The sequence below is a fragment of the Sporosarcina obsidiansis genome, assembly GCF_009651005.1.
GTDB classification, from domain to species: Bacteria; Bacillota; Bacilli; order Bacillales_A; family Planococcaceae; genus Sporosarcina; species Sporosarcina obsidiansis.
On record NZ_WHVW01000006.1, the window covers coordinates 1 to 57,671 of the forward strand.

Annotated in this window: 53 protein-coding genes, 1 rRNA gene, 1 pseudogene and 1 riboswitch (1 of these 56 running past the window's edge); of the genes and pseudogenes, 49 read left to right on the top strand and 6 right to left on the bottom strand. The window is 40.6% G+C overall.

Annotation, left to right across the window (positions count from 1 at the left end; genetic code table 11):
- The 25 genes from rrf to GD002_RS06880 all read left to right on the top strand — a co-directional run.
- A 5S ribosomal RNA gene (rrf, locus tag GD002_RS18265) occupies positions 1-76 on the top strand; the annotation flags it as partial.
- Between the two features lie 533 nt (positions 77-609).
- Positions 610-1,137, top strand: coding sequence for a DUF2179 domain-containing protein (locus GD002_RS06765; RefSeq protein ID WP_153731593.1), 528 nt, complete (start codon positions 610-612; stop codon positions 1,135-1,137).
- Positions 1,134-1,319 (top strand): NETI motif-containing protein, encoded by a 186-nt coding sequence (locus GD002_RS06770; protein ID WP_153731594.1) that lies wholly within the window; start codon positions 1,134-1,136, stop codon positions 1,317-1,319. Before GD002_RS06765 ends, GD002_RS06770 begins: the two co-directional genes overlap by 4 nt.
- Positions 1,320-1,446: 127 nt before the next feature.
- Positions 1,447-1,547: riboswitch (purine riboswitch) on the top strand.
- 171 nt (positions 1,548-1,718) lie between these two features.
- Positions 1,719-2,207: a 5-(carboxyamino)imidazole ribonucleotide mutase gene (purE, locus tag GD002_RS06775; RefSeq protein ID WP_153731595.1), complete on the top strand. Its 489-nt coding sequence runs from the start codon at positions 1,719-1,721 to the stop codon at positions 2,205-2,207.
- A 2-nt stretch (positions 2,208-2,209) separates the two neighbouring features.
- Positions 2,210-3,325 (top strand): 5-(carboxyamino)imidazole ribonucleotide synthase, encoded by a 1,116-nt coding sequence (gene purK / locus GD002_RS06780; protein ID WP_153731747.1) that lies wholly within the window; start codon positions 2,210-2,212, stop codon positions 3,323-3,325.
- Between the two features lie 67 nt (positions 3,326-3,392).
- A complete protein-coding gene (purS, locus tag GD002_RS06785; protein WP_153731596.1) occupies positions 3,393-3,647 on the top strand; it encodes a phosphoribosylformylglycinamidine synthase subunit PurS in 255 nt (84 codons plus the stop codon).
- Positions 3,644-4,327 carry a phosphoribosylformylglycinamidine synthase subunit PurQ gene (purQ, locus tag GD002_RS06790; protein WP_153731597.1) on the top strand — a complete coding sequence of 228 codons (684 nt, stop codon included), beginning with the start codon at positions 3,644-3,646 and terminating at the stop codon, positions 4,325-4,327. The genes purS and purQ overlap by 4 nt, the downstream gene beginning before the upstream one ends.
- Positions 4,317-6,548: a phosphoribosylformylglycinamidine synthase subunit PurL gene (purL, locus tag GD002_RS06795; protein ID WP_153731598.1), complete on the top strand. Its 2,232-nt coding sequence runs from the start codon at positions 4,317-4,319 to the stop codon at positions 6,546-6,548. Before purQ ends, purL begins: the two co-directional genes overlap by 11 nt.
- Positions 6,524-7,948, top strand: coding sequence for an amidophosphoribosyltransferase (gene purF / locus GD002_RS06800; protein ID WP_153731599.1), 1,425 nt, complete (start codon positions 6,524-6,526; stop codon positions 7,946-7,948). The genes purL and purF overlap by 25 nt, the downstream gene beginning before the upstream one ends.
- 11 nt (positions 7,949-7,959) lie before the next feature.
- Positions 7,960-9,015, top strand: a complete 1,056-nt coding sequence (purM, locus tag GD002_RS06805; protein WP_153731600.1) for a phosphoribosylformylglycinamidine cyclo-ligase — start codon at positions 7,960-7,962, stop codon at positions 9,013-9,015.
- Entirely contained in the window at positions 9,015-9,587 is a 573-nt protein-coding gene (gene purN, locus GD002_RS06810; protein WP_153731601.1) for a phosphoribosylglycinamide formyltransferase, read from the top strand. The genes purM and purN overlap by 1 nt, the downstream gene beginning before the upstream one ends.
- Positions 9,588-9,634: 47 nt before the next feature.
- A complete protein-coding gene (gene purH, locus GD002_RS06815) occupies positions 9,635-11,170 on the top strand; it encodes a bifunctional phosphoribosylaminoimidazolecarboxamide formyltransferase/IMP cyclohydrolase (RefSeq protein WP_153731602.1) in 1,536 nt (511 codons plus the stop codon).
- A gap of 21 nt (positions 11,171-11,191) precedes the next feature.
- Entirely contained in the window at positions 11,192-12,451 is a 1,260-nt protein-coding gene (purD, locus tag GD002_RS06820) for a phosphoribosylamine--glycine ligase (RefSeq protein WP_153731603.1), read from the top strand.
- 502 nt (positions 12,452-12,953) lie between these two features.
- Positions 12,954-14,681 carry an adenine deaminase C-terminal domain-containing protein gene (locus tag GD002_RS06825; protein WP_153731604.1) on the top strand — a complete coding sequence of 576 codons (1,728 nt, stop codon included), beginning with the start codon at positions 12,954-12,956 and terminating at the stop codon, positions 14,679-14,681.
- Positions 14,682-14,690: 9 nt separating this feature from the next.
- A complete protein-coding gene (locus GD002_RS06830; protein ID WP_153731605.1) occupies positions 14,691-15,734 on the top strand; it encodes a DUF3048 domain-containing protein in 1,044 nt (347 codons plus the stop codon).
- Positions 15,735-15,758: 24 nt separating this feature from the next.
- Positions 15,759-16,076, top strand: a complete 318-nt coding sequence (locus GD002_RS06835; protein ID WP_153731606.1) for a YerC/YecD family TrpR-related protein — start codon at positions 15,759-15,761, stop codon at positions 16,074-16,076.
- 590 nt (positions 16,077-16,666) lie between these two features.
- Positions 16,667-17,365: a heptaprenylglyceryl phosphate synthase gene (pcrB, locus tag GD002_RS06840; protein WP_153731607.1), complete on the top strand. Its 699-nt coding sequence runs from the start codon at positions 16,667-16,669 to the stop codon at positions 17,363-17,365.
- 44 nt (positions 17,366-17,409) lie between these two features.
- Positions 17,410-19,647 (top strand): DNA helicase PcrA, encoded by a 2,238-nt coding sequence (gene pcrA, locus GD002_RS06845; protein ID WP_153731608.1) that lies wholly within the window; start codon positions 17,410-17,412, stop codon positions 19,645-19,647.
- 28 nt (positions 19,648-19,675) lie between these two features.
- Positions 19,676-21,703, top strand: a complete 2,028-nt coding sequence (ligA, locus tag GD002_RS06850; RefSeq protein ID WP_153731609.1) for an NAD-dependent DNA ligase LigA — start codon at positions 19,676-19,678, stop codon at positions 21,701-21,703.
- The gene (locus tag GD002_RS06855; protein WP_153731610.1) at positions 21,687-22,820 is read left to right on the top strand and encodes a CamS family sex pheromone protein; all 1,134 of its coding nucleotides are present in this window, start codon (positions 21,687-21,689) and stop codon (positions 22,818-22,820) included. The genes ligA and GD002_RS06855 overlap by 17 nt, the downstream gene beginning before the upstream one ends.
- Positions 22,821-22,999: 179 nt before the next feature.
- Positions 23,000-23,287, top strand: a complete 288-nt coding sequence (gene gatC / locus GD002_RS06860) for an Asp-tRNA(Asn)/Glu-tRNA(Gln) amidotransferase subunit GatC (protein ID WP_153731611.1) — start codon at positions 23,000-23,002, stop codon at positions 23,285-23,287.
- A 57-nt stretch (positions 23,288-23,344) separates the two neighbouring features.
- Positions 23,345-24,808 carry an Asp-tRNA(Asn)/Glu-tRNA(Gln) amidotransferase subunit GatA gene (gene gatA, locus GD002_RS06865; protein WP_153731612.1) on the top strand — a complete coding sequence of 488 codons (1,464 nt, stop codon included), beginning with the start codon at positions 23,345-23,347 and terminating at the stop codon, positions 24,806-24,808.
- A gap of 2 nt (positions 24,809-24,810) precedes the next feature.
- Positions 24,811-26,241: an Asp-tRNA(Asn)/Glu-tRNA(Gln) amidotransferase subunit GatB gene (gene gatB, locus GD002_RS06870; RefSeq protein WP_153731613.1), complete on the top strand. Its 1,431-nt coding sequence runs from the start codon at positions 24,811-24,813 to the stop codon at positions 26,239-26,241.
- 110 nt (positions 26,242-26,351) lie between these two features.
- Positions 26,352-26,921, top strand: a complete 570-nt coding sequence (locus GD002_RS06875; protein ID WP_153731614.1) for a thioredoxin family protein — start codon at positions 26,352-26,354, stop codon at positions 26,919-26,921.
- A 78-nt stretch (positions 26,922-26,999) separates the two neighbouring features.
- Positions 27,000-27,923, top strand: a complete 924-nt coding sequence (locus GD002_RS06880; RefSeq protein WP_153731615.1) for a diacylglycerol kinase — start codon at positions 27,000-27,002, stop codon at positions 27,921-27,923.
- Positions 27,924-28,030: 107 nt separating this feature from the next.
- Here the strand turns inward: GD002_RS06880 and GD002_RS06885 are convergent, their stop codons facing one another.
- Positions 28,031-28,462: an NUDIX hydrolase gene (locus tag GD002_RS06885; protein WP_153731616.1), complete on the bottom strand. Its 432-nt coding sequence runs from the start codon at positions 28,460-28,462 to the stop codon at positions 28,031-28,033.
- Between the two features lie 307 nt (positions 28,463-28,769).
- On the opposite strand from GD002_RS06885, the gene GD002_RS06890 reads away from it, so the two are divergent.
- The 8 genes from GD002_RS06890 to GD002_RS06920 all read left to right on the top strand — a co-directional run bounded on the left by GD002_RS06890 (position 28,770) and on the right by GD002_RS06920 (position 37,211).
- Positions 28,770-30,107: a cytochrome ubiquinol oxidase subunit I gene (locus tag GD002_RS06890; RefSeq protein ID WP_408020080.1), complete on the top strand. Its 1,338-nt coding sequence runs from the start codon at positions 28,770-28,772 to the stop codon at positions 30,105-30,107.
- Positions 30,104-31,129, top strand: a complete 1,026-nt coding sequence (locus GD002_RS06895; RefSeq protein ID WP_153731618.1) for a cytochrome d ubiquinol oxidase subunit II — start codon at positions 30,104-30,106, stop codon at positions 31,127-31,129. The genes GD002_RS06890 and GD002_RS06895 overlap by 4 nt, the downstream gene beginning before the upstream one ends.
- A 12-nt stretch (positions 31,130-31,141) precedes the next feature.
- Complete coding sequence (cydS, locus tag GD002_RS18030; protein WP_255425135.1) at positions 31,142-31,276, top strand: cytochrome bd oxidase small subunit CydS; 135 nt, start codon at positions 31,142-31,144, stop codon at positions 31,274-31,276.
- Between the two features lie 249 nt (positions 31,277-31,525).
- Positions 31,526-32,902 (top strand): 23S rRNA (uracil(1939)-C(5))-methyltransferase RlmD, encoded by a 1,377-nt coding sequence (rlmD, locus tag GD002_RS06900; protein WP_153731619.1) that lies wholly within the window; start codon positions 31,526-31,528, stop codon positions 32,900-32,902.
- Positions 32,903-33,083: 181 nt separating this feature from the next.
- Positions 33,084-33,290: a hypothetical protein gene (locus tag GD002_RS06905; protein WP_153731620.1), complete on the top strand. Its 207-nt coding sequence runs from the start codon at positions 33,084-33,086 to the stop codon at positions 33,288-33,290.
- A gap of 170 nt (positions 33,291-33,460) precedes the next feature.
- Complete coding sequence (locus GD002_RS06910) at positions 33,461-34,465, top strand: AAA family ATPase (protein ID WP_153731621.1); 1,005 nt, start codon at positions 33,461-33,463, stop codon at positions 34,463-34,465.
- A gap of 19 nt (positions 34,466-34,484) precedes the next feature.
- Entirely contained in the window at positions 34,485-36,899 is a 2,415-nt protein-coding gene (locus tag GD002_RS06915; protein WP_153731622.1) for a S8 family peptidase, read from the top strand.
- 60 nt (positions 36,900-36,959) lie between these two features.
- Entirely contained in the window at positions 36,960-37,211 is a 252-nt protein-coding gene (locus GD002_RS06920) for a hypothetical protein (RefSeq protein WP_153731623.1), read from the top strand.
- A gap of 152 nt (positions 37,212-37,363) precedes the next feature.
- Here GD002_RS06920 and GD002_RS06925 read toward each other — a convergent pair whose 3' ends face one another.
- Together GD002_RS06925 and GD002_RS06930 are read right to left on the bottom strand one after the other, a co-directional pair.
- Positions 37,364-37,873 (bottom strand): hypothetical protein, encoded by a 510-nt coding sequence (locus GD002_RS06925; protein WP_153731624.1) that lies wholly within the window; start codon positions 37,871-37,873, stop codon positions 37,364-37,366.
- A 620-nt stretch (positions 37,874-38,493) separates the two neighbouring features.
- Positions 38,494-39,096 carry a nitroreductase family protein gene (locus GD002_RS06930; protein ID WP_153731748.1) on the bottom strand — a complete coding sequence of 201 codons (603 nt, stop codon included), beginning with the start codon at positions 39,094-39,096 and terminating at the stop codon, positions 38,494-38,496.
- Positions 39,097-39,228: 132 nt separating this feature from the next.
- On the opposite strand from GD002_RS06930, the gene GD002_RS06935 reads away from it, so the two are divergent.
- Positions 39,229-39,591 carry a winged helix-turn-helix transcriptional regulator gene (locus GD002_RS06935; RefSeq protein ID WP_153731625.1) on the top strand — a complete coding sequence of 121 codons (363 nt, stop codon included), beginning with the start codon at positions 39,229-39,231 and terminating at the stop codon, positions 39,589-39,591.
- Between the two features lie 50 nt (positions 39,592-39,641).
- Here GD002_RS06935 and GD002_RS06940 read toward each other — a convergent pair whose 3' ends face one another.
- On the bottom strand, positions 39,642-40,235 hold the full coding sequence (locus GD002_RS06940) for a cupin domain-containing protein (RefSeq protein ID WP_228548320.1): 594 nt from the start codon (positions 40,233-40,235) through the stop codon (positions 39,642-39,644).
- Positions 40,236-40,521: 286 nt separating this feature from the next.
- On the opposite strand from GD002_RS06940, the gene GD002_RS18035 reads away from it, so the two are divergent.
- Positions 40,522-40,644 carry a hypothetical protein gene (locus tag GD002_RS18035; RefSeq protein ID WP_255425136.1) on the top strand — a complete coding sequence of 41 codons (123 nt, stop codon included), beginning with the start codon at positions 40,522-40,524 and terminating at the stop codon, positions 40,642-40,644.
- A gap of 152 nt (positions 40,645-40,796) precedes the next feature.
- Here GD002_RS18035 and GD002_RS18270 read toward each other — a convergent pair.
- Positions 40,797-41,879, bottom strand: a pseudogene (locus tag GD002_RS18270) (transposase).
- Positions 41,880-42,091: 212 nt separating this feature from the next.
- On the bottom strand, positions 42,092-42,961 hold the full coding sequence (locus tag GD002_RS06950) for a D-psicose 3-epimerase (protein ID WP_153731626.1): 870 nt from the start codon (positions 42,959-42,961) through the stop codon (positions 42,092-42,094).
- A gap of 140 nt (positions 42,962-43,101) precedes the next feature.
- Between GD002_RS06950 and GD002_RS06955 the strand changes: the two genes are divergently transcribed.
- From GD002_RS06955 to GD002_RS07020, 14 genes are all read left to right on the top strand, one after another.
- The gene (locus GD002_RS06955; RefSeq protein ID WP_153731627.1) at positions 43,102-43,839 is read left to right on the top strand and encodes a GntR family transcriptional regulator; all 738 of its coding nucleotides are present in this window, start codon (positions 43,102-43,104) and stop codon (positions 43,837-43,839) included.
- A gap of 28 nt (positions 43,840-43,867) precedes the next feature.
- Entirely contained in the window at positions 43,868-45,397 is a 1,530-nt protein-coding gene (gene xylB, locus GD002_RS06960; RefSeq protein ID WP_153731628.1) for a xylulokinase, read from the top strand.
- Between the two features lie 2 nt (positions 45,398-45,399).
- Positions 45,400-46,263, top strand: a complete 864-nt coding sequence (locus GD002_RS06965; protein WP_153731629.1) for a class II fructose-bisphosphate aldolase — start codon at positions 45,400-45,402, stop codon at positions 46,261-46,263.
- A gap of 10 nt (positions 46,264-46,273) precedes the next feature.
- On the top strand, positions 46,274-47,758 hold the full coding sequence (locus tag GD002_RS06970) for a xylulokinase (protein ID WP_153731630.1): 1,485 nt from the start codon (positions 46,274-46,276) through the stop codon (positions 47,756-47,758).
- 151 nt (positions 47,759-47,909) lie between these two features.
- The gene (locus GD002_RS06975) at positions 47,910-48,947 is read left to right on the top strand and encodes a galactitol-1-phosphate 5-dehydrogenase (protein WP_153731631.1); all 1,038 of its coding nucleotides are present in this window, start codon (positions 47,910-47,912) and stop codon (positions 48,945-48,947) included.
- A 12-nt stretch (positions 48,948-48,959) separates the two neighbouring features.
- A complete protein-coding gene (gene pfkB, locus GD002_RS06980; RefSeq protein ID WP_153731632.1) occupies positions 48,960-49,889 on the top strand; it encodes a 1-phosphofructokinase in 930 nt (309 codons plus the stop codon).
- 27 nt (positions 49,890-49,916) lie between these two features.
- Complete coding sequence (locus GD002_RS06985) at positions 49,917-50,693, top strand: glucose 1-dehydrogenase (protein WP_153731633.1); 777 nt, start codon at positions 49,917-49,919, stop codon at positions 50,691-50,693.
- A 150-nt stretch (positions 50,694-50,843) separates the two neighbouring features.
- Complete coding sequence (locus GD002_RS06990; protein ID WP_153731634.1) at positions 50,844-51,923, top strand: substrate-binding domain-containing protein; 1,080 nt, start codon at positions 50,844-50,846, stop codon at positions 51,921-51,923.
- Positions 51,924-52,031: 108 nt separating this feature from the next.
- Positions 52,032-53,513: a sugar ABC transporter ATP-binding protein gene (locus GD002_RS06995; protein ID WP_194841498.1), complete on the top strand. Its 1,482-nt coding sequence runs from the start codon at positions 52,032-52,034 to the stop codon at positions 53,511-53,513.
- A 3-nt stretch (positions 53,514-53,516) separates the two neighbouring features.
- Positions 53,517-54,476, top strand: a complete 960-nt coding sequence (locus GD002_RS07000) for an ABC transporter permease (RefSeq protein ID WP_153731635.1) — start codon at positions 53,517-53,519, stop codon at positions 54,474-54,476.
- A gap of 25 nt (positions 54,477-54,501) precedes the next feature.
- Positions 54,502-55,533: a zinc-dependent alcohol dehydrogenase gene (locus GD002_RS07005; RefSeq protein WP_153731636.1), complete on the top strand. Its 1,032-nt coding sequence runs from the start codon at positions 54,502-54,504 to the stop codon at positions 55,531-55,533.
- A 19-nt stretch (positions 55,534-55,552) separates the two neighbouring features.
- The gene (locus tag GD002_RS07010; RefSeq protein WP_228548321.1) at positions 55,553-56,590 is read left to right on the top strand and encodes a zinc-dependent alcohol dehydrogenase; all 1,038 of its coding nucleotides are present in this window, start codon (positions 55,553-55,555) and stop codon (positions 56,588-56,590) included.
- Between the two features lies 1 nt (position 56,591).
- The gene (gene nagB, locus GD002_RS07015; RefSeq protein ID WP_153731637.1) at positions 56,592-57,326 is read left to right on the top strand and encodes a glucosamine-6-phosphate deaminase; all 735 of its coding nucleotides are present in this window, start codon (positions 56,592-56,594) and stop codon (positions 57,324-57,326) included.
- Positions 57,327-57,378: 52 nt separating this feature from the next.
- Positions 57,379-57,671, top strand: the 5' portion of a protein-coding gene (locus GD002_RS07020; RefSeq protein ID WP_153731638.1) for a phosphoglycerate dehydrogenase. Its footprint extends 652 nt past the window's final position; only the first 293 of its 945 coding nucleotides appear in the window; its start codon is at positions 57,379-57,381; the stop codon falls past the right edge of the window.

The following is a 57,671-nucleotide window of genomic DNA, read 5'->3' on the forward strand; positions in this document are numbered from 1 at the left end:
CGAACACGGAAGTTAAGCTCTTCAGCGCTGATGGTAGTAGGGGGCTTCCCCCTGTGAGAGTAAGACGTTGCCAGGCATGCAAAGCCATTCCCCATAGGGAATGGCTTTTTTGTCGTTTTAGGAAAATAAATCAATACTAATGTGAGAAGTGGGAGGAGTAGTGGAGTGCAAGGAAGCAAGCCGCTGTGACTCGAAGCGTATGATATACGCGAGACTCGCAAGCGGTGAAGCTGACGCGGCAATCCGCTGCTCATCACGCTTCGGAGCCCGAACACGGAAGTTAAGCTCGCGCGCTGATGGTAGTTAGGGGGCTTCCCCCTGTGAGAGTAAGACGTTGCCAGGCATGCAAAGCCATTCCCTATGGGGAGTGGCTTTTTTTGTGTTTTCAGAGCTAGGAAGATTGGTGCGTTGTTATAAAATCACTATCATTGCTTGGCGCAAGCGATGATAAATCTAGTCAACTGTATATGAAACTTTGCGAATCGCACATAACTCTTTCTAGTTGCTCATAATTGTTTGGAACAAGTTTAGTAAGTATCAAAAGACTTTCCTTGAGTTTTTTCTTCTGGCACGATACGATAAACCCTACTGCGGAAAGGAGAGGCTACCATGGGAATGATTTTAATTATTTTCGCGATCAATATTGTTTATGTATCTTTCTCGACCGTCCGAATGATTTTGACCTTGAAAGGATATCGTTATATTGCTGCTGCAGTAAGTATGTTCGAAGTAGTAATCTACGTGATTGGATTGGGACTGGTGCTTGATAACTTAGATGAAATTCAAAACTTAATTGCATACGCATTAGGATTTGGATCAGGCGTAGTAGTGGGTTCGAAGATTGAGGAGAGACTAGCATTAGGATATATTACAGTGAATGTCATTACCGCAGATATTAATAAAGAAATGCCGGCTGAACTAAGACGTCTAGGATATGGAGTAACTGACTGGTCAGCAAATGGATTAAGCGGTGGACGTTCCACTATGGAGATTTTGACACCGCGTAAATATGAATTACAGCTATATAAGACAATAACTGATCTCGATCCGAAAGCTTTTATTATTTCTTATGAACCGAAGACGATACATGGTGGCTTCTGGGTGAAGAGCGTGAAAAGGGGAAAATTATTTAAATGAGCAATAAGAAAATATGGTTTGATCGACAGGATGATGAAACGCTGGAGCAATGCTTAGAGCGAATTCAAAGCTTAGGGTATACCGTTGTTGCCAGAAGGGAACAGCCTCTATTTAAACAAGTAGGAGAAGAGTATATTCCTATTAAGCAGCAAACTCAATTTCAAGGAATAAAAAACAGCTAATATCATCAAAATGGGTAAGAAACTATCGTGTTTTCATTCAGGAAGAACTTAAAAGCGAATGATATGAAAAGAATTATTATCTATTGTTCGGATTTAGGTTGACGTATTATCAATAAGTTGTTACTATAATAAGAGTAAATGAGTTCCCCGTATATGCTACAGGATTGGCTGTAGCGTTTCTACCAAGACACCGTAAATGTCTACACTATGTGGGAAAGCAATTTTTCTAGGATATCTACGTCCGATAGCTGATATATACATAGCTATTTGCTCGTTTTGTTAAGGTCCTTGAAAGTTCTGCTTTTTGTGCATGTGAAAAGTGGAGTTTTCAAGGACCTTTTTGTAATGAATCAGGTGATGAAAAAGATAAAACATGTTCGATGAAGGAGTAGATTTCATTTGGAACCGAAGATCGGTGTCATTATGGGCAGTAAAAGTGACTGGGAAACAATGAAACATGCTTGCGAGATATTAGATGAGTTAGAAGTTCCTTACGAAAAGAAAGTGGTTTCAGCTCACCGTACACCGGATTTGATGTTTAAATATGCAGAACAGGCACAGGCTAAAGGACTCCACGCTATTATTGCCGGAGCGGGTGGAGCGGCTCACTTACCAGGAATGGTTGCTGCCAAAACGCTAATTCCTGTCATTGGTGTTCCCGTACAATCCAAAGCATTGAATGGAATGGACTCCTTATTGTCTATTGTTCAGATGCCGGGCGGAGTTCCCGTGGCGACTATGTCGATTGGTAAAGCGGGCGCTACCAATGCAGGCTTGCTTGCTGCACAGATGCTTAGTGTAACTGACGAAGGATTGCGTGACAGACTACATCAAAGACGTGATGTTATGCGTCAAATCTCGTTGGAAAGCAGCGGTGATCTAGAGTGAAAATGATTTTACCTGGACAAACTATTGGAATTATTGGAGGCGGCCAATTAGGACGCATGATGGGTCTCGCGGCAAAAGAAGCGGGATTTCGCATTGCGGTGCTAGATCCCACAAATGATTCGCCGTGCGGGCAAATAGCGGATATTGAAATCATAGCTCCCTATGATGATGAACAAGCACTTGCTGAATTACGTGAAGTAAGTGATGTGATCACATTTGAATTTGAAAACATTGATTATGAAGGTCTGAAGCAGTTGTCAGAGCAGGCTTACGTTCCACAAGGAGCCGAGCTAGTTCGTATTACACAGAATCGGATGTATGAAAAAGCCGCAATACGGGCTGCAGGTGCTCCGGTTGCTCCTTATATAACAGCTGACACATATAAAGAGTTAGTCGACAAGATTGATGGATTAGGTTTCCCATGCATTGTCAAAACTGCTTTTGGTGGTTATGACGGAAAAGGTCAAGTAAAACTGGAATCAAAAGAACAATTAGAAGAGGCTCAGTCACTTTTTGAACATTCTTCATGTATTGCAGAAGCTTTCGTACCGTTTGAAAAAGAAATTTCCGTTATAATCCAGCGGAATCCAGCTGGCCAATCTTTTTGCTTACCAATAGCGGAAAATATTCATCGACATCATATTCTGCACGAATCTATTGTGCCAGCTCGAGTCGAGGATAGCGTTTTACAGCGAGCGGAAAGAGAAGCAGTAAAAATCGCCAGTTATTTGGGTTTGGTCGGAACTTTGGCAGTCGAAATGTTTGTACTTGAGAACGGTAGCATCGTGATTAATGAATTAGCACCGCGACCGCATAACTCCGGACATTACTCAATTGAAGCATGCAATATCTCGCAATTTCATCAACATATCCGTGCTGTGTGTGGATGGCCTCTACGTGAACCGAAGTTGTGGGAATCTACAATTATGGTGAATGTATTGGGCGAACATGTTGAACCGCTCAATCAGCACATTGCGAATTACCCAGATTGGTCCGTTCATTTATATGGTAAAGCAGAAGCGAAAGAAAAACGTAAAATGGGTCACGTCACTATTATGACGAATGACTTGGAAGAAACCTTGCAAGAAATTGAGCAGTCTGGTATTTGGGAAGACTAACTACATAGTCTTCATGCAGCTATATAGAATAAATCAACTACTATTTCCACTTTGGGAGGAACCAACAATGACGAAAGTAACTATCTATGTAACATTACGTGAAAGTGTTGTAGATCCACAAGGCATCGCGACGACAGAAGCACTTCAAAAAATGGGCTTTGAAGAAGTACAGAGTGTACGAGTGGGAAAACTAATCGAGCTAGAGATGGATGGTTCTGAACAAACAGTAGAAACACGAGTGAAAGAAATGTGCGAAGATTTATTGATCAATAAAGTCATTGAAGATTATCGATTTGAAATTGGGGAGGTTGCGGGCAAATGAAGTTCGCCGTTCTAGTATTCCCAGGTCTTACTTGTGATCTTGATATGTATTATGCGATTGAGGAAACAGTGAAGCAAGAAGTCGAATACGTCTGGCATACAGAAGCCGATCAACTCGACCAATTTGATGCAGTTCTTTTACCGACAGGGACTTCATACGGCAACTATTTACGTCCAGGTGCTCTCGCAAAAAGTTCACCTGCATGTCAGCATCTGATTGCTTTTGCAGAGTCCGGAAAACCGGTTCTCGGAGTGGGTAACGGATTTCATATTTTAGTAGAAGCTGGTCTTCTGCCAGGCGGATTCTTGCGTAATGTAGGTCTGAAATTCCGTTCTGCACAAGAAACAGTAGTAGTTGAAAATAATACAACGACTTTTACAAAAGACTATGCACAAGGTCAAATAATCACACTTCCAGTTGCGCATGAATTCGGTAATTACTATGCGGACGAAGAGACGGTAGAAGAGCTGAAAAATAGTAATCGAATTGTTTTTACCTATACTAATGAACATACGGATGGCAGTACTTTGGCAATCGCAGGCATCACCAATGAAAAAGGAAATGTTCTGGGGATGATGCCACTTCCAGAACGTGCAGTGGAAGAAGTAATTGGCGGAACAGATGGATCACCTTTATTTCATTCAATCTTGAACAATTGGAGTGAACAGCATGTCAATTAATCACGAACCTACAGCGGAGCAAATCAAAGAACAACGATTATATCTTCAAATGGGAATGACAGTTGAAGAGTATGAACGCGCAGTGGAATTGCTTGGGCGCACTCCAAATTACACGGAAACCGGATTATTTTCCGCAATGTGGTCAGAACATTGTTCATATAAAAGTTCAAAGCCTGTATTACGTAAGTTCCCGACGGAAGGAGCACGTGTCTTACAGGGACCTGGTGAAGGTGCAGGGATTGTAGATATTGGCGACAATCAGGCCGCTGTCTTCAAGATGGAATCTCACAACTCACCTTCAGCAATTGAACCATTTATTGGCGCGGCAACAGGTGCAGGTGGGATTATCCGTGATGTATTCTCTATGGGAGCACGTCCGGTTGCATTGGTTAACTCTCTACGTTTCGGTGATTTGACAGAGCCTCGCGATAAGTTTTTATTTGAAGAAGCAGTAGCTGGGATTGCGAGCTACGGCAATGCAATGGGCATTCCGACAGTAGCGGGAGAAGTGCAATTTGATCAATGCTATTCAAAACGTCCACTTGTCAATGCGATGGCTGTCGGTTTATTGAATCATGAAGATATTCAAAAAGGACTAGCAGCTGGTGTGGGCAATACAGTTCTTTATGCAGGAGCTACAACAGGACGTGATGGAATTCACGGCGCCACAATGTCTTCTGCAGAAGTATCTATTGAAGAAGATAATGAATTGCCAGTTATGCAAGCAGGAGATCCATTCATTGAAAAGTTATTGATGGAAGCTTGCTTAGAACTTGTGAAATCTGACGCCTTGATTGGTATCCAAGATATGGGTGCGGCTGGTCTGACATCTTCATCTGCAGAAATGGCATCGAAAGCAGGATATGGCGTAGAGTTGAACTTGGATCTAGTACCTCAGCGTGAAGAAAACATGACAGCGTACGAAATGATGTTGTCTGAGTCTCAAGAACGAATGCTCATTGTCGTGAAAAAAGGTCGCGAAGAAGAAATTATTGAATTGTTTACCAAATATGGAATTAATGCAGTAGCAATTGGTCATGTAACAGATGACAAGATGCTGCGCTTGCTTCATAAAGGAGAAGTGGTAGCGGAAGTGTCAGCAGACTTACTTGCTGAAGATGCACCGACATACCACAAAGAATCTAAAGAGCCTGCATCCTTTGCAGAAAACCAAGCAATTGAAAATAAAGAACCACAAGTAGATAACTTGAAGGAAACATTACTTTCCTTATTGCAACGACCAACGATTGCTTCAAAAGAATGGGTCTACAATCAATTCGACACGGGTGCAAGAACGAGTACAGTAGTGGCACCAGGAGCATCAGCTGGAATCATCCGGGTTAGAGGAACGAACAAAGGAATTGCGATGACAGCGGATTGTAATTCACGTTTTATTTATTTGGATCCGGAAACAGGCGGAAAGATTGCAGTAGCAGAAGCTGCACGTAACCTCGTATGTTCGGGAGCAGAGCCTATTGCGTTGACGGACTGCTTGAACTTCGGAAGCCCGGATAAGCCGGAAGTGTTCTGGCAGCTTGAAAAATCGGCAGACGGCATTTCAGAAGCTTGTCGCAAACTCAATGCACCTGTTATAGGTGGTAACGTGTCACTTTCGAATGAAGTCAATGGAGTACCGATTTATCCAACTCCGACAATCGGCTTGGTGGGAATCGTACATGATTTGACAGAAGTGACAACGACGAGCTTCAAACAAGCAGGAGATGCAATTTATGTAATTGGTCAAACAGACACAGAATTTGGCGGTAGTGAACTACAGCAAATGGTCGAAGGGAAAATCTTCGGTAAAGCACCAGCCATTGATTTAGATGTAGAAGCAAAACGCCAGCAACAACTATTGTCAGCGATTCAGCAAGGGCTGATTCAATCTGCAACTGATCTGTCAGAAGGCGGATTTGCTGTTGCTCTTTGTGAAAAAGCATTTGCAGCAGACGGGTTAGGAGCAGAAGTAACGGTTTCAGGCTCTGCAGTCACTGAATTATTTAGTGAGACGCAATCTCGATTTTTGGTTACTGTCAAAGCAGATCAAGTGGCTGCTTTTGAAGAGAAAGTTGAAGATGCAGTGAAAATCGGAACAGTGACAGATGGCGGACAGCTCGTCATCAAAGATGCAGAAGGAACTGTCCTAGTAGAAGGGACGGTAGAACAATTCCACGCTGCTTGGAAAGGGGCAATTCCATGCTTGCTGAACTCAGAGGGTTAAACGAAGAGTGCGGCGTATTTGGTATTTGGGGGCATGAGGATGCAGCGCAAATTAGCTATTACGCATTACATGCACTTCAGCACCGAGGACAGGAGGGGGCAGGCATCGTTGTAAAAGGCGATGCAGGTCTTCAGGCTGTTAAGGGAGAGGGCTTGGTCAATGAAGTTTTCTCAGGGGACAATTTGAGTAAACTCAAGGGCCACGGAGCAATTGGACAAGTCCGTTATACAACAGAACAGGGACGCGGCATTGAAAACGTGCAACCCCTTGTATTCCGTTCGACAACAGGCAGTCTAGCTATTGCACACAATGGAAATTTAATTAACGCTAGAGACTTAAAAGAACATTTGGAACGTCAAGGAAGTATCTTTCAAACGACATCAGATACAGAAGTGTTAGCACATTTGATCAAACGTAGTAGCGGCTCGTTGAATCAGCGAGACAAAGTGAAAAAAGCGCTCAGCATCTTAAAGGGTGCTTTCGCATTTGTGTTAATGACAGATGAAGGCTTAATGGTGGCGCAAGATCCGAATGGCTTACGTCCATTATCTTTAGGGAAAATTGGAGATGCATGGGTCGTTGCATCTGAAACATGTGCATTCGATATTATTGGAGCGGAGCCAATTCGTTCCGTAGAGCCTGGTGAGTTATTAATCATAAATGATAAAGGGTTAACGTCTGAACGGTTTGCACCAGCAGCTGAGCGCGCGATATGTTCGATGGAATATGTCTATTTCTCTCGTCCTGATTCAGATATCGATGGGATTAATATTCATGCTGCTCGTAAACGTTGCGGTAAACAACTGGCACGTGAGGTTCAGATTAGTGCGGATGTCGTGACTGGAGTTCCTGACTCGAGTATATCTGCTGCGATTGGTTTCTCAGAGCAGAGTGGCATTCCGTATGAGCTTGGTTTGATCAAGAACCGCTATGTGGGAAGAACGTTCATTCAGCCTTCTCAAGCATTACGCGAAAAAGGTGTGAAAATGAAATTATCACCAGTACATCAAGTCGTTCATGGCAAGCGAGTTGTGATGGTGGATGATTCTATTGTCCGCGGTACGACATCTAAACGAATCGTTGCGATGTTGAGAGAAGCGGGCGCAAAAGAGATACATGTCGTTATTGCGTCACCACCTCTTATCGCGCCTTGCTATTATGGCGTCGATATCAGCTCTGATTCCGAATTAATTGCAACTGGACGTAATTTAGACCAAATGCGTGATGAGATCGGTGCGGATTCGCTGCACTTCCTTTCAATTGATGGAATGCTTGAAGCGAATGGTCGATCTCCTGAAATGAAAAATTGTGGACAATGTTTAGCTTGTTTTACAGGTGAATATCCAACCGAAATTTATTCGGATACAGCAATGCCACACGAAAAAGAAATCGTACGATAGGAGGCCTTTCCATGTCGAAGGCGTATGAAAAAGCGGGAGTCAATATTGAAGCTGGCTATGAGTCAGTGGAACGGATGAAGTCCCACGTAGCACGAACAACTCGTAAAGGGGTAGCAGGTGCATTTGGTGGATTCGGCGGAATGTTCGACCTATCTGCGCTCGAATATAAAGAACCTGTCTTAATCTCGGGAACAGATGGTGTCGGTACGAAGCTAAAGTTGGCTTTCATGGCAGATCGTCATGATACGATCGGTATCGACTGTGTCGCGATGTGCGTCAACGATATTGTGGCACAAGGCGCAGAGCCATTGTACTTCTTAGATTATGTAGCACTTGGAAAAGCCGTACCGGAAAAAGTAGAAGCGATTGTTAAAGGTGTGGCGGATGGCTGCGTGCAGTCCGGAGCCGCTTTGATTGGCGGCGAGACCGCAGAAATGCCAGGATTGTATGAGGAAGATGAATATGATTTGGCAGGTTTTGCAGTAGGTGCTTGCGAGAAGAGCCAAATTGTTACGGGTGACCGAGTACAAGAAGGTGATGTCCTCGTCGGGATCGCGTCTAGCGGAATTCATTCCAATGGGTATTCTCTCGTTCGTCATATCGTATTTGAACAAATAGGTGCTGAGATAGACAGTACGATTGATGGCTTTGAAGGGCTAGGAACAGTAGCTGATGCATTGCTTACACCGACAAAAATTTATGCTAAGCCTGTAATGGAGATGCATAAACGGTTGGATATCCATGCTATGGGTCATATTACGGGTGGCGGATTTTTTGAAAACCTTCCACGTATGTTCCATGAAGGATTTGGTGTGGAAATAGAGTTGGGCGCATGGCCTGTACTTCCTGTTTTTCAAATGTTGAAACAAAAAGGCGAGTTAACAGATCGTGATTTATATAGTGTTTTCAATATGGGGATTGGTTTTGTAATTGCTTTACCTGAAGCAAACGCAGAGAAAGCACTAGAGATAGCAAAAGCGCATGGAGAACAGGCTTATATCATAGGACGTGTTAACAACAAGGAAGGCGTCGAGTTCATTGGCGAACATGACGGGAGCTTGTCATAATGGCAAAGAATGTTAGAATTGCAGTTTTTGCTTCAGGAAGCGGCAGTAACTTTGCAGCTCTAGAAAAGGCATGTTATGTCGGAACGATACCAGCAGATATCGTGTTGCTCGTGACAGACAAACCCGATGCCTTTGTGACTGAACGAGCAAAGCAGGCAGGCATTCCAGTAGCAGCTTTTCGGCCGCGTGATTTTGAAACGAAGCAAGCGTATGAACAAGCCATACTAGCAGTTCTACAGGAAGCACAAGTCGAGTGGCTAATATTAGCAGGTTATATGCGCTTGATTAGCCATGTCTTGCTAGACGCTTATCCTGAGCGTATTATCAATATCCATCCGTCCTTGTTGCCGTCTTTCCCAGGTAAGGATGCAATCGGACAGGCTGTAAAGGCGGGTGTCAAAGTGACAGGTGTCACGGTTCATCTCGTAGATGAAGGGATGGATACGGGTCCAATTTTGGCGCAACAGGCAGTAAACGTAATTGACAATGACGAACAACAAACAGCAAAGGCAATTCATGAAGTAGAACATGAACTGTATACAGCTACTTTAAAAAAGTTATTTGAAAAGTAATCAGCCTGTTGAGAAGACAGGCTTTTTTATAAATTGGAGGGATTCTTTTGAAAAAGCGCGCGTTACTGAGCGTATCGGATAAGAGCGGAATTTTGGAGTTCGCGAAAGAATTAGAACAACTTGGGTATGAATTATTGTCTACAGGCGGTACGATGAAGCATTTGAAAGATAATGGAGTAACCGTGACGGCAGTAGATGAAATTACAGGCTTCCCAGAAATTATGGAAGGGCGTGTCAAAACATTAAATCCGATGATCCACGGTGGATTGCTGGCCAAACAAGATGATCCAGGACACCAGGCACAGATGGAAGAGCATGGAATCCAACCGATTGATATTGTTTGTGTGAACCTCTATCCATTTAAAGAAACTATTTCAAAGCCCCACGTAACCGAAGAAGATGCAATTGAAAATATTGATATCGGTGGCCCAGCCATGCTTCGTGCTTCTGCTAAAAATCATGCGTACGTCACAGTAATTGTGGATTCAACAGACTATGAAGTGGTTTTACATGAGTTAAAAGCAGAAGGAAGTACAACACTATCAACGCGCCGTCGTCTAGCAGCGAAGGTATTCCGTCATACTGCAGCTTATGATGCATTGATCTCAGGTTATCTAACGGAGCTTGCGGGCGAGCAATTCCCGGAACAAGTTACTTATACATACGAACTCAAACAGCCTTTACGTTACGGAGAAAATCCACATCAACAAGCAGCGTTCTATAGCCGTCCGCTAGGGTCTGATTTTTCAATCGCCTATGCCGAGCAGCTACATGGAAAAGAGCTTTCCTATAATAATATCCAAGATGCCAACGCAGCGATTCAAATTGTTAAGGAATTCGCAGAGCCGGCAGCAGTAGCAGTCAAGCATATGAACCCATGCGGTGTAGGAACGGGTAATACAATTGCAGAAGCCTTCAGTAAGGCATATGAAGCAGATCCTGTATCCATTTTTGGTGGGATTATTGCATTGAATAAAGAAGTAGATCAGGAGACGGCAGCTCAGCTAGCAGAGATTTTCCTTGAAATTGTAATTGCACCTTCTTTTACAGCAGAAGCAATCGAGATATTGACAAAGAAGAAAAACATTCGTTTATTGACGATTTCATTTGAGCAACAGAAAAAAGATCAGTGGAATACCGTTTCTGTTGAAGGTGGATTGTTGATGCAACAGCCGGATGCCTACGGTTTTGAAGAAGCGGATATTACAGTAGCAACAGACCGTGAGCCAACGGAAGCAGAATGGAATGCAATGAAGCTTGGTTGGGCCGTCGTAAAACATGTGAAGTCTAACGCGATTGTCGTCACAGATGAGCACATGACAATTGGCGTGGGTGCAGGACAAATGAATCGAGTAGGTGCTGCGAATATTGCACTTACGCAGGCTGGAGAACGTGCAAAGGGAGCAGCTCTCGCATCCGATGCATTTTTCCCTATGGATGATACCGTGGAGGCAGCAGCCAAAGCGGGTATTACAGCAATTATTCAACCAGGTGGTTCGGTCAAAGATGCTGACTCCATTAAAAAAGCAAACGACTATGGCATCACGATGGTATTCACAGGCGTACGTCATTTTAAACATTAAGAAGGCAGGAGGAAGTTCGATATGAAAGTTCTCGTAATAGGAAGTGGCGGTCGTGAACACGCGATCGCTAAACAGTTCAGCCAAGCGCCTTCTGTTACCGATGTGTTTGTGGCGCCTGGAAACGACGGCATGAACCAGGACGCAACTTGTGTGCCCATCGCGGCAACAGACTTTAAAGCATTGGCAAAATTTGCGATTGAAAATAGTATCGCATTAACATTTGTAGGACCTGAGCAGCCGCTAGCGGAAGGTATTGCTGATTTCTTTATGGAAAGAGGTCTAACAGTATTCGGCCCTACAAAAGCTGCAGCTCGTATCGAAGGCAGTAAATCATTCGCTAAAGAAATTATGGACAAATATGATATTCCGACGGCTGCTTATGGTACATTCACTGATGCGGAGGAAGCAAAGAAATTCATTCGCGAGCAAGGGGCTCCAATTGTTGTGAAAGCAGACGGATTGGCTGCCGGAAAAGGCGTCATTGTGGCAATGGAACTGCAAGAAGCATTGGACGCGGTAGATGATATGATCGGCAATCAAAAATTTGGCGAATCTTCATCACGTGTAGTAGTAGAAGAGTTCTTGGATGGTGAAGAATTTTCCTATATGTCATTCGTTCATGACGGACAAATTTATCCAATGGTCATCGCACAAGATCATAAACGTGCTTATGATGGAGATCGTGGACCAAATACAGGTGGGATGGGTGCTTATTCGCCTGTTCCTCAAATTTCTGATGAAGTCGTTCAGGAGGCGTATGAGCGGGTCGTTGTACCAACTGTGAATGCGATGGCAGAAGAAGGGATTCCTTTTACAGGTATTCTCTACGCTGGATTAATCTTGACTAAGCAAGGCCCGAAAGTCATCGAATTCAACGCGCGTTTTGGCGATCCCGAAACACAAGTTGTTTTACCGCGCATGGCATCCGACTTCGGCAAATTCATGGAAGCTCTAATGGCTGGACAACCATTCGATTTAAAATGGCATGAAGAAGCAATGCTAGGCGTCGTGATCGCAGCAGACGGATATCCAGGAGATGTCGTAAAAGGCAGCAAACTTCCTAATTTAGATGTACTAACAGATTCAGGTCTCGACGTATTCCACGCAGGCACGAAGTTAGAAAACGGAAACTTCGTCGGAAATGGTGGTCGCGTACTCCTTGTCGCAGGCAGAGCAGATAATCTAAAAGAAGCACAAGATAAAGTCTATAAAGGCCTCTCGACTCAAGAATGGAACGGATTCTTCCATCGCCATGATATTGGCTGGAGAACATTTGAGTAACTATTCAACAGCGAAAAGCGCTGTTAAGCCTCGACAGGCGTTGGAGGCTTTAAAAATAAAGGCGTACTTTGCCTTTATCTTTAAACCCGAAACGACCCGAGAAGCTGGTGCTTGTAGCTAGATGAAATCAAAAGCGAAAAGCGCCGTCTAAATCATACATGTAATCCCTTTGCAGGTTTTATGCAAAGGGATTTCTTCGTTTAGTAAGATATCTTGAACAATTTATTATAGTCAAAGAAATAAAATGTTATGGTAGAACATTTGAAGTAAACCCGCATATATCCACATTAAAATATAATTACTGTGAATGAATAGTGGGTAAAATGTGAATAAACTGTTAGTTATGTGAATAACTTGTTGATGAAATGTGGAGATTAGCCATGACCTTGTGGATAACTGAAAACATTATCTTGCCTATTTACTATCCGATTGCTATGTTAATATAAAGCGAGAATTGATAGAAAAGTAAATTAGTGAATGAATAATTAAAAATTACTGGTGGATGGTGATGGGAATGTGGAATGCACATGAAATACAATCGCAACTGGCGATCATTAACGGACAAAAAGCACCTGATATATTGATTGAAAATGCAACATATTTACATTCTATTTTTAAAAAGTGGATGAAAGGTAATATATGGATACATGGGGATCGGATTATCTACGTCGGGGAAAAACTCCCGGTGCAACTAGAAGGTACGGAAAGGGTCGATGCGTCCGGAAAGAAAATAGTGCCGGGCTATATTGAACCGCATGTACATCCATTTCAGCTCTACAACCCAGAGACTTTTGCAGATTATGCTTCTCGACGTGGTACAACTACATTTTTGTCCGACAACCTCATATTGTTCACGATGTTCAACCAGGAAACTGCTTATACTTTTATTGATCAATTGAATAAACTGCCTTTCTCTTTTTATTGGTGGGCTCGTGTAGACTCACAGACTGTTTTGCAAAATGAACAGATGTTATTCAATCCAGAAGATATTGCTAAATGGTTGAATCGCTCCGATGTTCTGATGACAGGTGAGCTAACAGGATGGCCGCGTTTACTACAAGGTGACCAAAATATGATGACGTCACTAATTAATTCAAAACGTAAAGGGAAAAAGATTGAAGGTCATCTCCCAGGAGCCTCCGAACGTACACTTACACGAATGAAGCTACTTGGTGTGGATGGAGACCATGAAGCGATGACGGTGGATGAAGTGGAAAGACGATTAACTCAAGGGTATGCGGTTACATTGCGTCACTCTTCCATTCGTCGTGACTTACCGGATTTATTGGCGGGAATTCTTAAAAAGGACTGGGCTGTATTCGACCATTTGATGATGACAACAGACGGTTCGACGCCATCTTTTTACAAAGAAGGCGTGATGGATCAGTGTATTCAAATTGCGTTAGATGCAGGTGTTGTACCAATCGATGCGTATCAAATGGCATCTTATAATGTAGCGAGGTACTATGACATCACCGACTTGCATAGTGTAATTGGGACAGGCCGTTATGCTACGTTCAACTTTTTGGAAGACGAATGGAATCCTGTGCCGACTGATGTGTTATCTAAAGGGCAATGGGTGTTGCGAGATGGTAAAGCAACAGAGCCATTCCGTGCAGTGGACTGGTCCATGCTGCCAGCTTTTGAACTACCATATGAGTTGGGAGATAACGACTTTTCTTTCCCAGCTTCTACTGGTATCCAAATGGTCAATGATGTGATTACTAAGGTATACGAAACAGAGCACGATCTAACCAAACCTGTCATATCTGCTAGTGATGAATGCTTCTTGCTATTACTTGATAAACACGGTAAGTGGCGGGTGAATACTATGTTGAAGGGTTTTGCGGATAATTTGCAAGGGTTTGCCTCTTCCTATTCGAACACTGGCGATGTATTATTGATTGGACAGAACTGGGAAGAGATGAAAAGAGCCTTCAATGAAATCAAGAAGATGGGTGGCGGCATGGCGGTGGCGGAAAATGGACGAATCGTTGAAACCTTGCCACTTGACGTAGCTGGCGGTTTATCCAAACAGCCGATGAACGTAATCATGGAACAGGAACTGGCGATGAAACATGTTTTACAAGAACGTGGCTATCATCATGGAGATGCAGTGTTTACATTGTTGTTCTTGCAGTCGGTGCACTTGCCCCATGTTCGGATCACTCCCGTTGGTCTAGTTCAAGTTCTGAAAAACGAGCGTTTAATTCCTAACATAGAAAGGTAGGAAACAAGATTGAAATGGAATGAACGAATGTTGCTTTTAATAGCATTGTTAGGTCTTCTATATTTAGCGGGCTGTTCCTCAAAGAATATTACTTCGGAACCGAAAGAACAAGTAATAAAAGAAGAACCTGAAGAAATTAGCGCCTCTTACTATCCAGCTCCCTTTACTGGTGAGCAGTTGACAGAAAAATTGGAAAATCGCCCTATATTGGCAACTGTTAATAATCACCCTTTAGCTCGTCCGCAGTCTGGAATTGCAGATGCAGATCTGATTTATGAGTTTTTAGCGGAAGGTGAAGTGACACGTTACTTGGCTTTGTTCCATAGCAAGATTCCGGATCAGATCGGTCCTATTCGCAGTGCACGTGATTATTTTGTCAAGCTTGCGGAAGGGATGGATGTTTTTTATCTCGCACACGGCTATAGTCCGGATGCAAAGAAATTATTGGACAACCGAATAGTCGATCATGTCAACGGTATGCAGTATGATGGGAGTTTATTTGAACGCTCCCCAGAACGGAAGGCACCGCATAATTCTTATATTTCCAGTGACCATATAGCTCAAGCATTTGAAATAACAAATGCATCTGAAAAGATCTCCAAGATGCCGGTCTTTTCTTTCCTAAATCCAGAGGAAAGTGATAAAATAGGGGATATAGCTTCATCGATTATTGTATCGTACAGTAAGAACTCTAATTTCATCAGTACGTACCAATATGATGAACAGACGAATCGTTACTATCGTTCTGTTAATGGGATTGATACGGTCGATAAGTTAAATGAACGGCGCGTAGAATTAGCGAATATAATTGTGATGGAAATGGATCATCGTATGGTAGATCAAGAGGGAAGGCTGGCAATTGATCTTCATTCGGGTGGCAAGGCCCTGTTGTTTCATGAAGGAATTGCTAAAACGATTGAGTGGGAAAATATGGACGGCTTTCTAACGCCGTTGGAACAAGGATTACCTGTCAAACTAACGGCCGGAAAGACTTGGGTTCATATCGTACCATCCCTGTCAGGCCCTACTACCTCCGTTACCTATACTCCGTAAGACCGACAAAGAGAGGGCGAGGACATGCAAATTGATAAAATCCGCGGGGAGCAAATAGACCAATTATTTAAAGCGATCCTAGAGTTGAAAGACCTGGAAGAGTGTTATCAATTTTTTGACGATGTATGCACGATGAGCGAAGTCCAATCCTTAGCACAGCGATTAGACGTCGCCCATAAGTTACGTCTGAAAAAAACGTACGATAGCATTCAGCAAGAAACAGGCGCCAGCACAGCCACCATCTCTCGCATTCGTCGCTGTGTCGATTATGGTTCTGGGGGATACAACCTCATATTGGACCGCCTTTATCCTGAACACAAAAACGACCAAACGAAAAAATAAATACCTTAACCGGCCGGGGACACAACCCCACCGGTTTTTTTGATATACTAACTAAAGCGGAAGGCGCCATGTAGCCTCGACAGGCGTTGGAGGGCGAGCCGAAAAGGCGTCTTTTGCCTTTCCGGCATGACCGAAACGACCCGAGAGGCTGGCGCCAGGAGCTAGAAGAAACTAAAGCGGAGACGGCTGTTCAGCCCCGACAGGCACTGGAAGGCTGGCAGCTACAGGCGTCTTTAGCCTGTAGAGGTCAGACTGAAGTGTCCCGAGGGGCTAGCCGTCGAAGTTGGAAGAAACTAAAGCGGAAGGCGCCGTGTTTAGATGCGGTGGTCATAAGGCGAAGCTGCGGAATGGCGTACTTTGCCGCACAGCAGCTTTGACTTATGATCCTATAGCATCTGGCGCCAGGAGCTGGAAGAAACTAAAGCGGAAGGCGCCGAGTAGCCTCGTTCCATTAAACAATGATGCGTTTCGCTGACTTATTCGCTTGAATCATTGATGAACCTCTCTATACAGAGTTATTAGCAATTTCATTTCAATCTTTCTACCATGAAAATAAAAATATAGTAAACATTTAGGAAGGGAGAAACAAAATGGACTATAAAACATGGCGGCATGCATTTAAAATTGATCCTGCCAAAGACTTGTCTGATGAACATCTCGAAGCTATAGCTGAGTCAGGAACAGATGGTGTAATCATTGGAGGATCGGATGGCGTTACGTTGGAAAACGTGTTGGATCTTCTGGCTCGATTCCGTCGTTTTTCAGTGCCACTCGCTTTAGAAGTATCCACGGTAGAATCCGTCACGCCAGGTTTCGACTACTATTTCATTCCAACCGTCTTAAATACGTCAGACTCGAAATGGCTGAACGGTCTTCATCATGAAGCGCTTCGCGAGTATGGGCATATGATGAACTTTGACGAAATCATTACAGAAGGCTACTGCATACTCAATCCAGATTGTAAAGCGGCTAAACTGACAGGCGTAGATAAAGTTTTGGACGAAGAAGACGTGCAGGCGTATGCACGCATGGCAGAGCATTTATTTTCATTACCTATTTTTTATTTGGAATACAGTGGTCAGTATGGTGATCCGAAAATGGTCCAAGCTGCTAAGGAGTTAGTAGAGAACACACGCCTTTTTTATGGTGGTGGTATTCGTACGATTGAGCAAGCGAAAGAAATGGCAGCCATTGCGGATACGGTCGTTGTAGGGAATATCGTATATGACGATTTGAAAAGTGCGCTCGCCACGGTAAATGCTGTGAAATCTATTCCCTTTCCAGTTTAAGAAATGTATAATAAGAACAAATGTTTTCTAAAGGCGGTACTAACATGAAAGAAATAGCTGAGAATTTACTGAAAGGCATGAATCCTGAGCAAGCCCGCGCTGTAAAGACGACGGAAGGTCCGTTGTTGATTATGGCAGGAGCAGGCTCAGGAAAGACACGTGTGCTAACACATCGAATTGCGTATTTAGTGGTAGAGAAACAAGTCTATCCATCCAATATTTTAGCTATAACCTTTACAAATAAAGCGGCACGTGAGATGCGTGAAAGAATTGATGGGTTGCTTGGTGCTGGCTCAGGTGAGCGCATGTGGGTTTCCACATTCCACTCCATGTGCGTTCGTATACTACGTCGAGAAGTGGATCGCATTGGATTATCTAAAAACTTTACAATTTTAGATAGTGCTGATCAGCTGACTGCGATAAAAAGAGTATTGAAAGAACTAAATCTTGATCCGAAGCAGTATGATCCACGAGCCATGCTGGGAACCATCAGTAATGCTAAAAATGAATGTATAAACGCAGATGAGTTTCGTAAAAACTGTAATCCACAGAATCCATATGAAAAAACAGTAGCGGATATTTATGAACGATACACTAAAAAATTGCGTCAAAATCAATCGATGGACTTTGATGACTTAATCATGATGACTATCGTGCTCTTTGAAAGAGTGCCAGAAGTATTGGAATTTTATCAGAATAAATTTCAATATATACACGTAGATGAGTATCAAGATACAAATAATGCACAGTATCGTCTTGTGAAGATGCTAGCTTCAAAATTTCGCAATATTTGTGTGGTAGGTGATTCTGACCAATCGATTTACAGATGGCGAGGAGCCGACATTGGCAATATCCTATCGTTCGAGAAAGATTACAAAGAAGCAAAAGTCATCTTATTAGAGCAAAATTATCGCTCGACGAAACGGATTTTGCAAGCTGCGAATGAAGTAATTGACAATAATAAAAGTCGCTACGATAAAAAGCTGCGGACGGATAATCCAGAAGGTGAATTAATCTCTATTTACAAAGCGCGTGATGAAAAAGATGAGTCGCAATTTGTCGTCCAACAGATCATTGAGTTAAAAGAGCAGCAAAAGTTGTCTTTGGACCAATTTGCGATTTTATATCGTACAAATGCCCAGTCTCGTGTAATTGAGGAATATTTATTGAAGTCCAATCTTGATTACACGATTGTTGGCGGCACGAAGTTCTATGATCGAAAAGAGATTAAGGATTTGCTCGCCTATTTACGCCTGATCGCAAACAATGATGACGATCTCGCATTTGCAAGAGTGATTAATGAACCGAAACGTAGCATAGGGGCCACTTCATTCGAACGAATGGCTACGTTTGCTTTAGAGAATGATCGCTCGATTTTCGACTCTCTGCAAGAAGTCGATTTCATGGGCTTACCTGCTAGAGCGGCGAATGAAGCGGTCAAATTTCGTGAGCTTATCAGTGGATTTACGCAAATGCAAGAATACCTATCTGTGACGGAATTGGTGAAAGAAGTCATTGAGAAGTCGGGCTACCGCACCATGTTGGAAAAAGAAAAAACGATTGAAGCGGAAAGTCGCCTCGAAAACATAGAGGAATTTTTATCTGTTACAGAGGCGTTTGAAAAGCGTGCGCAGGAAGAAGAAAGTGAGCGTTCGCTAATTGCATTCCTCACCGATCTAGCGTTAGTCGCGGATATTGATTCATTAGATAAAGAAGAGAACACTTCCACTGAAAAAATCGTCCTAATGACAATGCATGCAGCAAAAGGACTTGAATTTCCTGTCGTCTTCGTCATTGGCATGGAAGAAAATATTTTTCCGCATATTCGTGCGCTTGCTGACCCGGAAGAAATGGAAGAAGAACGTCGGCTAGCCTATGTGGCGATCACGCGTGCAGAACAGCGATTATACCTGACTTGTGCAGGCTATCGTATGCTATTTGGTCGCTCCAATTTTAACTCGCCTTCTCGTTTCCTGAATGAAATCTCGGAAGAACTGACCGAAATGCTAGCTGATGGCAATGGGATGAGTGTACCGTTCAATCAAGCACCAGCTAAACCGACAATACCAAGACCTGCTGTGAAGCGACCTGTCTATAATGAGAGTGGTGGGGAAAAGCTACAGTGGAAGCCTGGCGATAAAGCAACTCATAAAAAATGGGGTACCGGCACGGTAGTCAGCGTAAAAGGCGAAGCAGATGATCTTGAGCTCGATATCGCATTTCCAACTCCTGTAGGTATCAAGCGCTTGTTAGCTAAATTTGCACCAATTGAAAAAGAATAATGCCTTCTCTGAGGAGTGTAGAAAACCGATGGATGATGTCTTAGAACTAGAAAACCGAGTGGCTGAACTGAATAGAATCCTGCATGAATACGGACATGCTTATTATAATCTAGATGCACCTGTAGTTGAGGATGCTGTATATGATGAGAAAATGCAGGAACTACTCGCGATTGAAGAAGCGCACCCCGACTTGATTTATCCCGATTCGCCGACACAGCGAGTGGGCGGGAAACCGCTCGAAATATTTAGCAAAGTCGTTCATCGGCATCCAATGCTCAGTTTAGCGAATGCATTTACTGAAGAGGATTTGCGGGACTTTGACAGGCGGGTAAAACAGGCAACGGGCAGTGCCATGTATGTTTGTGAACTGAAAATCGATGGTCTAGCGGTTTCATTGCAATATGATGAGGGGCGTCTCGTACAAGGCTCCACTCGGGGTGATGGAACAGTAGGAGAAGATATTACAGCGAACTTGAAGACGATCCACTCCGTACCTCTTAAGCTAAAAGAGTCCCTGACGATTGAAGTGCGCGGTGAGGCCTATATGCCTAAACGCTCTTTTGCCAAGCTCAATGAACAACGTGATGAAGCCGGAGAAGTGCCATTCGCCAATCCACGGAATGCGGCAGCAGGATCACTGCGCCAACTTGATCCCCAAATCGCCGCTAGTAGAAACTTAGCAATATTCATTTACGCGGTAGGTGGGGATGCCGAAGTTTACAATTTAAACAGCCATTCAGATGCTCTAGACAAGTTGGATGCGATAGGCTTAACTACGAATAAGGAACGTAAGCGCTGTGCAACGATTGAAGAAGTATTAGAATATGTAGCGTACTGGACAGAAAATCGTCAGTCGCTCGATTATGAAATTGATGGCATCGTCATTAAAGTGGATAACTTTGAAGCGCAAGAACAACTCGGCTATACAGCAAAAAGTCCACGCTGGGCGATTGCCTATAAATTTCCGGCAGAAGAAGTACGGACAAAATTGATCGACATTGAACTGAGCGTTGGACGTACAGGGGTTGTCACACCTACAGCCATTCTTGAACCTGTGCGTGTGGCGGGAACGACAGTAGGACGAGCTTCCTTGCATAATGAGGACTTAATCCGTGAGAAAGATATTCGCATCGGTGATCAGGTTGTTTTACGCAAAGCTGGCGATATTATTCCGGAAATCGTTATGGCCATTAAAGAGAAGCGGACAGGCGAAGAGGAGCCTTTTCATATGCCCTCGACTTGTCCAGTTTGTAGCTCGGAATTGGCACGTATTGAAGGTGAAGTCGCGCTACGCTGCATGAATCCAAAATGTCCAGCACAAATGAAGGAAACACTCATACATTTCGTCTCGAGAAAAGCGATGAATATCGAAGGGGTCGGCGAAAAGCTCGTTGAACAATTATATGCTGCCAATCTCGTGCAGGATGTCTCGGATTTATACACGCTGACGAAAGAATCGTTATGCAATCTGGAACGAATCGGTGAGAAATCTGCAACGAATATCTTGACGGCAATTGAACAATCCAAGGAAAATTCATTAGAAAAGTTACTATTTGGCCTTGGTATTCGCCATGTTGGAGAAAAAGTCGCTAGAATCTTAGCTGAAGAATACCGTACACTAGATGCTCTTGAAAAAGCGACAAATGAACAATTAACAAATATTTTTGAAATTGGAGATATTGTCGCGGACGCAGTGACAACATATTTTACTACGGATGAAGTACAGGAAGTAATGAATAAGCTGCGTGCATATGGTGTGAATACAGTTTACAAAGGTGTGACACGAGACGAATTGCCAACAATCGGCCCGTTTGCAGGTAAAACAGTAGTGCTAACAGGGAAATTGACTGGATTGACGCGTGGCGAAGCAAAAGAGCAGATCGAAGCGCTCGGCGGAACAGTCAGTGGCAGTGTCAGCAAGAAAACTGATATCGTTATCGCGGGTGAAGACGCAGGCTCAAAATTGACTAAAGCCCAGGAGTTACAAATTGAAATATGGGATGAACAAGCCATGCTTGACGCCCTTGGAGTGGATATAAATGAAAAGAACGACTAAATGGCTCGCACCGAGCATCCTATCTGCTGTTCTGTTGACTGGATGCTTGCCGACGCCTGGGGGAGACCAGGAAAAAGCAGTTCAGGAAACGGACGAAAGCGAGCAGGAAATGGTCCTCATCCCTGATGCACAAATAAAAAAAGAATATTATCGGACGCCGGTACCATTTAAAAAGAGCGCGAGCAGGGGATTGGTTGTCAGTAATCTGAACACTAAATATGATATGCAGGAGACAGAAGAAGGTCTGTTGCGTATTTCATCACAGTATTTTGATCCAAAAGATTATTATTTCCAAGAAGGACAATATATCGACCGGGATACGGCAAAAGAGTGGCTTTCTAGAAAATCAAACTATGAAGCTGGACTCAACCCTGCAATCAAGGATGATATGACACCTGAACAAATTGCTGAAAAGGCACCGATCTACTTGGCGCATATTGTAGAACAAAATTACTTGGAAATGACGGATGACAAAAAAGTAAAACTGGCAGGTGTGACGATTGGACTTGCGATGAATTCGATTTATTATCCGAGAGAAGGAAAAGAAAGGTCAATTGATGATAAGACAATAGAGGAAAAAGGGAAACAAATGGCTGATATTATTTTGAAACGTCTGCGTAGCAAACCGGAACTGGCCGATATTCCGATCGCAGTCGGCCTTTTTAAGCAGAAGAGCCGAAATGATATTGTGCCAGGAACATATTTTGCTACTTCTTTCGCTCCGAAAGGTAAAAGCGAATTTACTGGATGGAAAGAAGTGGATGAAACGTATGTTTTGCTTCCTGCCTCCTCTTCAACCGGAAATTATCGAGATTTAAATACGACTTTCAAGAAATTCAAACAGGATATTGATGATTATTTCCCAAGTTTTGTAAATGTAGTAGGAACAGCTTTTTATAAAGATCAGAAACTGAGTTCTTTGAGTGTGGAAATTCCCATTCAGTTCTTTGGCAAGAGCGAACTCATTGGTTTCTCTCAATATTTGACCTCATTAGTGAAAACGCATTTTAAAAATATCCCAATTGAAGTGAGTGTCACATCCGTCAACGGACCAGAAGTATTGATTATCAATGAAGGGAATAATGAAGAACCTTTTGTTCATGTCTATGGATATTAACATAACAGTTCTTGGTATCACGAACTTTTCAACTACGTAATTAGATGGTATGATTAACTGAAAACAGTTAAGCCTCCGGCGGATGTCACAGACTTTTTCGAGCAAACTCGAAAAATCTGGACGCAATTACGCGGAGGCGTAATTGATTTATACGATGGCCAAATGAGGAGGAACAATGTATGACAACATTTTCGAAAGAAGACGTCAAGTATTTCGCGGATTTCGTCCGTATTGGCGTTTCCGAAGAAGACAAAGAAAACTTCTCTGCGAAAATTGCAGATTTGATTGAAAGTGTCAGCAACTTGAAAGAAGTAGATGTGACGGGTGTAGAGCCGATGACGCATCCAGTTCCTATGATCAACGTATTGCGTGACGACCAGCCAAAAGATATCTTGGATCGACAAAAGATGCTTGCAAGTGCAGAAGATCAAGAAGACGGCATGATCAAAGTACCGGATATTCTATAAAACGAATCGACTGTATCCAAGAAAATTGATGGCACAATGATAGTAGGAGGAAAAGTGATGACGTTAACAAGTAAAACAGCCGCAGAACTTCAAGCGCTTTTACAAAAAGGTGAAGTCACGGTAAAAGAACTAACAAAAGAAACATTAAAAACGATCGAGCAGAAAGAAGAGCAAATCCATGCCTTCATTTATGTAGCAAAAGAGGAAGCAATAGCTCAGGCAGAACAACTCGATCAAACAGCAGTTGATAATCGTGGTCCACTTTTCGGTGTACCCATCGGTATTAAAGATAATATCGTCACTCAAGATATGACAACAACGTGTGCAAGTAAAATGTTGGAGAACTTTGTGCCAGTATACAACGCAACGGTTATGGATAAATTAGAAGCTGCGGGAGCTGTCAATGTAGGAAAGCTGAACATGGATGAGTTTGCGATGGGTTCTACTTCGGAAACTTCCTATTTTGGTAATACATTGAATCCTTGGAATACAGATTATGTGCCAGGGGGATCTTCAGGTGGTTCTGCAGCAGCAGTAGCAGCAGGAGAAGTTCCACTTTCATTAGGATCGGATACAGGCGGTTCTGTTCGCCAGCCAGCTGCTTTTTGTGGTGTAGTTGGTATGAAGCCTACATACGGACGGGTTTCACGTTTTGGTTTGACAGCATTCAGTTCTTCCCTTGACCAAGTCGGTACATTATCACGTACAGTTGAAGATAATGCATTATTATTACGTGTTATCGCTGGTGAAGATGACAACGATAGTTCATCTTCTGCAAAGCAAGTACCTGATTATACAGCAGCTTTAACAGGAGATATTAAAGGTTTGAAAGTAGCTGTACCAACTGCTTATTTAAGTGAAGGTATTGATTCGGAAGTAGCAAGTGCGGTAAAAGAAGCGCTAAAAGTATTGGAATCATTAGGCGCTGTTTGCGAAGAAGTCGAATTACCGCATATTCAGTACGCACCAACTACGTATTATGTTATTTCTTCATCTGAGGCTCAATCCAACCTTTCTCGTTTTGACGGTCTACGTTATGGCTTCCATACAGAGAACGCAGAAAACTTGGAACAAGCTTACTTCCGTACGCGCCAAGAAGGATTTGGTGAGGAAGTGAAAAAGCGTATTTTATTTGGTACATACGCGATGAGTGCTGATCATCATGAAGAGTTATATGTACGCGCACAAAAAACACGCACATTGATCGCACAGGATTTCGACAACGTATTTAAGAAATATGATGTGGTCATCGGTCCTTCTACTGCAACGACTGCCTTTAAATTAGGTGAAACAGGTGGCGACCAGCTTGTACATTATGCAAACGATGTGTTAGCGGTGCCTGCTAACCTGACAGGACGTCCGGCTATTTCTGTACCATGTGGTTTCGTTAATGACTTACCAGTCGGATTGCAAATTATGGGTAAACATTTTGATGAAGAAACACTTTATAAAGTGGCACATGCGTATGAGCAAGCAACTGAATTTTACAAGCGTACTCCAGCGATTCAGGAGGGGAACTAATCATGAATTTCGAAACAATTGTCGGACTTGAGATCCACGTAGAATTAAAAACGGATACAAAAATTATGTCTCCGGCACCCGCTCATTTCGGAGCAGAGCCAAATAAAAATATACATGTCACAGACATTGCATATCCAGGTGTTCTGCCTACATTGAATAAAAAAGCTATCGAATTTGGGATGAAAGCGTCTATGGCACTTAACTGTGACATTGCACCCATCATGAACTTTGACCGTAAACATTATTTCTATCCAGATAATCCAAAAGCGTACCAAATCTCTCAAGATAAGCGCCCAGTAGGATCTAATGGTTGGATTGAGATTGAAGTAGATGGCAAAAAGAAAAAAATCCGTATTGAACGCGTTCATTTAGAGGAAGATGCAGGGAAATTAACCCACACGGAAAACGGCTATTCTTTGGTCGACTTAAACCGTCAAGGTACACCGCTAATTGAGATTGTTACAGAAGCAGACGTGCGTTCTCCTGAAGAAGCATATGCGTTCTTAGAAAAATTAAAAGCAATCATCCAATATACTGGCGTTTCTGACGTCCGCATGGAGGAAGGTTCACTTCGTTGTGATGCAAATATTTCGTTACGTCCATTCGGGCAAGAAAAGTTTGGTACAAAAACAGAATTGAAAAACCTTAACTCTTTCAACTTTATACGTCGTGGTATTGCAAATGAAGTGGCACGCCAAGAAAAAGTACTATTATCTGGCGGAACGATTCAACAAGAAACACGCCGTTATGATGAAGCAACGGGCGAGACGGTCCTTATGCGAATCAAAGGCAGTGCCAATGACTATCGGTTTATCAATGATCCAGACTTGCCTGAAGTGCATATCGAACAAGAGTGGATGGATCGCGTCCGTGCAGAAATTCCAGAGCTTCCGGATGCACGAAAAGCACGGTATGTGTCAGAGATGGATCTACCTGAATACGATGCACATGTTCTCACATTGACGAAGGAAATGTCTGATTTCTTTGATGCGACTGTGAAAGCAGGAGCAGATCCGAAATTAGCATCTAACTGGTTAATGGGTGATGTGTCTGGTTATTTAAACGCAGAATCAAAAGAATTGCATGATACGCCACTGACACCAGAAAACTTGGCGCAACTTGTAAAATTGATTACAGATGGCACGATTTCTTCAAAAATAGCTAAGAAAGTATTTGCGGACCTGGTGAAAAAAGGAGGCAATCCTGCAGATATCGTCAAAGAAAAAGGTCTTGTCCAAATTTCCGATGAAGGCACATTACGTACAATCATTACGGAGATCTTGGATGCAAATGAGCAATCTATTGAAGACTTTAAAAATGGTAAAGATCGAGCAGTTGGCTTCTTAGTTGGCCAAGTGATGAAAGCGACAAAAGGCCAAGCTAACCCACCACTTGTTAATAAGCTCTTGATGGAAGAAATCAAAAAAAGATAAAACGATTAGATAAACAAGCGTATCGAGAAACGTTCCAGGAGAGACAAGGGAAGTCCGACCTGGGCGTTTTTTTAACTTAATGATATAAAATTAAATAGGAGGGGATTGTCATGAAAACAGAACAGCAATATTTTGAAGAAGCCGTTTCACTTCAAGATTATATGGAGCGAATGGAAACACATAAAGACAATAGCTTTTTAATCTATAATGAGTTTGAAGTGCCGCAGGATGATGAATTTATTGAAATACTGAAAGAAAAACACCCCCATGTTTTAGTCATTACGGAAGATTGGTGTGGCGATGCCATGCTAAATAATCCAATCTTACGACGAATTGCAGAAGCTGCGAATATTGAGGTTCGTGCTGTGTTACGGGATGAGAATTTGGATTTGATAGATCGCTATTTAACAAATGGCGGCCGTTCGATACCTGTTTATTTATTGCTTAATTCAGATGGTGAGCTATTGGCTAAATGGGGACCACGTGCACCGATTCTTCAGGAGTATGTGATGGCAGGACGTGCGGAATTGCCAGCTCAAGATGCGCCTGAGTTTGAAGAAAAGCAAAAGGCGTTTTATTCGAAATTGATGTCGGAGTATACAGCGAAACCAACGAATTGGCTAGCGGTGTATGATGATATTCGTTCTACTTGGCTGCCTGTTTTGCAACAAGCGAAATAAGAATTGCTAGAAAATCATATGATGAACGTATAGGTCTGAATTCTGAATTTAGACACGAAAGGATCGAGGGGAAAGTGTATGAAACGTGCACGTATCATTTATAATCCGACTGCAGGAAGAGAAGTATTCCGTAAGCATTTGGCAGAAGTCCTCGAAAAACTGGAGAAAGCCGGTTATGAAACATCCGCTCATGCAACAACTTGTGAAGGGGATGCAACGGAAGCAGCGAAAGAAGCAGTTCGTAGAGGATTTGATATCGTGATTGCGGCAGGTGGTGACGGTACGTTAAATGAAGTGGTAGAAGGTGTAGGCCATTTTGAAAAACGACCGAAAATTGGCTTGATACCGATGGGAACGACTAATGATTTTGCGAGAGCATTACGGATCCCGAGAGATATTGATGAAGCTGTTGACATCATTTGTAAGGGAGATACGACACCAGTTGATGTCGGTCTAATGAATGATCGCTATTTTATTAATATTGCTGGTGGGGGTCGGATGACGGAATTGACCTATGAAGTGCCTAGTCGTCTGAAAACAGTTCTGGGTCAGCTTGCTTATTATTTAAAGGGCATCGAAATGTTGCCATCTATTCATTCAAGTCACTTGCGTATTGAGTATGATGGAAACGTGTTTGATGAGGAAGCGATGATGTTTTTGATTGGCTTAACTAATTCTGTTGGTGGCTTTGAAAAATTAGCACCTGATTCCAGTATTAATGATGGATACTTTACATTGCTCATTTTAAAAAAATGTAATATTGCGGAGTTTATACGAGTAGTGACACTTGCTTCGAGAGGGGAACATTTGGATGATCCACTCGTGATCTCAGCTAAAGCGGAAAAAGTTGTAGTAACTTCCAAAGATGAGGTTTTGCTAAATTTGGATGGAGAATATGGTGGGGTACTTCCAGCTACCTTCGAAAACTTGTATCGCCATATAGATATGTTTGTACCGCTACAAAAATTACGCCCACAAGATCAAGTAACGGAAAATGATTAAAAACAAAAGACTATTCCAATCGTCGACGAAGTTCGGTTGGAATAGTCTTTTATTGTGTGAAATTAAGTTGTCGTAAACCATGCATCATGCACAGCATCAGGTCAATATCAGATGTATTCAATTGCTTCTCCTTGTTTAGCAGCCAGTTTTGGAACCGTATGTAATGGGATCCAACGATAGCTGAATAATAGACCTGCGTCTTTACCTTCACCTTCTACGCGATATTCCCACTCTCCTTTTTCTTCTCCCACATAGGAAAAATGAAAAATGGTACGTTGATACACCACGTTTTTGTCTTTCGGGAAGAATTTTGATGATTTCACTTTGCCTTCTAAAATAAGTTCATCTCGAACAATACCTGATTCTTCTTCGATCTCTCGATATAAAGCATCCAATAAAAGTTCGTTTCGTTCGATCGTGCCACCGGGTACTTGCAAGCCTGCTTCGGGCTGATCTTTTTGCTCATACACTAGCAACTTCCGGTGTCTTCCTTCCCCTTTTGTAATATACGCTAATACTTTTCTTTTTACCCTTTTCAATATATTTCACCTCTCTATAGTTAATCCATTATACTGTAAATTTTAACTAATGACAAGTAAATTGTTTTAATCAATTATTATACAACAACTTTGTGAACTGTAAACAAAAATATTCGTCTAAATTTCAACAAATAGGTTAATGAAAGCGGTACAGAGGGAAATACTATATAAGGACTGTGCAAGGAAGTGATGAAGCATGTACAAACGACAGGAAAGAAGGCTTATGTGGTTAGCCTTTATCGTAGCGGGCATAATGTTGGTATCCATTATGGGAAGACTCTTTTCATAAATTTAGGAGGTGAATGGTTTGGACTCGGTATTTTATTCAAGAGTATTAACGGAATTAACGTTATCATTTCATATTATCTACGCAACAATTGGTGTTGGGGTCCCCCTGATGATCATGTTGGCACAATGGGTCGGTATTAAGAAGAATGACGAACATTATATTTTGCTGGCTAGGCGTTGGGCTCGTGGTTTCGTAATTACCGTAGCAGTTGGTGTAGTGACAGGGACGGCCATTGGTTTGCAATTATCTCTATTATGGCCGAATTTCATGGAGCTTGCGGGGAATGTCATTGCATTGCCCTTATTCATGGAGACATTTGCTTTCTTTTTTGAAGCCATCTTCCTTGGGATCTATCTGTATACATGGGATCGTTTTGAAAATCAGAAGAAGCATTTTCTATTGCTCATCCCTGTTGCTCTCGGAGCATCGTTTTCAGCGGTGTTTATTACAATAGTAAATGCTTTTATGAATGCACCTCAAGGCTTTGATTTAGTAAACGGGGAGCTGATTAATGTCAATCCGCTCGTTGCTATGTTCAATCCTGCGATGCCGACGAAGGTAGCGCACGTAGTAGGAACAGCGTATATGACTTCTGCTTTTTTATTGGCTGCTATTGCTGCATTTCGTCTGCTACGTGGATCAAATCATGTCTATCACAAGAAAGCGTTATTTCTCACCTTGAAAGTAGGCTTTATATTTAGTGTGACTGCAGCTCTAATCGGTGATTTGTCTGGGAAATATTTAGCGGAATACCAGCCGGAAAAATTAGCGGCTGCTGAGTGGCATTTTGAAACGGAAGAAAATGCTCCGTTAATATTGTATGGTGTTCTAGATAATGGGGAAGTCAAATACGCCATTAAAATTCCTTATGCCCTGTCAATCTTGGCGCATGGCTCACCAACAGCAGAAGTGATTGGACTAGATCAATTCCCTGAAGAAGATACACCGCCATTATATATTCATTATCTATTCGATATTATGGTGACAATTGGCATGACGTTACTCGGCTTATCCGCAATTTTTTTGGTTGGTATGTGGCGGAAATGGAAATTTGTTGAGTCACGATGGTTTCGCTGGCTCATTGTACTCGGAGGCCCACTAGTCTTCATTTCACTTGAGGCGGGTTGGTGGCTAGCCGAAGTGGGTAGGCAGCCATGGATTTTACGAAATATTATGCGCACAGCTGAAGGCGCGACGACTAGTGGTCAAGTACCTACGATGTTAGTTCTTTTCGCACTTCTCTACTTAGTACTGGGTATCGGAAGTGTAGTCGTGCTACGGCGAATGTTCATCCGAAATCCAGTAGAGCGTGAAATTGCCGAACGACAGCAGGAAAAGGGCGGTGATATCCAATGAATATCGAGATTTTAGGGATTACAGTATTGTGGGTGTTTTTATACGGCTATATTATGGTCGGTGCCATCGATTTTGGAGCGGGATTTTTCAATGCTTACAGTTTATTGACGGGGAAACAGCGGATTTTGACGAATGTAATTCAGCGCTACTTATCTCCAGTATGGGAAGTTACTAATGTATTCCTCGTGTTTTTCTTCGTAGGAATCATCGGTTTCTTCCCGAAAACCGCGTTCTACTATGGCACCACACTCCTTGTACCCGTGAGCTTTGGGATTATTTTGCTGGCTGTACGGGGATCGTATTATGCGTTTGAGACATATGGCGCCCGTGGTCATAAAGGATACTCTTTCGCTTACGGTGCAACAGGATTATTGTTGCCAGCCTCGTTGTCGATCGTGTTGACTATTTCAGAAGGTGGATTCGTGGACTTAGTGGAAGGACAGCCCGTGCTAGACTATTGGAAGTTGTTCACTAGTCCGCTCACTTGGTCGATTGTTGTCCTTAGCATATCGGCCACTCTCTACATTTCAGCGGTGTTCTTGACGTGGTATGCCAATAAAGCGGGAGATCGGGATGCGACTGATTTATTGAGAAAATATGCGCTAATCTGGGCATTACCCACAATCGTCACGGCAGGCGGTATTATTTTTGAATTGCGTAAGCATAACCCGCTACATTATGAGAATATCCAACGATTTTGGCCCATGTTCTTGTTGTCGTTGTTGCTGTTTCTAGGTACGGTATTTTTAATATGGAAACGTCGCCAATATGGTGTAGCATTCGGAATGTTGGCAGGTCAATTTGTTTTTGCCTTCTTTGGCTATGGTGCATCTCATTATCCATATTTGCTCTATCCATACTTGACCATTTACGACAGCTTTACTAACCATGCGATGGCTATCGCACTCATAACGGCTTTTGTGTTCGGCTTATTGTTACTCATTCCATCACTGTATTTGTTGCTTCGGATGTTCTTGTTCAATAAAGACTATGTTAAAGGCAAAGAAGATCATCATGCGTGAGGAGGAAGTTGGATGAATGAATTTTTGATTTTCTATGCACCTTTTTTAATTCTCATTGCGGGTATCATCTTAGCATTTTTTGTTGTCTTGAAAGATGATGCAGTGACGAGAAATGAATATGAAGATAGTAGGAAAACAGACGTCTAGAGCGTCTGTTTTTTTAGGTTCGAGCGAAAGGCTAGGAGAACCGAGCATATCTTTCATACAACCGAGCGAAACGGCTGAAGTACAGAGCTAAACTTAATCACAGCCGCGCCAAAACAGTATTAGAACGCTCCAAAGTCGTTAGGGACCGAGCCAAACAAGACCGCACATAGTCCGAACTTCTGTATTCTGCTGTGTAACCGTGAGTTCTGCATGGTACACTAGTAGTATCTGAAAGATGGAGGAAAAATCATGAGCTTTGCAGTTAATAAAAATGAACAATTACAAGTGAAAATAGAGGATTTGACACATGATGGAGCTGGGGTGGCCAAAGTTGACGGTTATGCACTTTTTATTCAAGGGGCTTTGCCGGGTGAGACGGTTACTGTACATGTGTTGAAGACATTGAAGAAGTATGGATTTGCTAAACTGTTGGAAATTGTAGAACCTTCACCAGAGCGTGTTATACCGCCTTGTCACGTATTCCCAACATGTGGCGGCTGTCAGTTGCAACATATCTCTTACGAAGCGCAACTAAAACAAAAGCAAAAATCTGTCCGCGATGTTATGGATCGTATTGCTAAGTTGCCGGATGTGCCTGTACATGAAGTCAAAGGTATGGACGATCCGTGGCGTTATCGCAATAAATCGCAAATCCCATTTGATACGGAACACGATCGAGTGATCACAGGTTTTTATAAATCAAGAACTCATCAAATTGTGGATACGGATATTTGCCTAATTCAAACAACAGAAGCCGATGAATTGATGACCATGTTGAAGCGAAAAATTCAGCAACTCGGAATTGAAACATATAACGAGAAGACGAATACAGGAATGCTTCGGCACGTAATTGTTAGGAAGGCACGACAAACGAATCAAGTAATGGTCGTACTGGTCACTCGACATAAAAAGTTTCCTCAGAAGCAAGCGGTTGTCGAATTAATCCAGCAAGAAATCCCGAATGTGACGTCAATCATGCAAAATATCAATACAGCGAATACGAATGTAATTATGGGCAATGAAACGATCAATCTGTATGGTGCAGATGTCATCATCGATCGTATTGGCGATATCGAATTCGAAATTTCTGCCCGCTCATTCTACCAAGTGAATCCTCAACAGACAGAGGTTCTGTATCAGCAGGCACTTGATTATGCAGGACTTACAGGAAGCGAAATCGTCATTGATGCATATTGCGGGATAGGTACGATCTCTTTATTTTTAGCAAAACAAGCGAAAGAAGTATACGGGGTCGAAATCGTTCCCCAAGCCATTCAAGATGCCAAACGTAATGCAGAAGTAAATGGGATCACGAACACCCATTTTGAAGCGGGAGCTGCAGAAGAAGTGATTCCGAAATGGTATGCGAAAGGCAAGCAATTTGACGTCCTGATGGTAGATCCGCCACGCAAAGGTTGTGATGAAAAGTTATTGGATACCATTCTACAGTACAAGCCAGCTAAAGTTGTCTATGTATCCTGTAACCCTGGCACGCTTGCACGTGATTTGAGGATTTTAGAAGATGGCGGATATCGTACGAAGGAAGTTCAGCCAGTGGATATGTTCCCGCATAGCAGTCATGTAGAGTGCGTTTGTTATTTAGAGTATGTAGGTGTAACCCCCTAAAATAAATTACCGATTTAAAACAAGGACTTCCGATTTCCCCGCCCCAATTTTAAAATAAAGATTTCGTAAAAGGCTCGAAAAAAGCCTGGAAACCCCTCCGCCACAACAATTGGAAAAAGAAAGGGTTCGGAAATCTTTATTAAAAACTGAGAAAAACGTGAACAAAATGGGGAGAAAAAGCGTGAAAAACGGTCAAAACGTGAACCAAAAAGGGTGGAAATCAGGTTTTGTCGGAAGACTTTATTTTAAAAGGGAACGAAGGAATGCGGGTTTGAGGCGTGTGTTTTCGGAAATTTATTTAATAAAGGGACATAGTAGGAATGAAAAACGGGAAAAAGTTGAATCTTTTTCCCGTTTTTTTGAGGTTTTAAAGAAATCATTGGCGTAATAAGGGGGTCCCATCGCAAATTGTCATTCGCAGGTGTGATTTCACTTACACAAACTGGAGAATCAAGTATGCGTTATAGGAAAAAGCCTTCATCTGCTATATAATTAAAATGACTGCAAAGTGCGTAAAATGAATAGAGTTATTAGTATTCTTGAAAGGAGGGGAAAATGATGACGATAAATGAATTGATAAAACAGTTATTTATTGCCTTCTCAAAAAAAGATGAAGACGGTTTTTATAAACTTGCCGAGGAACTAATTGATTTAGAAAAAAGGAAAAAACATAATATTCTTGCCAAAGAATTAAAAGAAGCTCTTTACAATAACGGTGGCACTTTTAAATCACAAAATAATCGGAAATTCAGGACCAATAAACCAATCCCGAGAGATAATGACACAGGATTTCCGCTAATAGATATAAAAAAATATGATTATCTTGATTGGGAGCAATTAATTTTATCAGAGAAAATCAAATATGACCTTGAACAAATAGTACAAGGTTTTAGAAATCAGGAAGTATTAGCTACTTATAACTTAAGACCAAAATCTAAAATATTGTTTTGTGGATTGCCAGGCACTGGGAAAACTTATTCAGCACAGATGCTGAGTTCCATTATGAACTTGCCGATGGTTTATGTGAATTTTGATGCGATAATCTCCTCTTATTTGGGGGAAACTGCTTCGAATTTAAGGAAAGTGTTCGAATTTATTAAAGATGATGTTTGGATAGTTCTTTTCGATGAAGTAGATATAATCGGTAAAAATAGGGATGACCAGCATGAAACAGGTGAAATAAAAAGAGTAGTAAATAACTTTCTTCAAATGATTGACAACTTTGAAGGAGAAAGTCTAATAATAGCCTCTACAAATCACCCACATATATTGGATCCAGCTATTTGGAGGAGATTTGATGAAGTTATTTCATTTGAATTGCCAAGTGAATCCGAAAGAAAGGCTATTATCGAGCTGTTTTTAAAACCAATAAAGAAGGAAAAAAATATGGACCTCCAAGTAGTTATAAAGGAAACTGAAGGCTTCTCACCTTCAGACATTAAAACAACATGTCATGATTCAATAACCCATGCAATTCTAAAAGGCAGAGATACACTTGAATTAAGTGATTTAATATATTCTTTGGAAAAATACAAGCAACGCTTGGAGCTGAGGAAGGCTTAATAGTATAGGGGGAAAACGAATGTATGAACATCTGTCTTTACCACGGTATAAAGAAAGTCTTGAAAAACGAAAAAACACAAATCGAGGCGGTGGATATTCATTTCCACAGGGAAGAATTAAAACGGATTATTACTCGGACGTGAATACAAAGGCTATTAATATTACAAAATCATATCAGGAATTAAAGGAAAAATTCAATGGCAAAATAAATCCTAACCTTATTTATAGAATTAACGTAAATCAAAGCGTTGGTATTGAAAACTTTGAAAAAAGTCTTAACGCTATGGGTGGGATTAGTGTACTATCCATAGCGGAAAATAGGCAAGGTTACTGGGTTGTATTTTCAAATGATGAAAACTTCACCAGCTTCAAGGACAAATTGGAACAGTATTCGGGTATTAAAGAGGGAAATAAATATGACTTTTTTAATGCGATTGACTCTGTTGAAGATATCCCAGTGGAGGAAAAGATAGGACCTTACCTTACAAAAATCCCAATGGAAGAGGGGGAAGTTGATTATTTAGATTTAGAACTATGGAAATTAGAGGATAAGGTGCTAAGGAAATTCATAGAGGAACTGAAAACTACCTATCCAAAGTGGGATGAATTTAGAATTTGCGATGAGCTTATTACTACATCATTTGCTTTATTTAGGATTAAGGTCTCGTTTGAAATAGCTAAGGAAATTGTAGGTCTGAAAGAAGTCGCCAGGTTAGACAGACCATTCATCCCTACGTTTAAATTAACAGAGTATAGTGGTATAGACGTGGGGGACTTAGACATTAAGGCTCCTTCCGATGATGCAACGGGTATACTTGTTATTGATTCGGGAATTACATCAAATCATCCTTTGTTGGAAAAGGCGGTTGGAAATGAGGAGAACTTTCAAGAATCGGAGAAAGAACTTCAGGATAAAGTGGGGCACGGTACTGCAGTTGGTGGTTTAGCAATTTACGGTGATATTAAGGAAAGAGTAAATCAAAAACAATTTGATCCCTCGAACTGGTTATTTTCGGCAAAGGTTATGTATGCAGAAGAAGACTTTTCAGGAAATATTCGTGCGGTTTATGACAAAGAAAAACTATTGGAAAATCAATTATACGATGCAATAAGGACTTTTTTGGAAAATGACATGTATAAAATTAAAGTTGTGAATCTGTCTATTGGTGATAGTACAGAATTCCTTAAAAGTAAAAATAATAGGCAATTTCCTTTAGCGGCCTTATTAGATGAAATGGCATTAGTATACAAAGATGTTGTATTTGTTGTGTCTTCTGGAAATTCCTCTCCGTGGGATGTTTTTGATTCAATTGATGAATTAGTAGAGAATTACCCCAACTATCTCGTTACTGAAAATTCGTTCAGGATAATTAATCCTGCCACCTCTGCACTGTCAATTACAGTTGGATCAATTGCATCTGAAGGTCGTCTGCAGGAGCAGTCGATGGATGTCCACTTAAGTGATATATGGACAACAATTGCAAAAGAGGATGAACCGTCCCCATTCACTCGGGTAGGGTTCGGAATAAATAATATGATTAAACCAGAGGTTGTGCATTATGGTGGAAATCTTATTCTAAGAGACAATTACGGGAGAATTGTAGAAAACAATGGTGGAAAACTTCCGCTGTTGTCGAATAATCCAATTAAAAAGTTATTTACCTACGATATAGGGACGAGCTTCTCAGCCCCTCTTGTAACGAATATTATAGGGAAGATAGCGAATGATTTTCCAGACAAGTCCGCCAACTTTATAAAGAATATCTTCCTACAATCAACTAACTCGAGTAAAATTAATGGATTAAAAGGATCGGACAGTGAAATTGCAAAATCCAGTATTAAAATGCAGGGTTATGGTCTGCCAAGTTATGAACGGGCTGTTGCTTCATTTGACAATCGTGTGGTTTTATTGGACGAAACGTCTTTAGGATTAAATAAAGTACATATATATACGTTAGAACTTCCAGATATGTTTTTTGAAACAAAAGGGAATAAAAGAATTTCTGTTGCTCTTACTTTTGATCCCATAACAAGAATGACTCGGGGAGACAGTTATTTGGGTAATCAAATGCAATTTAAGTTATACCATACTTTGAGCCCCGACTTAATTACAAATAAGTATGCAGAAATTGATATTTCGGATGAAAACCAAATAGTAGATGCAATAGATGATAAATATGAAATAAAATTATTACCTGGTCCTGATCTTAGGAAGAAAGGTTGTCATCAAAAGGGGATAAAGGAATATTTAAGGGAACCAAAAAAAGCACCCGACACACCAATAACTTTAGTAGTAGTAAACTCAAACAAATGGATTCCAGATATCAATTATGAACAGAGCTACTGTGTCTCGGTTTCTATAGAACATACCGCAGACATTCAACTGTATAGTAAGGTTAGATCAATGATTCAACCGAAAATCAGAATTAGATGACATTATAGCAACTCAATTTAAAAGATAATGAAAGGGTAGAAAAGAGGGGGAAAGCATCCAATGGAATCAGTATGGGTGATTTTTTCTGTGGATAAGGAAGCCGTATTTCCAAATTTCTTTCCAGTTGGAGTTTATTCAGTGAAAGAGGAAGCTGAGAGACAAATAGCGGTGCTACCAAAGGGACATTCGTACCAATTGTTTGAGCTTCCCATTGATACGTTCTTTGGTGAAATGGCCAAGGATGGAAGAAAAGTGGAGAGTGGGTTAGGAAGGCTCATGCATATCCATTATGGTGTCAATGAAGAGGGATAAAAGGGGCGAATTAGACAGGAGTATTGTATTCCGATAAAAATATGTATAAGGGACGTAGGAACAGGCTTGAATGAAAAGCCACAAACGTATTCCTACGCCTTTTTTAAATTGTTTTATCTTCTTTGTTGGGTATCGAAAGCATTCAATTTGAATTAAAATCCAATCTGAACAAAATCATTGCTGGCATCATCTTCATCATAATACCCATCTGGGACATCCTCTAATGGAATATGGTTAATAAACAAGGTTGTCTCAACGTCGAGATTTTCGTATAGCAGGGTCAACTTTTCCAACAACTTATTGAGTTTCCTCAATTCGATTTCGCTTAGCATTTCTTTATCGGAAGGATGGAAATCCGCATAGACTTTTAGTAAAACTTCTTTATTATCATCGTCTTCGGAAACGATGAAATCAGAAAATGGAGAAATACCGATGTCTTTTTCTTTTAAAAATGGGAAATGCCGATTAATCAATTCCTCCAACATATTGAGGGGGATATTGAGATAGTCACTGAAAATCTCAGAACGTACAATATCCTCAAAATCCTCATTGTCAAGATCAATTAATTGCCCATCCCAATTCTCCACAGTTATACGATGCTCTTCATATAAAGCACTTTCGATTTCCTCGAATAACTGTTCGCCGATTTTTTCAAGAAACATAAAAAATCTCCTAATCGAAATAAATTTAAGACTGTTGGTTTTTTGGGACGATGGAAACTATTGGGGTGAGTATTTCAATAAATTCACATTGAAATAAATTAGATAAAGTATAAGAGAAAATAAAGATACTATTTGTAGGAATGACTGTCACCAATTTCAATAATCTGAAACCCAAAGCTTTTTAGTTTTCCTACAATCCTAAATCCTTAGTGCTTCTATGTAACCCCCTAAAATAAACGTCCGATTTAAAACAAGCTTTTCCGATTTCTCCGCCCCAATTTTAGAATAAAGATTGCGTAAAAGGCGTGAAAAAAGCCTGAAAACCCCTCCGCCACAACAATTGGCGAAAAAACGGGTTCGGAAATCTTTATTAAAAACCGAGAAAAACATGAACAAAATGGGGGAAAAAGCGTAAAAACGGTCAAAACGTGAACCGAAAAGGGTGAAAATCGGGTTTTGTCGGAAGACTTTATTTTAAAAGGGAACGAAGGAATGCGGGTTTGTGGGGTGTTTTTTCGGAAGTTTATAAAATAAAGGGACAGTAGGCTAAAAAATGTAGTAATGAAAGAAAAAAGGCGGAGTGTTGATGTCAATGGACATTACAAATCCGCCTTTATAATTCATTTAATCACTTTCAACCGATCTTCCACCGGCTGAAACTCTTTCTCCCCCGCAGCCATTAAAGGTCTCCCAAAAGGCATTTGCGCAAGAAGCTTCCAAGAAGAAGGGAGATCCCATTCCTTTTTAACATCCTCATCGATCAATGGATTATAATGTTGCAGACTCGCGCCAAATCCTTCTGCTTCCAATGCTGTCCAGATGACGAATTGCAACATACCAGAAGATTGCAGAGACCAAACAGGAAAGTTTTCTTTATACGCTTCAAACTGGTTTTGCATCGATTCAATAACAGCGATATCTTCAAAAAACAGAATCGTTCCATAGCCACCGCCAAATGCTGCCATTCGTTGTGCTGTTGAGTCAAAGTTTTCAGCAGGTACTATTTTACGAAGTGTATCCTCTGTAATCTGCCATAATCGCTTACTTTTTTCACCAAGAAGTACTACAACTCGGCCTGTTTGTGAATTAAAAGCAGATGGTGTATGTTTTATTGCATGACTGACAAGTTCTTCGATTCTTTCATCAGAAATTAGTGATTCCTCACTGATTGCGTAGATTGAACGACGGTTTTCTACTGCTTCCGCAAATGATTTGGTCATCATAAAACCCCCAATTTCTAATTTAGCCATGATTTTAATTGGCTTCTCTGTTATTATAGACAGTATCAAAGGTGTTTATAAGTACGCACTTAAAAGTGGTATAGTATATAAAAAGATACTAATGGAGGAATCATTATGACTGTAGAAGTGTCTCAATGTAAAGTGGATGAAGCGTTAGAGATTGTAGTAGGGAAATGGAAACCGGTTATTCTTCTTCATTTATTACATGAAGGAACGAAGCGATTTAGTGAACTAAAACGCAGCATGCCGGGTATTACTCAAAAAATGCTGACAAAACAGCTTCGTGAATTAGAGGATGAAGACATCATTCAGCGTGTAGTATATCCACAAGTGCCGCCAAAAGTAGAATATTCTATGACGGATTACGGAAGAACACTTGGTCCAATCCTTGAAGCTATGCATGAATGGGGAGAGAATCATGTGATGCATAAACAAAAGATGGGCTTACTGTCGGAACAACAAGAACAAATCCAATAAGAAAAAAGACAAGGCGCCTAGGGGAGATTCGCCTTGTCTTTTTTTGTTGACTATTCATATTGTTTTTCAGCTTCCTGTGCATCAGCTTTCGTTACATGAACCGTACCGTATGGATGTTGAGGTGGTGCATAAATGGAATACAACTTCAGAGGCTTGTTCCCCGTGTTCTTAAGATTATGCCATTTGCCAGCAGGTATGATAAAAATATAGTCATCCGAAACGGTTCGCTGAAAGTCTAAGCGATCTTTCATGTCTCCCATTTGAACCAAACCTTTACCATCTTCTATCCGAATGAATTGATCCAAATTAGGATGCATTTCCTGGCCAATGTCATCGCCCACATTAATGCTCATCAAAGTTAGCTGTAAATGTTCTCCAGTCCATAGAGCAGTGCGAAAGGCGTTGTTTTGCTTTGTGGCTTCCTCGATGTTAATGGCGAAGGGAGCTGGTCCATAGTCAGTGGAGCTATAATATGTTGCAGATTGTGAATAGTTGGGGCTTTCATTGATAATTGGAGTATACATGGGTGGCACGGGAAGGCTTATGGGATACATACCGTAATAAGTGAGTATATGTGTTGGTGGATAAAAGTTGTTGTTCATAAAATGAGGAGATTGGTAATTCATCGTACTCAGTCCTTTCATTAGGCTTTCCACCTTAGTATATGCACAGTGCTTAGAGATGTTCTGATGGCTGGAATTCAGTGTGTAGTGGGATAACAGAGTGTGGGTACAAAAACAGCTTTAAACCTAAAGACAATCATTGTCACAAAGCCGTAATATGTAAGCGTTTTGAGTTTGAATGAATTGTGAAAGTCTTCACAAGGTAGTTCCATTCCTCGCAAAAGGGAGTATGATAAGAGTAACAAAGAAATTGGTCAAGGTTTCCAATAAGGAGATCTAAATACAACCAAAAAGGAGACTGAACAGAATGTGGGTTATCACATTGTTCGAACAACAAAACGTACGGATTTTTGAATATGCAGAGAAGGCTGAAGCAACGAATGCAATGAAGAACTTTAGCAAGTACGCGCTTTTGTCTTATACAAAATAATCATCGGCACCCCGCCCGTAGCTAATTGCAGCTGCGGGTTTTTGGTTGTGGTTGACAGTTATACTTTGAAGATTTACCTGTAATATATGATGCAACGATTAGTAAACTGAGAGAGAAGCTTTAATGCTATTTTTTCTTGTAAACTATATAACTCAACTTTCGCAGACTGAAATTGGCAAATAAGCCTTGATATAACTAGGCAGACCGGTGATCCATTGTTCCAGTTGCCTTCGAATTAACTTTTTGATTTTTGTATTCGTCTGCTTGAGCGCATCTTCAAGAAGCCCGATCAACTGCTGGAAAGCGACAGCCTAATTGAGTACGTTTACTTCATCGCACAGCCCATAGAAAAGCCCGCCAAGTGTGCGTTGGTCAGTATGGCAGCGGTTTTGCCATCAAGTACGATTTAACACGCGAAAACAATCGTAGTATGACTGATTAGCGCGTCATAAGAGTGATTTTGAAATTCCTTCTCAAGTTTCAAAAGGGATTTGGCCGTCTTAAAGAAGATTTCGATATCCCCCTGCTCTACAATAGCTTTGACAAGTGGAGGCAAAATCCATCAAGACGTGCACTGGCGTCTACTCCGTTCGCCAGTGCACGTCTGATCATTTTAGGAATCTGTTCGGGGGGCTGACTGCAGCACATTTTCCCGCCGCTTATATCCGCATGTGCGTCTGCCGATTTTCGAAGAGATGCCATTGATTTGGGATATTTTCGAACTGAGCAGGGAAAAGTCGGTGGGCAGGAATGTTTAGTCATCCGACCAACCTAGAGTTAACATGCGAAATCCTTTGTGAAAACGCATTTTTAGGGAAGCGTGATCAAAGCAGCGTGTTAACAATTCGTCTTTTTTACTGCGGTTTCGATCATACGCAGAGCCATCAATGATCAACACTTTTGGCCAGTCTTTATCTGTAAGGCGAATCACCTTTTGAATAGTGAATGTACTTAAAAGGAGCGGGAAACGGCGCTAATTGAACGTGGATTGCTTCAAAAAGCGATACACGGCATCCTTGGCTGGATGGTTGTCCGCTTTCTTTGAGTGGAGAAGGGAAAACCAATTTTCATGTTGAAAAATTAAGCAGAACACGAGCTGGAATAAGTAAGAACAGCTGAAATCAAGAGATTTTCGAATGCCTGCTTCACGCAAATACTGATTAATTTTCAGCTAAAATAAAAACAGAATCCAATTCTTTGGGCAGTTGATTATGTGGGCTGTTTTGAACTATCATAGTAGGGACACCTCTTCTGTGGTAGTGATTTCTTAGTCAATTTCACTATACCAATGCATGAGGTGTTTTTTCATTTCTTATACCAGCTGTCAAGGTAACTATTAAATAAGCGATCACGCTGACACTATCAACTGTTACACGTTATTTTGTTGGTGCGAAAGTTGAGTTAAGTATTTAAATGTATCACTAAATATTTTCGCAAAGAGCCTTTATCAATTCTCAAATAAATTCTTTATAAACTGCAATGAATCCTTCAATTCTGCATCCAACTGCTGCTCTGTTGCACTATTAGAGAGATCTCGCCAAATCTTTATATCTTCTCCTACTTGTCCGCCCATTTTTACAAATGGCTCCATGACTACATACTTGCTGTAATTTATCTCATTTAGTGCTAGACCGATTTCTTCCCACGGTAATGATCCTTTTCCGGGAACTTTCCGATTGGCTTCGCCGATATGCAGATGTCCTAAATGGCTCCCTGTATAGCGGATAGCGTCTGCGATGTTATCTTCTTCGATGTTCATATGGAATGTATCCAGCATCACTTTCACATTTTCACGATTAATCTCATTTACGTAGTCTACAGCTTCTTTTGCATCGTTTAATAAAATTTGTTCAAATCTGTTGAGTGTTTCAATTAATAAGGTTATATTATATTTTTGAGCATAATCAGCAAGAATTTGGATGCTGTCAATACTATGTCTTCGCATTGATTCTTTGTTCATCTTAGTATTGTAGTCTACAGGCCAATAAGAATAAACTGTTCCGCCAATGCGGTCGATTCCAGCTTTATGCATACAATCTAGAACATGTTTCATGAAGTCTATTCCTTTTTGTCTTGTGGTACTAACATCTGAAGAAACATCATATTCCTTTGGTAACCCTATACCTGCTGTCAGAATAATGTTGTGCTTGACCGATAATTCATGTAAGCGTTTTAATTCTTCGTCGGTTAAGTTTATTAAACCGAGAGCTGCAACTTCTAATATGTCAAAACCTAGCTCGCTAGCCTTCTGGATGTACTTTGAAAAATCAGTCTCCCAAGATTGTTCCCAGTAAGCAAAATAAACACCGTATTTCATTTGATTACCTCCATAAATAAATTTTTAAGTACCTATGTTATGATATTGCGATATTATAACTTAATGTTTATAATAATTGTAAAAGTTATTTTAATCAAGCAGAAGAATGATTAATTCTAAAGGTGAGGTGTAGCTGCAAGATGATAAAGCTCGATAAATCGGTTCCAATTCCACTTTACTTTCAATTGAAGGAATTGGTATTAAAGCAAATTAAAGATGGCACATACGAAGTAGGTGACGCCATACCTACTGAAAAAGAATTAAGTGAAATATATGATATTAGTAGAACTACTGTTAGACAGGCTATTACAGAGTTAGTGCAAGAAGGTTGGCTGTACCGAGTGAAAAGTAAAGGTACATTTGTTAAAACACCTAAAATCTCTCAAAGCTTTATCCAAGCTTTAGGATCTTTCAATGATCAAATCATTGATTTGGGAATGACACCAAGTACTGAAGTATTAGATTTTGAAGTGATTGAAGTTCCTGAGCACATAGCTCCACAGCTCAATCTGAAAGTTGGAGAAAAAGTAATATACATTCACCGAAGGAGGTTTGCTGATAATGAACCTATTGTAATGGTTAAAACGTATTTGCCTTATGAAAAGTGCAAATTTGTGTTGGATAGGGACTTTGTAAAAGACTCCCTTTATCCTGTGCTCAGCACGACGAAAGAAACCCAGATATGTAAGATCAGACGTTTAATTGAAGCTGTACAAGCTACAAAGTATGACATTGGAAATTTGGACCTAACGAAGGAAAAGGTGATTCTGCAGTTCATCTCGGTTGGTTATAACTCGCAGGAAGAGCCAATTGAATACTCTTTGGCAAGGTATCGTGGGGATAAAAACAGATTTGAGATTGTTATCACAGCTACATAATTTAAATTTGAAATGGGGGTAGAAAGAAGTGGCAGAATATATTTTAGCTCATGATCTTGGAACATCTGGCAATAAAGCGACATTGTTTTCCGTTTCAGGTGAAATGGCTGGAAGTAGTATATCAGCATATGAAACACATTACTTTAATGAGAAATGGGCAGAACAGAACCCTAAAGATTGGTGGAATGCCGTATGTATTTCAACCAAACAATTAATTGATCAACTGAATATTTCTCCTAGCGACATCAAAGTGGTTAGCTTTAGCGGACAGATGATGGGATGTTTGTGCGTGGATGAAAATGGTGTACCTCTACGGGACTCTATTATCTGGGCAGACCAGCGAGCACAAAAACAAGTGAAAGACTTGGAAAAACATATATCGCAAGAAGAATTTTATAAAATTGTCGGTCATAGAAATACGGCTTCCTACGGCATTCAAAAGCTTATGTGGCTTCGTGACAATGAACCTGATGTTTATGCAAAGACGTATAAAACGCTAAATGCGAAGGACTATATTGTTTTTAAATTAACAGGCTCCTTCTATACAGACTACTCTGACGGAAATAGTATGGGATGTTTTGATTTAGAGAAATTGGAATGGTCAGAGCGTATATTAGACATCAGCGGTATAGACCATAATAAATTACCGGAGTTAAAACCTTCAACTTTTGTGGCGGGCGGTGTAACGGAGGAAGCAGCAAAAGCAACTGGACTTGCTGCGGGAACAGCTATAGTCATCGGTGCAGGGGACGGTGTTACAGCAAGTATAGGTGCTGGTTCAGTGAGTGAAGGAAAAACGTATTGTTCACTTGGTACGTCCGCATGGATTACGACTACGTCGAAAAAGCCGATTTTTGATCCGGAAATGCGAACGGTTACATGGGCACATGCGATTCCTGGACTTTATGCTCCCAATGGCACAATGCAGTATGCTGGAGGGGCATTTAATTGGATGAAAGAGACGATTTGTGTTTCAGAGAAGAATGAAGCTAAAAATACAGGGGGATCTATATACGAATATATTAATAAACAAATAGAAGAGACGCCTGCTGGCTCTAATGGATTGCTATTTTTACCCTACTTACTTGGAGAACGGGCTCCTAGATGGGATTCTGTTTCAAAAGGTTCCTATATTGGTATCACATCAGAAACAACAAGAGGTGATATGCTGAGAAGCGTTCTTGAAGGAGTTACATATAACTTGGCAATTATTTTGGATATCTTAAAGAGTCATATATCGATAGAAGAAATGACTGTTATCGGAGGTGGTGCTAAGAGTGAAGTCTGGCGGCAAATTATGGCGGATGCTTTCAACGTTAAAATGAACGTTCCGAGTTTATTAGATGAAGCTGGCTCAATGGGTGCTGCCATAATCGGTGGCGTAGGCATAGGATTATATGAAAATTTTGATATAGTAGATCAATTCATTACGATTAGTGATTCTCAGCAGAGCAACAAGCAGAACTACCAGATATATGATCAGGCTAAAAAGCAATTCGACGAATTCTATTTTGCACTCAGAAGAGTTTTTGAACAACAATTGAAAGGGGTAGATTGATCATGCCATTGGTTACAGGAGATTTCATTTTACAGCATGCTAGGAAAAATAATTATGCGGTTTGTGCTTTTAACGTAGAGAATATGGAGATGGTACAAGCAGTTGTTAGTGCGGCTGAGGAGACGGGTTCCCCAGTAATCATACAAACTTCAGCAAATACTGTGAAATATGCTCATATGGATTATTATTATGCAATGGTTCAAGCGGCACTCAAACATGCTGACGTACCAGTTGCTTTGCATTTGGATCATGGAGATAGCAGAGACTTAGCAATACAAGCTATTCGCTCTGGTTATACATCTGTAATGATTGATGCATCTAAGCAATCGTTTGAAGATAATATGAAAGAAACAAAAAATGTTGTAGATGTTTGTAAGCCGATTGGAGTGTCTATAGAGGCAGAACTGGGTAATGTCGGTGGTAAAGTAGGAGATCAAGAATATGGTGCTGCAGGTTATACAAAACCGAATGAAGCAAAAGAATTTGTCGAAAAGACAGGCACTACTTCACTGGCTGTGGCGATAGGAACAGTTCATGGTGTGTATGCAGGCGAGCCGAATTTAGACTTGGAATTACTTGCTGAACTCCGAAATACTGTAGACGTGCCGCTTGTATTGCATGGTGCCTCAGGTCTTTCAGAACACGATATAAAACAATGTGTTGAACATGGAATCAGCAAAATTAATTATGCTACTGAATTGCGAATTGCCTTTACAGAGGCAGTGAAAGAATATTTCACAATAGAAAAAGATTTTGTTGACCCGAAGAAATTTACAGGACATGCACGATCTATTGTTAAGCAAGTCGCGATTGAGAAGATGGAGATGTGTGGAAGTATTAACAGAGCAAGTACTATGAATATTTAAGAGGTATCCTATGAAAAAATTACTATTAGGAATAGATGTAGGCACTTCATCATGTAAGGTGGCGTTGTTTACGCTGGATGGTGAAGTTGTATCTCAGAGTTCAGAACATTATCCTACCTATTATCCTGCTCCTGGCTGGGTGGAACAAAACCCTGAGGAATGGTGGGCACAGGTTTGTCAATCTATTTTAAATTGTTTAGAAGATGAACAGGTTGATAAGGAACAAGTCGCAGGTATTGGAATTGCGGGGCAAGGGTGGTCGGCAATACCTATAGATCGGGATGGTAATTGTCTTCATAACACGCCAATCTGGCTTGACACACGAGCGACTGAGTTGAGTGAAACTGTCTCTAAAGCAATCGGTGAAAAGAATATTTTTGATTTGTCGGGTAACTCTTTCTCACCTTCCTATACCACACCTAAACTGATGTGGTTTAAAGAACATATGCCTGAGTTGTTTGAAAAAACGTATAAATTTTTACAGTGCTCCAGTTATATTGGATTGAAACTGACGGACACAATCTACTCGGATCGCAGTCAGAGCTATGGACTACATTTCTATAATCCCTATACTTTTCAATATGATGAAGAAATGGCAGAGAAACTTAGCATTCCTTTGGATAAAATTCCGCCTAACTTTCAAAGCCACGAAGTGATTGGGCATGTTACGAAAGAGGCAGCAGCGGTAACAGGTTTAAAAGAAGGAACTCCTGTGGTTGCAGGTGGGCTTGATGCAGCTTGTGGTACGCTCGGCGCCGGTGTGATTAATAACTATGAAACCCAACTCCAAGGTGGTCAGGCAGGTGGGGTGAGTATTTGTTTAGAAAAGCCAGTTGCACATCCGAAATTAATTTTTTCACCGCATGTCGTGCCAGGCAGATGGTTATTGCAAGGCGGTACTGTCGGTGGAAGCGGAGCCTTAAGATGGTTTAAACAAGAGTTCGGGAGTGACCAAAGTTTTGATGAATTGACCCAACTGGCAAGTCAAGTTCCAGAAGGATCAGAAGGCGTCGTGTTTCTTCCGTATTTGGCGGGAGAAAGAAGCCCGATTTGGAATACGAATGCTAAAGGACTTTTCTATGGATTAAGTTTTAAGGACACAAAGAAACATATGATTCGAGCTGTTTTAGAAGGCGTCGTGTTTTCTGTTTATCATAATCTACTGGCGGCGAAAGAAGCGGGTGTAGATATAGCAGAATTAGACATACATGCGATGGGTGGAGCTGCAAATAGCGAGTTGTGGATTCAAATGTATTCGGATGTAACGGGCTGTCAAATTAAAGTGCCGAGCTCAGACACAGCTACAACATTAGGTGCTGCATTATTGGCGGGTGTAGGAATAGGTGCTTATCAAGACTTTGAGCAAGCTGTTAACCAGACGGTGAATATTCAGCGTACGCATGTTCCAAACTTCGAAAGTAAGAAAAAATATGAAACGTCTTTGCAAACCTATTTAAAACTATCCGAGTTGATGAATAAGGAAATGTTCGTTTGATTCGTGTGTTGGCACATCAATCTGGCTGTTAGACGATCCAATTATTCATAGGGGTTTCTTTTTGCAATGCAAGTGATGTGTCAACGTCAACATGAAGTTAGCAGTTTGTAGATCAGCATGAGAGATGTAATCATAAGAGGGAGGTTTTTTCATGAAAGCAGGTGTTCTGCATGCTAGAGAAAACTTGGTATATGAAGAAGTTGAGTTGCCTGCACCGGGACCGAAAGATGTCTTGGTGAAAGTGAAATATACAGGTATTTGTGGTTCGGATATCCCGCGCGTAAATGGGAATGCTGCGCATAATTATCCCATTATATTGGGTCATGAGTTCTCTGGTGAAGTAGTAGAAATCGGAGAAAAGGTAGAGAGTCTACAAGTAGGAGATCGAGTCGCAGGTGCTCCTTTAATACCTTGTATGGAATGTGAGCAATGTAAAAACGGGGATTATGCTTTATGTGAAACATATAGTTTTATTGGTTCAAGACGCTCTGGTAGTTTCGCGGAATATATTGTAATTCCTGAAGAGAACGGCATTCGTTTCGATTCTTCAATATCTTATAAAAAAGGTGCTTTCTTTGAGCCGATTACCGTTGCCCTTCATGGTATTAATCGTTTGGATTTCCAAGCAGGCAGCTCGGTTGCTATTTTAGGAGCAGGAAATATCGGATTCTTTGCTTTGCAATGGTTGAAGATTTTAGGAGCTAGACATATTACCGTGTTCGATATCAGTGAGGAACGATTGGAACTGGCCAAGCGTTTTGGTGCGGATGAATGTATAAATTCATCTCAAGAAAACTTTTTGGATTTATTAACAGAAAAACATTTTGACTATGTCTATGAAACAGCAGGCAATACAGTGACGATTAAACTGACATTCGAATTAGTTAAGAAAAAGGGCAAGGTCTGCTTAATCGGAACTCCGACTCGGGAACTGACATTCAGTATAGATGAATGGGAAAATATTAATCGAAAAGAATTCAGTTTAACCGGTTCATGGATGTCTTACAGCGAAGATTTTCCAGGAGAGGAATGGAAGAAAGCCTCTCAATATATTGAATCCGGGGATATTCAGATTGATGACTCTTTAGTATATAAAATTGTACCGTTAAGTGAAATAGCAGAGGCATTTAAAATGTATAAAACCCCTGGAACGGTTAAAGGAAAAATACTAATTGATAGTGAGAAATAAAGGTGAATATAAATGATTTTGACAATCACTTTAAATGTAGCGCTAGATAAATATTATAAAGTTCCTTCCTTAGTAAATGGAGAGGTAAACCGAGTGGAGAAGGTCATACCGACTGCAGGAGGTAAAGGCTTAAATGTAGCTCGTGTAGTGAATGAACTTGAATCTACTGTGACAGCAACCGGAATCGTAGGAGGTCATACAGGGAACTTAATTTGTGAGATGCTCGACGCAGAAGGTTTAACCTATGATTTTTTCAAAGTTCCCCTCGAATCAAGAACTTGCATCAATATTGTAGATTCTTCAAGAAATTCAACAGAAATACTTGAAGCGGGAGAAAGAATTGATCCAGATCTTGTAACGGAATTTCTAAATAAGGTTACTGATTTAATTTGTCTGGCAGATATTGTGACACTTTCAGGCAGTGCGATGAAAGGCATGCCGGAAGACATCTATTATCATTTAATTTCTATTGTTAAAGAACAAAATAAACAAGTGATTTTGGATACAAGTGGAAACTTATTTGCGAAGGGAATTTTGGCAGCTCCCACATTAATTAAACCTAATCGTCAAGAAATAGAACAGATGATCCAAATTAAAAACGCAAGTATAGAAGAAATTATTTCTTTTTGCGAGGAATATATAACGCTAGGTGTAAAAAAAGTGGTTGTTTCCTTAGGTGCTGAGGGAGCGTTGCTGATTACTGGGAATGGTGTTTGGAAAGGTGAGCCGCCAAAGATTAACACGGTTAATACAGTTGGATCGGGTGATTCTATGGTTGGAGCGCTGGCAGTGGGATTATCAAAAGATTACACAGATGAAATTCTACTGCGCTATTCGATTGCTGTCTCTGCTGCAAATACTTTGACTGAATCAACAGGTCAAATTAATAGGGAAGACGTGTCTAAACTGTACGAGAAAGTTACTATAACAAAACTATCTTAAGTGAAAAAATAGGAGGTACAAATAATCATGGGAATGCTAGAAGAGTTATTTTCTCTCCAAAATAAAACGATCTTAGTTACAGGTGGTGCGAGAGGAATTGGAAAAGCAGTTGCTCATCGAGTCGCTGCAGTCGGAGCAGATATTGTGATTTTTGATTTGAACGGCAAAGCAGCAGCTGAAACAGCAGATGAGATTGCGAAAGAGCATAATTGTCGCACCACCTCTTTTGAAGTAGATGTTACGGATTATGAGGCTGTTGGAAAATGTTTGAAACTGGCAGTCGAACATATGGGGAAGATTGATTTATTATTTAATAATGCAGGTATTGTCATTCAGAAACCCGTTATTGAGACAACGCCTGAAGAATGGAATAAAGTAATCGATGTAAATCTAAATGGAGTATATTATGTGGCCCAACAATTCGGTAAGTATTTAATTGAAAATAATATAAAAGGCGCTATAGTGAACACTGCATCTATGTCTGGAACTATCGTTAATTATCCGCAACTGCAAGCATCTTATAATACTTCTAAAGCGGCGGTAGTTCATCTTACGAAATCAATAGCTTATGAATGGGCACCATATGATATTCGGGTGAATTGCATTAGCCCTGGCTATATCTTTACTGAGTTGACGTCTTTTGTCAGAGAAGACTGGCGTGATCAATGGGCTGAATCAACGCCTATGAAACGTCTTGGAAAACCGGAAGAGTTAGCAGGAGCGGTAATCTATCTGCTCTCTGATTCAGCATCATTCGTTACAGGCAGTGAGCTAGTGATAGATGGCGGATTTACAATTATATAATTTAGAAAATAAAATTTAAAATGACAACTGAATTATGAAAATAGTTATTGAAAACGCTGTCAGGAAGTTGTATAGTTGAATTGTATTACTACATTGTATTGTAATGACATTACAATTATGTAATCAACACATTTCAAGGGGGAATAGACAATGAAAAAGGGAAAATTATTTCTATTTTTAACTCTATTGGTAATGATGCTAGTTGCAGCAGGTTGCAGTGATTCGAAAGACTCAGATGGAAGCGCAGATTCTTCAGCTGACAAAGGAAAGGAATTTAAAGTAGGTTTTGCGATTAAGACGCAGGACTCTCCGTACTTTGTTTCACTAGTAGATGCTGTTAAAGAATATGGCGAGGCAGAAGGTTGGAAGGTTACTGTTCTAGATGCTGGCGGCGATACGAGTAAAGAGGCAGAAAATATGGAGACTTTTATTTCACAAGGTGTAGATTTAATATACCTTGATGCAGTAGAACCAGATGCTGTCATTCCTAGTATCAACAAAGCAGCAGAAGCAGGTATCGGTGTGATCAACTTAGACAGTGGTGTTGGTGAAGAAGCAAAAGATATTACAACTGTTTACTCAGATAACAAGCAGAACGGGCGCTTAGTCGGTCTTGCATATGCAGAAAAAATGGGCGATGAAGAAATCGTTTCGATCGTATTAAGTGGAGCAAAAGGAAATGTTGCGGGTACTGAGCGACGTACAGGTTTATTCGCAGGGATTCTTGAAGGGAAGCTAGGCGTATCAGAAGAAGAAGCTTGGGAATTGTCTGAAGAGTTAGATTCCCAATTGGCTTCAAAAGGTAAAGCGAAAAATGAAGAAGCTAAATTTTCAGTTGTAGGACAAGGCTGGGGAAGCTGGACAGAAGAAGACGGTTTGAAAGCTGCTGAAGACTTGATTACGGCGAATTCAAATATTACAACTGTATTAGGTGAGAATGATCAGATGTTATTCGGTGCAATGACAGCGCTTAAAAATGCCAACAAAGATAATGTTGATATTGTTGCAGCGGCTGATGGTGCTGTCGAAGCATATGACCTGATTAAAGAAGGTAAATATTTTGCAACAGGTGAAAACAGTCCTTACAAAGTAGCGGAACTTGGTATTAAAATTGGTAAAGAAATCTTAGTGGATGGTAAAGATCCTGAAAGCTATGATGAAATTACTATGACAGAACCGGCAGCGGTTACGAAGGACAATGTTGATGAATATTATGAATTCGGATTCTAATTAATCCGGATGAACCGTATTTGAAAATCTTTATAAGAAATCCTCCTGATTTTACTAGGAGGATTTCTTCTTCAGATGTTTTAAGCGGAAGAAAGGAGAACTATAACTGTGCCCTCTAATTATATTGTAGAAATGAATCATATATCTAAACACTTTGGAGGCGTTAAGGCGCTTGAAAATGTTCACTTAAATGTTGTGGAAGGTGAAATTCATGCTTTAATAGGTGAAAATGGTGCAGGGAAATCTACACTGATGAAGATTCTGGCAGGTGCTTACACGAAGGATGAAGGAACAATTATAATAGACGGAAAAGAAGCGACAGTTTTCTCTCCAAGATCAATGATTGACATGGGCGTTTCAGTTATTTACCAGGAATTTATGTTGGCTCCTGATCTAACTGTGGCTGAAAATATATTTATCGACAAGTTAAGTAATTCTGGTTTAATGATAAATTGGAAAGATTTGAAAAGAAGAGCAAAAGAACAGCTGGAAAAAATAGGATTCGGTCATATTAGTCCAGACAAAAAGGTAGGAGAGCTGAGCGTAGCCTACCAACAAATCGTAGAAATTTGTAAGTGTCTTGCAAAAGATTCGAAAGTCCTTGTTTTTGATGAGCCGACTGCTGTTCTAACACATTCAGAAACTGAGAAGCTATTGGAACTAATTATGCGACTCAAAAAGAGCGGCGTAACGATTGTCTATATTTCACATCGTTTAGAAGAATTATTTGCAATTAGTGATAAGATTACTGTTTTAAAAGATGGGAAATATGTTGATACAGTTGAAACTTCATGTATGACAAAAGAAGAATTAGTTACTTTGATGGTCGGAAGAGAAATTAGCCAGTTGTTTCCCGAAAGAGATAGTGAATTTGGTGAAGAAATACTTAAAGTAGAAAATCTTAGCACTGCTGATTTAGTTAAGGATGTCTCATTTACATTACGTAAAGGAGAAGTTTTAGGTTTCAGTGGTCTGGTAGGTTCAGGTCGTACAGAAACGATGCGTGCAATATTCGGGATAGACCGAAAAACAAGTGGAAAAATAACTTATTTCAATGAAGAAGTAAATATTAAAAGTCCAAAACAAGCAATAAAATTAGGAATAGGACTTTTACCAGAAGATCGAAAAAAACAAGGCTTGCTTTTACAGCAGTCTATTAGAATAAATACATCTTTAGTTTTTCAGCAAACAGATGGCGTGATTAATCATCAAAAAGAGAAAAAGCAAGTTGTTGAATTATTGGCTCAGATTGCAACGAAATATGGTTCTACAGAAGACAATGTAGATAGCCTGAGTGGTGGGAATCAACAGAAAGTAGCTCTAGCTAAATGGTTAGCTATAGATACAAAAGTGATTATTTTGGATGAACCTACACGTGGGGTAGATGTTGGAGCCAAAACAGAAATCTATAAAATCATCAATAAATTATCTGAGCAAGGTGTTGGAATCATTATTATTTCATCTGAAATGGCTGAAATCATCGGAACTTGTGATCGAGTTATCGTGATGCGCGAGGGTGAAATAGCAGGTGAACTACCAAAGGATCAGATGAGTGAAAATAACATGATTAAGTTAGCTATGGGGGTTTAATAAATGGCAGATTTTAAAAAGAGAATCAATGTAAAGGAATTCATCATAAATAATAATACATTTATCATTTTGTTATTATTAATTGTTGTAAGTGCATTCCTTTCTGATTCATTTTTAACAACTATGAATTTACGCAATATCGCACTTCAACAAGCCGGTCCGATCCTGGTAGCTATTGGACTTCTGTATGTAATCTTGGCAGGTGGCATTGATTTATCAGTTGGTTCCATCATGGCGGTGGGTGCAACGGTCTCTGCTCTTTTGATCACAGATATTGGCATGCACTTTTCACTTTCAATTGGAGTAGCTGTATTGATCGGTTTAGTCTTTGGACTATTTTCTGGGATACTGGTAGCCTATACAGGTATACAAGGATTCGTTGCAACATTGGCAACTATGACGATTGCCAGGGGTGTCGCCTTTGTTATCACTGAGGGCAGACCTGTTAAAATTCAATCAGGTACGATCGATGTACTGGTTAGCAAAGATTTTATGTATCCTATTATCTTGATAACTGTACTTCTTATTGTCGTATTTACGTTAGTACAGCGTTATACAGGATATGGACGAAAAGTTATTGCAATCGGTAGTAATGAAACTGCTGTCCAGTTAGCAGGTGTAAGAACAAAACGATATATTATGTCCACTTATGCATTGTCAGGAGCATTAGCTGCCTTGGCAGGGGCATTTGTCGCAGCACGTTCATCTACTGGAAGTGCGACGGTCGGTATGGGACAAGAATTAGATGCAATTGCAGCAGTTGTAATTGGGGGAGCCAGCCTAATGGGAGGTCGAGGTTTCGTCTTAAATACTGTAGCAGGTGCTTTGATTCTAGGATTGATTGGGAACATCATGAACTTGATGGCAGTACCTTCATATCCACAAGATATTATTAAAGGTGCTATTATTATTGCAGCAGTTTTATTACAGATCGTAACAAGCAAACGTGAACGTACGATTTAAGTAACCGTATGAAAGGAGTGTTAATTTGAAAACACTTATCGTTTCCACTAACGGAAAATTGGATGTAATAGAAATAGAAAAACCTGAAATTACTAGTAAGCAGGCATTGATTAAAACAATTTGTTGTGGGATTTGTGGAACGGATGCGACGATAGTTAATAGAACGTTTAAAGGTTTTGAGGAAGAACATTATCCTTTAATGCTTGGACATGAAGGGGTAGGGGAAGTAGTAGAAATTGGTGAAGATGTGACGAGCTTTCAAAAGGGTGATATCGTAATCTTGCCTTTTACCCCCCCTATAGATTGTCAAGGTCAATTACTGAATTCAGGATGGGGATCCTTTAGCGAATACGGAATAGTGGATGATATAGCAGCATATGACAGAAATGAAATACCTGAAGCAGCTTTTGCTCAGAAAAAGCTTCCTGATTTTGTGGATAAATATGAAGCTCCTGTGTTAGTCACCTTACGTGAAGTGCTTAGTTCCATTAAATATTTTAACATCCAACCCACAGACGCAATTATCGTCTACGGCAGTGGTCCTGTGGCTATGACATTTGTTAAGTTACTAAATTTGCTTGGTGTTAAAGAGATTACATCTATTGTAAGAAGTGAAAAGAAGCAAGCTTTGATGGAAGAGTTCGGAGCAAGTTCGGTGATCAATAGTTCGACAACAGACATTAAGGAACAGGTTTTCAAACAACATCCATCAGGTGTGAAATTCGTACTGGATGCAGTTGGTTCTGAAAAAATCATGAATGAAGCAATTGGCTTACTGAAAGACAGAGGCGAGATACTTTGCTATGGTGTACCTAAAGTAAATAGTATGCTGTTGAATTGGGATGATGCACCATATAATTGGAAGTTGAACTTTCAGCAAATGCCCTACAAAGAAGAAGAAGGCGAATGTCATGAACAAATCATGGATTGGGTTTTGGAAGGGAAATTAAAATTGCGGGATTTCATCTCGGATTTCTATAGTTTTGAAGATATCCTTACAGCGTTCCAAGATTACCTAGACGGAAAAACCTTCAAAAAAGTTATTGTTAAATATTAAGTAATAGGTGGTGGATTTCATGGAAATGAAGCAAGCTCTTATGACAGGACCAGGGAAAATAATTTACAACCAGGTAAGTGTGCCGGATGTAGGAAACAAAGATATTAAGATTAAAATAAAGAAAATTGGTGTTTGTGGTTCGGATATACATGTGAATCATGGGAAACATCCTTATACCTCTTTTCCAGTAGTTCAGGGACATGAAGTTTCAGGAGAAGTAATTGAAGTCGGAAACGAAGTATCTAATTTTTCGAAGGGTGACAGAGTGACTGTCCAACCCCAAGAAGTGTGCGGAAAGTGTTTCCCTTGTCAGAATGGAATGTATCATGTATGTGAAGATCTGAAGGTCATGGGTTTCCAAACTACAGGTATGGCAAGCGAATTCTTTGTCGTCAATGAAAATAAAGTAACAATGCTGCCTGATTCAATAACATGGGATGAAGGTGCAATGGTAGAACCTCTGGCGGTTGCTATACATGCAGTGCAGAGAGTATCTGCAATTAAAAACAAAAATGTATTAGTGATCGGTGGAGGACCAATCGGAAATTTAGTTGCACAAACTGCTAAAGCATTCGGAGCAAGTTCTGTAGTAGTTTCTGAATTAAGTAAATCTCGTATTGATATAGCTGAAAAATGTGGTTTGAAAACAATCAATAGTTCTGAAGAAGAACTTTCGGAAGGCATACTTCGTAATTTTGGCGATCGGAAAGCAGATGTGATTTTCGAGTGTGTAGGTTCATCATACACTGTTGCACAAGCCATTGATGTTGCCCGTAAAGGAAGCACTGTAGTCATTGTAGGCGTTGTTTCAGACTTACCTCAAATCAATATGGGCTTCGTACAAGATCATGAATTGACGATCTTAGGCAGCGCTATGTATCAATCATCTGATTTTGATGATGCAGTTAAATTAATTGAAAAAGGTGAAATTCAGTTAGAAAAGCTGATTACAAATCATGTGGATTTTGACAACTATATTGACGCTTATTCCATAATCGATACGAAAAAAGATCAAGTCATGAAAGTGATGATTGATATGGAAGAGAGAAGTGAATAAGATGAACTATCATATTTACCCCACTGAAGAAGAAGTGGATCAGGCGGCTGCCGAACTATTCATTAGCAGTATCAGAAATATAAAGAATCCTAAAGTCGGGCTTGCCACTGGAAGTACTCCTATAGGGCTTTATCAAAATTTGATAGCTGCATACCAAAAAGGTGAAATAAGCTTTAAAGGGGTAACGACTTATAATTTAGACGAATATATAGGTCTGCCTGAAAGTCATCCATCTAGTTTTGCCTATTTCATGAATACAAAGCTATTAGATCATGTGGATATTCCTAAAGACTCCACCCATATACCACAAGGAGATGCAGATGATTCTTATGAAGAAGCTGAACGCTATGAACGTATTGTTCAATCAGCTGCTCCGTTAGACATCCAGTTACTTGGTGTGGGTATGAATGGGCATTTAGGTTTTAATGAACCTGATGATTATTTAACAAGTGAAACTCATATTGTTCAATTGTCGGAAACTACAAGACAAGCAAACGTAAAGGATTTCGATTCGATTGATGAAGTGCCTAAAACTGCCATAACTATGGGCATGGGTACAATCATGAAAGCAAAGAAACTTCTCTTTTTCGCAAAGGGCATTGACAAGGCAGACATTATTCAACAGGTGTTGGAAGGACCCATCACAACGCAAGTACCAGCATCCATGCTGCAGTTACACGCAAATGTTCATGTGTTTCTTGATCAATCGGCCGCTTCGAAATTAAAGGATGTTTGAATGTCGTAACATTATAATGTATTGTAAAAGATAATCTAACTGAGGTGAACTTATGAATAAAGTTTTGATAACACCTAAATCCTTTCAGAAATTCAGAGAGAAACCTATCAAGATGCTTCAAGAAAAAGGATATGAAGTAATTGAAAATCAAACGGGACGTACATTAACTGAAGATGAACTAATCGAGTATGGGAAAAGCGGGGTTGTTGGAGTAATTGTAGGTGTAGATCCCTTGCCTGCCTCCGTACTTACTAATTGCGATCAGTTAAAAGCAATATCAAAATATGGTGTTGGAACAGATAATATTGATTTGGGTAAAGCTGACGAACTTGGAATCCAAGTTAG

Coding starts and splice junctions, on each gene's coding strand:
- GD002_RS06765 (WP_153731593.1), top strand. CDS start 610: ATGGGAATGATTTTAATTATTTTCGCGATCAATATTGTTTATGTATCT.
- GD002_RS06770 (WP_153731594.1), top strand. CDS start 1,134: ATGAGCAATAAGAAAATATGGTTTGATCGACAGGATGATGAAACGCTG.
- purK (WP_153731747.1), top strand. CDS start 2,210: ATGATTTTACCTGGACAAACTATTGGAATTATTGGAGGCGGCCAATTA.
- purS (WP_153731596.1), top strand. CDS start 3,393: ATGACGAAAGTAACTATCTATGTAACATTACGTGAAAGTGTTGTAGAT.
- purQ (WP_153731597.1), top strand. CDS start 3,644: ATGAAGTTCGCCGTTCTAGTATTCCCAGGTCTTACTTGTGATCTTGAT.
- purL (WP_153731598.1), top strand. CDS start 4,317: ATGTCAATTAATCACGAACCTACAGCGGAGCAAATCAAAGAACAACGA.
- purF (WP_153731599.1), top strand. CDS start 6,524: ATGCTTGCTGAACTCAGAGGGTTAAACGAAGAGTGCGGCGTATTTGGT.
- purM (WP_153731600.1), top strand. CDS start 7,960: ATGTCGAAGGCGTATGAAAAAGCGGGAGTCAATATTGAAGCTGGCTAT.
- purN (WP_153731601.1), top strand. CDS start 9,015: ATGGCAAAGAATGTTAGAATTGCAGTTTTTGCTTCAGGAAGCGGCAGT.
- purD (WP_153731603.1), top strand. CDS start 11,192: ATGAAAGTTCTCGTAATAGGAAGTGGCGGTCGTGAACACGCGATCGCT.
- GD002_RS06825 (WP_153731604.1), top strand. CDS start 12,954: ATGGTGATGGGAATGTGGAATGCACATGAAATACAATCGCAACTGGCG.
- GD002_RS06835 (WP_153731606.1), top strand. CDS start 15,759: ATGCAAATTGATAAAATCCGCGGGGAGCAAATAGACCAATTATTTAAA.
- pcrB (WP_153731607.1), top strand. CDS start 16,667: ATGGACTATAAAACATGGCGGCATGCATTTAAAATTGATCCTGCCAAA.
- pcrA (WP_153731608.1), top strand. CDS start 17,410: ATGAAAGAAATAGCTGAGAATTTACTGAAAGGCATGAATCCTGAGCAA.
- ligA (WP_153731609.1), top strand. CDS start 19,676: ATGGATGATGTCTTAGAACTAGAAAACCGAGTGGCTGAACTGAATAGA.
- GD002_RS06855 (WP_153731610.1), top strand. CDS start 21,687: ATGAAAAGAACGACTAAATGGCTCGCACCGAGCATCCTATCTGCTGTT.
- gatC (WP_153731611.1), top strand. CDS start 23,000: ATGACAACATTTTCGAAAGAAGACGTCAAGTATTTCGCGGATTTCGTC.
- gatA (WP_153731612.1), top strand. CDS start 23,345: ATGACGTTAACAAGTAAAACAGCCGCAGAACTTCAAGCGCTTTTACAA.
- gatB (WP_153731613.1), top strand. CDS start 24,811: ATGAATTTCGAAACAATTGTCGGACTTGAGATCCACGTAGAATTAAAA.
- GD002_RS06875 (WP_153731614.1), top strand. CDS start 26,352: ATGAAAACAGAACAGCAATATTTTGAAGAAGCCGTTTCACTTCAAGAT.
- GD002_RS06880 (WP_153731615.1), top strand. CDS start 27,000: ATGAAACGTGCACGTATCATTTATAATCCGACTGCAGGAAGAGAAGTA.
- GD002_RS06895 (WP_153731618.1), top strand. CDS start 30,104: ATGAATATCGAGATTTTAGGGATTACAGTATTGTGGGTGTTTTTATAC.
- cydS (WP_255425135.1), top strand. CDS start 31,142: ATGAATGAATTTTTGATTTTCTATGCACCTTTTTTAATTCTCATTGCG.
- rlmD (WP_153731619.1), top strand. CDS start 31,526: ATGAGCTTTGCAGTTAATAAAAATGAACAATTACAAGTGAAAATAGAG.
- GD002_RS06910 (WP_153731621.1), top strand. CDS start 33,461: ATGACGATAAATGAATTGATAAAACAGTTATTTATTGCCTTCTCAAAA.
- GD002_RS06915 (WP_153731622.1), top strand. CDS start 34,485: ATGTATGAACATCTGTCTTTACCACGGTATAAAGAAAGTCTTGAAAAA.
- GD002_RS06920 (WP_153731623.1), top strand. CDS start 36,960: ATGGAATCAGTATGGGTGATTTTTTCTGTGGATAAGGAAGCCGTATTT.
- GD002_RS06925 (WP_153731624.1), bottom strand. CDS start 37,873: ATGTTTCTTGAAAAAATCGGCGAACAGTTATTCGAGGAAATCGAAAGT.
- GD002_RS06930 (WP_153731748.1), bottom strand. CDS start 39,096: ATGATGACCAAATCATTTGCGGAAGCAGTAGAAAACCGTCGTTCAATC.
- GD002_RS06935 (WP_153731625.1), top strand. CDS start 39,229: ATGACTGTAGAAGTGTCTCAATGTAAAGTGGATGAAGCGTTAGAGATT.
- GD002_RS06940 (WP_228548320.1), bottom strand. CDS start 40,235: ATGAAAGGACTGAGTACGATGAATTACCAATCTCCTCATTTTATGAAC.
- GD002_RS18035 (WP_255425136.1), top strand. CDS start 40,522: ATGTGGGTTATCACATTGTTCGAACAACAAAACGTACGGATTTTTGAA.
- GD002_RS06950 (WP_153731626.1), bottom strand. CDS start 42,961: ATGAAATACGGTGTTTATTTTGCTTACTGGGAACAATCTTGGGAGACT.
- GD002_RS06955 (WP_153731627.1), top strand. CDS start 43,102: ATGATAAAGCTCGATAAATCGGTTCCAATTCCACTTTACTTTCAATTG.
- GD002_RS06965 (WP_153731629.1), top strand. CDS start 45,400: ATGCCATTGGTTACAGGAGATTTCATTTTACAGCATGCTAGGAAAAAT.
- GD002_RS06970 (WP_153731630.1), top strand. CDS start 46,274: ATGAAAAAATTACTATTAGGAATAGATGTAGGCACTTCATCATGTAAG.
- GD002_RS06975 (WP_153731631.1), top strand. CDS start 47,910: ATGAAAGCAGGTGTTCTGCATGCTAGAGAAAACTTGGTATATGAAGAA.
- pfkB (WP_153731632.1), top strand. CDS start 48,960: ATGATTTTGACAATCACTTTAAATGTAGCGCTAGATAAATATTATAAA.
- GD002_RS06985 (WP_153731633.1), top strand. CDS start 49,917: ATGGGAATGCTAGAAGAGTTATTTTCTCTCCAAAATAAAACGATCTTA.
- GD002_RS06990 (WP_153731634.1), top strand. CDS start 50,844: ATGAAAAAGGGAAAATTATTTCTATTTTTAACTCTATTGGTAATGATG.
- GD002_RS07000 (WP_153731635.1), top strand. CDS start 53,517: ATGGCAGATTTTAAAAAGAGAATCAATGTAAAGGAATTCATCATAAAT.
- GD002_RS07010 (WP_228548321.1), top strand. CDS start 55,553: ATGGAAATGAAGCAAGCTCTTATGACAGGACCAGGGAAAATAATTTAC.
- nagB (WP_153731637.1), top strand. CDS start 56,592: ATGAACTATCATATTTACCCCACTGAAGAAGAAGTGGATCAGGCGGCT.